This window comes from Cupriavidus sp. 05L310 (genome assembly GCF_056398185.1).
The window spans coordinates 1-56602 of record NZ_JBFTOX010000064.1 but is presented as its reverse complement, the minus strand read 5'-3'; the positions used below and the strand labels follow the sequence as shown (position 1 = coordinate 56602).

Genomic DNA, 56602 nt, shown 5'->3' with positions numbered 1-56602 from the left:
GCGCGAGGCACCAGACTCGAACCATCATTTCAACAGTCAGGAGACAGACATGATGCTCGAGAACAAGGTTGTGATCGTGACCGGTGCCGCATCCCCCCGCGGTATCGGCAAGGCAACGGCAAGCGCGCTGGCCGCGCAAGGCGCCAGGGTAGTCATATTGGATCTGCGGCAGGCAGACGCGGAGCGGGCGGCACTGGACCTTGGCGAAGATCACCTCGGCATCGCATGCGATGTCACGGACCGCGCGGCCTGCCAACTGGCCGCGCGCGCCGCCCTGGAAAAATACGGGCGCATCGATGGCCTGATCAATAACGCCGGCATTACGCAGCCCCTGCGGACGCTGGACATCCAGCCAGCCAACTTCGATGCCGTCGTCGATGTGAACCTGCGCGGCACGCTCTACATGTCGCAGGCAGTCATCCCTCAAATGAAGGCGCAGAGGCACGGCAGCATCGTTTGCATGTCGTCGGTTTCCGCCCAACGTGGCGGTGGCATTTTTGGCGGTCCGCACTACAGCGCGGCGAAAGCGGGCGTGCTTGGCCTCGCACGCGCCATGGCCCGGGAATTTGGCGGCGACCACATTCGCGTCAACTCCATTACGCCAGGCCTGATCCAGACGGACATCACCGGCGACAAGCTTACGCCGGAAATGCGGGCTGACATCATCAAAGGCATTCCGCTGGGGCGTCTCGGCGATGCCGCCGATGTGGCCAACGCCTGCCTCTTCCTGATCAGCGATCTGTCCGCCTACCTGACGGGCATCACACTCGACGTCAATGGCGGGATGCTGATTCACTGACCGTCCCTCGACTGCCGCCTTCACCTGGCGGAACAATCGGCGCACTCGGGCTAACCCGGGGCGCCTGGCAGGAGACAACATGAAGACCAAGTACGCTTCGCCCGTCGCGGGCGATGTGATGGCGCACACGGATGCCGCCACCTTTGAATCCAAGACCTACGCGAAAGTGGTGCGGCGCCTGATACCGTTCCTGATGCTCTGCTACCTTGGCGCCTATCTGGACCGGGTCAATGTGGGATTTGCCAAGCTGCAGATGCTCAATGACCTGCGCTTCAGTGAAACGATCTATGGCCTTGGCGCCGGCATCTTCTTTCTTGGATATTTCCTCTTCGAAGTCCCGAGCAACATGATTCTGCACAAGGTGGGTGCGCGCAACTGGCTCGCGCGCATCATGCTGACGTGGGCCGTCATCTCGGCGAGCTTTGCGTTTGTCAGCACGCCCACCTCCTTCTACGTGTTGCGCTTCTTGCTAGGCGTCGCGGAGGCCGGATTTGCGCCCGGGGTCATTCTTTACATGACCTATTGGTTTCCGTCGGAAAGGCGGGCCAAGGCGCTATCGATGTTCTTCATGGCGATACCGCTGGCGGGCATCGTGGGCGGACCACTGTCCGGCTACATCATGCACGCATTCCACGGCGTGCTGGATCTGGCCGGCTGGAAGTGGCTGTTCATGCTGGAGGCGCTGCCATCGCTGGTTCTCGGCATCGCCATCCTGCTCTACCTGGACAACGGCATCCAGAATGCGAAGTGGCTCACCGAAGCGGAGAAAGCGCTGCTTGCGCGCAACGTCGCTGGCGACAATGCACAGAAGGTCTCGCACGTGTCGATCCGCGCATTCATCGCCGATCGCCGGCTCTGGCTGATGGCCTCCATCTACTTCTGCGTCGTGCTCGGACAGTACGGCTTGACGTTCTGGTTGCCGACCATCGTCAGGAAGGCCGGCGTCGCCGACCCCTTGTGGGTGGGCATCCTTACCGCTTTGCCGTACCTGTGCGCCATTATTGCGCTGCCATTGGTCGGCTTGAGCGCGGACCGGCGCCGCGAGCGGCGCCTGCACCTGGCGATCCCGATGCTGGTAGCGGCGGCTGGCTTTGCGACGCTTCCCCTGCTTGGCAGCGTCGGTGCTTCGATCGTCTGCCTGAGCATCGCGGCGGCGGGAATCCTGACGTCCTCGTCGCAGTTCTGGGCCTTGCCCACCGCTTTGCTGGGTGGCATGTCGGCAGCGGCCGGGATCGCCGCCGTCAACTGCTTCGCGAACCTTGCCGGCTTCTTTTCCCCGGCCATCGTAGGCTGGCTCAACGACCTGACCGGAAAATCGACCGCCGGCCTGATCTTTATCTCAGGCGTCATCGTGCTCGGCGCACTGCTTGTCTTCCTTGTCCCGGCGAAGACCGTCAACCGTTGAGCTTCTCCATCCCCTTGACCATCAGATCTACGCAGGAGACGAATATGAATTCATCCTCATCCGAAGCGCCCGTGGCACTGCCAGAGCGCGCCTATCGAATCCGCAGGAATGCCCTGTTGATGGGTGAAGTGCAAGGCCAGGGCTACATCGGGCAGGCACTCGACATCGCGGACGTCCTTGCCGTTGCGTACTTCGGTGCCATGCGGTACCGGCCGGAAGACCCGGAGTGGGAGGGGCGAGACCGCTTCCTCCTGTCCAACGGGCACTACGCGATCGCGCTGTATGCCGCCTTGTTCGAAGCAGGCATTCTCCCGGCAGAAGAGCTGGAGACGTATGGCAGCGACGATAGCCGCCTGCCGATGTCAGGCATGGCAAGTTACACGCCAGGCATGGAGATGTCTGGCGGGTCTCTGGGGCAGGGCCTGACGATAGCCGTTGGCCGTTGCCTTGGCCTCAAGCGCAAGGGCTCCGATGCTTTTGTCTATACGCTGTTCTCCGATGGCGAACTGGACGAAGGCGCGATCTGGGAAGGCATCATGTCGGCGAGCCACTGGAAACTGGACAACCTCATCGCAATGGTCGATGTCAACAACCAGCAGGCCGACGGGCCATCGACGCAAATCATGGCATTCGAGCCGCTGGTGGAGAAGCTGGAGGCCTTTGGCTGGTTTACGCAGCGCGTCGATGGCAACAATATCGAGGCGGTAGCGGCGGCATTCGATGCGGCGCGATCGCATCCGGGCGCGCAGCCTCGCATGATCGTTTGCGATACGCGCATGGGCTGCGGTGTTCCTTTCCTGGAGCAGCGCGAGAAGAATCACTTTATCCGCGTCGACGCCCACGAGTGGCAGCTCGCGCTGGAAGCACTGGAAGCCGGGAGACAAGCATGAGCAACGCAACCTTGAACAAGCCGCGTCTGAAGACGTCCGCAATGATCGCGTCGATTGCCGGAGAGGGCCAGGCGACCCGCCCTGCCCCGTTCGGACATGCACTGGTGGAACTGGCCCGCAACAAGCCCGACGTGATCGGCATGACGGCCGACCTCGGCAAATACACCGACCTGCATCTCTTTGCGAAGGCGTTCCCCGAACGCTACTACCAGATGGGCATGGCCGAGCAGTTGCTGATGGGCGCTGCCGCCGGCCTGGCGCACGAGGGGGCACAGCCCTTTGTCACCACGTACGCGGTCTTTGCCACGCGCCGCGCCTATGACTTCATGCACCAGGCCATCGCCGAAGACAACCTGGACGTGAAGATCGTCTGTGCGCTTCCCGGCCTCACGACAGGCTATGGACCAAGCCATCAGGCCGCCGAGGACCTGGCCTTGATGCGCGCGATGCCGAACATGACCGTCATCGATCCGTGCGACGCGCTGGACACCGAGCAAATGGTGCCCGCCATCGCGGCACATCGCGGTCCTGTCTATGCGCGGCTGCTGCGCGGCAACGTCCCCATGGTGCTCGATGAATATGACTATCGCTTTGAACTTGGCAAGGCAAAATTGCTGCGCGACGGCGCTGAGGTGCTCGTTATCTCGTCGGGCATCATGACAATGCGCGCGCTCGAAGTCGCCAAGGCGCTGGAAGCAGATCACGTGGGCGTTGGCGTGCTGCACGTGCCGACGATCAAACCCCTTGACACCGAAACCATCGTGCAAGAGGCAAAGCGCGCCGGCCGGCTCGTCGTCGTCGCCGAGAACCATACGGTAATCGGCGGTCTCGGCGAAGGGGTGGCGACTGCGCTGATGCGCGCTGGCGTTAGCGCGCCATTCCGGCAGATTGGCCTTCCGGACGCGTTCCTCGACGCTGGCGCACTGCCTACGTTGCACGATCGCTACGGCATCTCCGCCAACGTCATGGCGGCGACCATCAAGGGCTGGCTAGGCTGACGAGTGACGAAAGGCCGCAGGCAGGCAAGCGCGGCTCGGCGGCGGTGGGATAACCACCCACCGCTCCCTCCGAATCCACCGCACGATCTCCGCAAACGCCGACATATCCGGCGGTAAAGAGCGATGTGCTCGCCATGTACGTGGTGGCGACCGGCAGCGACGGCTACAAGACGCCGATCTCGCTGGGCGAGATCGAGCCCGGCTTCGGCAACCAGCCGGTCATGATCGCCTATGCGATGGATGGCGCGCCGCTCACCGCCAGCGGTTTTGCCCGGCTGGCAGTCCCGAACGACGGCAAGGCCGGGCGCTACGTCTCCAGGCTGATCAGCCTGGAAGTGTTCGCGGCGCCGGCGGCACGGTAGGCAGGGTCAGGCGCGAGTGGCCAGCAAGACGCTGGAGGCCTTGAAGATGGCGACGGCCGCGCCGCCTTGCACCAGCCCCAGGCTGCTTACGCTGTCATTGGTGATGATGGCCACGATCTCGCCCCCCTGCTTCAGGCCAATGACAACTTCGGCATTGACGGCGCCGGTCTTGACCCCCGAAACCGTGCCCACAAGCTGATTGCGGGCGGAGAGCAGCATGTCCGGTTCAGGCACGCCAACGATGACGGATGACGCCTTGATCAGCGCGATGGCTTCCTTGCCTACCGCGAGCCCGAGCCGCTTGGTGCTGTCGCTGGTGATGGTGGCGACGATCTTCGCGCCGCCGGCAACCTCGAGTTCGATCTCGTCGTTCACCGCGCCCTGGTGGACTGCTGTCACCTTGCCGGTCAGCTTGTTTCTTGCGCTGGTTTTCATCTGTCCCTCACCTCGTCATGTCGGCGGCCACCGCCTGGCCGCAAGTGCGCCGTCCCGGAGCGCCGCTGGCGTCCGGGCCGTGGATCGCCAGATCATACCGCGTTCGCAAGCGGCGGCAATGCCTCCCGTCCTGATAACCAACCTTGCCCCATCGTGATGCCAAAAGCCTCGCTAGACCTCCAGTTGCTCCGCATCCTGCATACCCTGCTGACCGCGTGCAGCGTCTCCCGCACAGCGGTCCTGCTGGGCCAGTCCCGGCCGGCGATCCGTGTTGCACTGCGGCGGATGCGCGAGATGACCGGCGACCCGCTGCTGGTGCGCAGCGGCAGCCGCATGGTGCCCACCACGCAGGCGCTGGCCATGATCGAGCCGGCATCATCCGCAGGATGTGCGCAACAGCATCCGCGCCATCTGCCCCCATCCGGCCACAGGACGCACGATTGGCTTTGCGCTGGCTCGGCAGTGAACGACAAGGCACCGCAATTGCAGGAGATGTCAGCGCCGCTGCCTTGAACGCGCGCGGAGGGCTGGCGGCCCGAACGCGGTCGGTCCCGCATAGGTAGCCAGTTCTCCCAACTCGGCTTCGATCAGCAGTATCCGGTTGTACTTGGCCACGCGATCCGAGCGGCAGAGCGATCCGGTCTTGATTTGGGTGGCCGAAGTCCCTACCGCGATATCGGCAATCGTCGTGTCTTCCGTCTCGCCGGAGCGATGGGACACGACCGCGGTGTATCCCGCCGCGGTGGCCATCGATATGGCGGCCAGAGTCTCTGTCAGGGTACCGATCTGATTCGGCTTGATCAGGATGGAATTGGCGATTCCTTCTTCGATGCCTCTCTCCAGTATGGCCGTGTTGGTGACAAACAGATCATCGCCCACAAGCTGAATGCGTTCTCCGAGCGTCTCCGTCAGCAGCTTCCATCCTGTCCAGTCGTCCTCTGCCATTCCATCCTCGATGGTGACGATGGGGTAGTTCTTCGCCAGCGCGGCGAGATAGTCGCAGAAGCCGCCGGCGTCGAAGCGCTTGCCTTCGGAGGCCAGGCTATACACCCCGTTCTCGTAGAGTTCCGAGCTGGCGACGTCCAGACCCAGCGCGATATCGGGGCCAATCCGATAGCCGGCGAGCTCGATTGCACTGATGATCGCTTCCAGCGCAGCCTCATTGGAGGGAAGATCGGGAGCAAACCCGCCCTCGTCACCCACAGCGGTGGAGAGGCCCCGCTTTCGCAGCACGCTCTTGAGCGAGTGAAATACCTCGGCACCCCAACGGATCGCCTCGGCAAATGAAGCGGCGCCTGCCGGCAGAATCATGAACTCTTGTATGTCGACGTTGTTGTCGGCGTGAGCGCCGCCGTTGATCACATTCATCATCGGTACCGGCAGCACGAAGCGGTCGGCCGTCGAGAAGCGCCTGTACAAAGGCACCCGTTGGGATGCAGCCGCCGCCCTGGCGGCGGCGAGGGACACCGCCAGAAGCGCATTCGCGCCCATGCGGGACTTCGTCTCCGTACCGTCCGCTTGCAGGAGCAGGCCATCCACGGCCGCCTGGTCCGCAGCGTCGCAACCGACCAGCGTTGCGCTCAGGTCTTCGTTGACGTGTCTGACGGCCTTCCGGACCCCTTTGCCGCCGTAGCGGGCCGGGTCATTGTCCCGGAGTTCCAGTGCTTCCCGGCTGCCGGTGGAGGCGCCCGAGGGTGCGGCCGCATATCCACAGGCGCCATCGGCCAGTGTCACCTCCGCGGCTACGGTGGGATTGCCGCGGGAGTCCAATACCTCGAAGCCTCGGATGGATCGGATGACGGTCATGATGAATGCCTCAAATAGGGATGTCGTGGGTGCCGAGGGTCTTCAGGCGGCCGGCTGGCCAACCGTTGCGATGCGAAGCAGGTTGGTCGTGCCAGGCGTGCCGAATGGCATGCCCGCGGAGATCACGATGACTTGCCCCGAAGTGGCAAAGCCCTCGTTCTCGGCTGTGTCGCAGGCATAGTTCGTCATCTCGGTGACGCTCTCCACTTCATGGATGATGACCGCATGCACACCCCAGACGAGTGCCATGGCACGCGCAGCATGCAGGTTTGGGGTCATGCCGATAATGGGGGCATCGGGACGCTCGCGAGACATGCGCATGGCGGAATAGCCGGAGCTTGTGTACGCCACGGTGGTGGCTACGTGGAGAAGCCCGGCCACGCGGCGCATTGCACTGCCGATTGCGTTGGCGATGTCCGGCTCCGGTGGTGTCTGCGACGCCTCCATGACCTCCCTGTAGTACGGGTCTGCCTCCGTCTGCACAATGATGCTGTTCATCATCTGCACGGCTTCGACGGGGAATTTCCCCGAGGCCGATTCTGCGGAGAGCATGACGGCGTCGGCGCCATCGTAGATGGCGGTGGCAACGTCGGATGCTTCGGCGCGCGTCGGTACCGGCGAGCTCACCATGGATTCCAGCATCTGCGTGGCGACGATAACGGGCTTGCCCGCTTTGCGGCAAGCCTGCACGATGCGTTTCTGGATGGACGGCACCTGCTCGGCGGGCATTTCGACGCCAAGATCGCCGCGGGCGACCATCACCGCGTCGGTTTCGGCGACGATGGCATGCAGCTCCGCGATGGCCGCGGGCTTCTCCAGCTTGGCGACGATGCTGGCCCGGTTTCCGACAATCTGCTTGATCTCGCGAATGTCCTCCGCGCGCTGGACGAAAGACAATGCGATCCAGTCGACCCCGAGCGACAAGCCGTAGTCCAGGTCTTCTCGGTCCTTCGCGGTCAAGGCCGACAGCGGCAGCACGACGCCTGGCACGTTGACGCCCTTGCGGTCGGACAGCACCCCACCGTCGATCACTTCGGTCTCGGCATAGTCCGGCCCGAATGCCTTTACCCGGAGGCGAAGCTTCCCATCGTCGAGCAACAGGTCGGTCTGCGCTTCCAGTGCCGCAAAGATCTCGGGATGGGGCAGTGCAACCCGGGTCGCGTCGCCCGGGCGGTCCTTGTCCATGTCAAGCCGGAACGTCTGGCCTTGCACGAGCGTAACGGGACCGTTCGCGAACTGGCCCACGCGCAGCTTTGGCCCTTGCAGGTCCAGCAGGACGCCGATAGGCCGTCCCAGCTCCGTCTCCAGATCCCTGATGAGGTTGAGGCGTGCCTTGTGGTCGGCATGCGTGCCGTGGCTGAAGTTCAGCCGAAAGACGTCGGCGCCGGCCATGAACAGGCGGCGAAGGGTTGCAGCATCGCTGCTGGCCGGTCCGACGGTGGCGACAATCTTGGCATTTCGAGTGCGGCGCATGATCTAGCATCCTTTCCCGGCCGGGCTGGTAATCAGCAAGGCGCGGAAGTCGTTGACGTTGGTAAGAGTCGGGCCCGTGACGATGGAGTCGCCAAGCGCCTCGAAGAAGGTGTGTCCGTCGTTGTTGGCGAGAAAGGCGTGCGGCGCCATCTCCCTTTGCCAGCCTCGCGAGAGTGTCGTGGGGTCGGCGTATGCCCCTGCGATCTCTTCGATGCCGTCCACGCCGTCCGTATCGGCGGCCAGCGCAAAGACACCCGGGTGGCCGTCCAGCGCAATGGCCAGGGAAAGCAGGAATTGCACGTTGCGCCCACCGCGGCCATTGCCTCTGACCGTGACGGTGGTCTCGCCCCCTGACAGAAGCACGCACGGAAGCTGGAATGGCGCCGTTGCCCGCGCGGCCTGGAAGGCGATGCCGGCCATCACCTTGCCGACGTCGGTGGCCTCGCCTTCGATGCGATCCCCCAGTACATAGGGCTGGATGCCGGCGGCCGCCGCTGCCTGCGCCGCGGCGGCAAGGGAGATGGCAGGCGTCGCGATCATGCGCACCTCGCTGTGCGCGAGCCGTTCGTCGCCAGGCTTAACGGACTCCCCCCTGCCGGACGCCAGCAGACGCTCCGCGCTGGCCGGGAGCGGGATCCCGTAGCGCCGGACGATATCCAGCGCGTCCTGGCACGTGGTCGCGTCGCATACCGTCGGCCCGGAAGCAATATTGACCGGGTCGTCGCCGGGTACGTCCGAGATCAGCAGCGTAACAACGCGAGCCGGATGGCACGCAGCGGCAAGCCTTCCACCTTTAATGCCGGAAAGATGCCGCCGCACACAGTTCATCTCCGAGATGGTCGCGCCGCTGGCCAGCAGCGCCTGGTTGACGGCGCGTTTTTCCTCCAGGCTTATGCCGGCCAGCGGAAGGCTGAGCAGCGAGGATCCGCCGCCGGATATCAGGCAGATGACCAGATCGTCCGGGCACAACCCCGAGACCATGTCCAGCATGCGAACCGCGGCACGCTGGCCAGCCGCGTCGGGTACCGGATGCGCGGCTTCGACGACTTCGATGCGCGAGGTCGGCGTGGCGTGGCCGTACCGCGTCACAACCAGTCCGGTGAGTGGGCCCGGCCACGCCTGTTCCAGCGCCCGGGCCATGCTGGCGGCGGCCTTGCCGGCCCCGACGACGATGGTGCGACCGGCAGGCGGCTCGGGTAATGCGGTCGCCAGGCAGTCCCGCGGGTCCGCCGCGGATACGGCAGTCCGGAAGAGCGACTCCAGGAATGCACGGGGGTTTTCAATGCTGAGGTGTTTCACGATGCGCTACCTGTTTCCGTTCCGGTTTCAAGCACTCTTGCGGGCGTCGGCGGCATAGTTCGGCTGCAACGGCACCAGCGGGATCGGTTCCGGCGCGACACCTTCGTAGAGTTGCTCCAGGTCCTCGGGGTCGACTTCGCCATTGAGGACGCGTTGGACGCGGTCCTCGTCGAGCGCGCCGACCCACTTGGCAATCGCCATGGTCGCAACCGCGTTGCCGATGGTGTTGGTGATGGCGCGCGCCTCCGACATGAAGCGGTCCACCCCAAGCAGGAGAACCATGCCAGCCACCGGAATCTTCCCCAGCGACGCGAGCGTTGCCGCCAGCGTGATGAAACCCGAGCCGGTGATGCCCGCGGAACCCTTCGAAGTCAGCAGCAGCACACCGAGCACGACGAACTGGTCGGTGAGGGTCAATGGCGTGTTGGTTGCCTGTGCGATAAAGATCGCGGCCATGGTGTAGTAGATGCACTGGCCATCGGGGTTGAAGGTAAGCCCCGCCGGCACCACCAGCCCGACGACGGGCTTCGACACGCCGACGTTCTCCAGCTTGCGCATCAACTGCGGAATGACGGATTCCGACGAGCTCGTGCCCAGCACGGTCAGGATTTCGTCCTTGATGTACTTCAGGAATTTGAACAGGCTGAATCCGCAGATGCGGCAAATGGCACCCAACACAATCAGCACGAACAGCGCGCAGGTCCCGTACATGGTGGCGACCAGCTTGCCAAGCGATGCAATGGAGCCAAAGCCATACTTGCCCACCGTGAATGACATGGCGCCGAACGCGGCAACCGGCGCGAAGCGCATGATCATGCCGACGATCGCGAACATGGCGTTGGCGAACGAGTCCAGGGCGGCGACGAACGGCTTGCCGCGCTCGCCCAGATGGGCCAGGGCCACGCCCATGAATACCGAAAACACGAGGATCTGCAGGATGTCGTTCTTGGCCAGTGCATCGACAATGCTCATCGGCACGAGGTTGAGCAGGAAGTCCATGACGCCTTCGTGCTTCACCTGTGCCGTATAAGCGGCAATGCTCTTCGTGTCGAGCGTCGCCGGGTCGACGTTCATGCCATGACCGGGCTGTACCAAGTTGACCACGATGACGCCGAGCAGCAGCGCGAACGTCGACAGCACTTCGAAGTACAGCAAGGCACGCCAGCCTACCCTGCCAAGGTCTTTCATGCTTTCCATCTTGGCGATGCCGAGCACTACCGTCGCGAAGATGATGGGTGCAAACACCATCTTGATGAGGCGGATGAAGATATCGCCAAGTGGTTTGAGCTCGCTGCCGATATGGGGCATGAAGATACCCAGCAGGATGCCCGCCGCCACGGCAATGAGCACCTGGACATACAGTGAGCTGATGAGTCGCCTTTTCATGATGTCTCCTGTGGCGACGCACTTGCAGCGCAGCCTGTCTGTCTTGCCTTCATCGAACGGATGCGGCCGACGTCTTCGCGACGGCCGTGCCTCCCGGTCAGTCCATGCTTACGCGCGCCTCTTTGACGAGCTTGCCGAAGCGGGTGACTTCTTCCTTGATCTGGGCCGTCATCTGAGCCGGGGTGTTGCCGACCGGTTCTGCGCCGATGGCCGCAAACTGCTTCTTCACATCGGGGAGTGCCAGGGCCCTGGTGATTTCCGTGCTTAGCCGGTTCACGATCTCAGGCGGCGTTCCCGTAGGGGCAAGGATGCCGAACCAGGAGGCGATATCGAAGCCTGGCAAGCCCGACTCGGCAAGGGTAGGCACATCCGGCAGCGCGGAAGAGCGCCTGGCCGTGGCGACCGCCAGCGGCTTCAGCTTGCCCGCCTTGATGTAAGGCAGCGCGGACGACGCGGTGTCAAACATCATCGAGACCTGTCCGCCCATCAGGTCGGTGATAGCCGGGGCGCTCCCCTTGTAGGGAACGTGGACGATGTTGGTGCCGGTCTGTGCCTTGAATTGCTCGCCGATCAGGTGATGGGCCGTGCCGTTGCCATTGGACGCGTAGGTCAGCTTTCCCGGGTTGGCCCTGGCGTAGGCAACCAGCTCCTGCACGTTCCTGGCCGGGAAGCTCGGGCTGACAACGAGCACGTTCGGCACGATGGCAACGACGGAGACCGGTGTCAGGTCCTTTTGGAAGTCGTAGGAGAGCTTTTTGTAGACGTTCGGTGCGATGGTGTGATGAACCGCGCCCATGAGCAGCGTGTAGCCATCTGGCGCAGACTTCGCGGCGGCGTCCGCGCCAATGGTTGCGCCAGCGCCCGGCCGGTTTTCGATAATGACGGGCTGGCCCAGCGCCTGCGTGAGCTTTTGTCCCACCGTACGGGCAAGGACATCGGTGGTGCCCCCCGGGGGAAACGGGACGATAAGGCGAATGGGCTTGGCGGGATATACCTGGGCGAAAGCGGTGCCGGCGCCGAGAGCGAGGGCGAACGCAGCCACCGCAGTCCGGATAACGGATTGCATGCCTGTCTCCTGATGGAATTCTTTGTTGGCCGGCCCATTCAGGGCCGGCACGGTGCGGGGCACCTGTGCCGGTGCTAACCCGCCAGCGGTTTGCTGCGGCGCGGCAAGCCGCGCTGCTTTTCCAGCTTCAGGCCGCCTTCTTGACCTGATCGGCCAACACCTTGCAGATGGCTTCGGTGACAGATGCGGTGGTCGCATTGCCGCCCAGATCCGGGGTGAAGACGCCGTTGGCGGTGATCTGCTCGATGGCTGCCATCAGGCGGTCCGCCGCGGGCTTCTCGCCCAGATGCTCGAGCATCATGGCCGCGGTCCAGAAGGTGGCGATGGGATTCGCCACGCCCTTGCCCGTGATATCGAAGGCAGAACCGTGGATCGGTTCGAACATCGACGGAAACACGCGTTCCGGGTTCAGGTTGGCGGTCGGCGCGATGCCGAGGCTGCCGGACAGCGCTGCCGCCAGGTCGGACAGGATGTCGGCGTGCAGGTTGGTCGCGACCACCACGTCCAGCGTATGGGGCTTCAACACCATGCGCGTGGTCACGGCATCGACCAGTTCGCGGTCAACCTTGACGTCCGGATAGTCCTTGGCGACTTCATAGAAGATCTCGTCCCACATCACCATGCCGAAGCGTTGCGCGTTCGACTTGGTCACCAGGGTGAGGTGTTTGCGGGGGCGCTTCCGCGCGATCTCGAATGCGAAGCGGTGGATCCGTTCGACCCCGGCGCGCGTGAAGACTGCTGTTTCAGTGCCGGTCTCGATGGGCAGGCCACGGTGAGTACGACCGCCATTGCCGGCATACTCGCCTTCCGAGTTTTCGCGGATGATGACCCAGTCGATGTCCTTGCCATTCGCCAGCGGGCTCTTCACCCCTGGCAGGACGCGCGCCGGACGCACATTGGCGTATTGGTCGAAGCCCTGGGCGATAGGCAGACGCAGGCCCCACAGCGACACGTGATCGGGTACGTTCAGGGCGCCCACTGCGCCAAAGAAGATGGCGTCGAACTGCTTCAGGCGCTCCAGCCCGCCTTCGGGGATGTAGTAGCCTTTCTCCAGATAGTAGTCGGAGCTCCAGGGAAAATGCTCGACGCTCAGCCTGAAGCCGCCGTCTTGTCCCGCCAGGGTCTCCAGCACTTGCAAACCGGCAGAGATGACTTCCGGGCCGATGCCATCGCCAGGGATGGCTGCAATCTTGTATTCACGCATAGCGTTGCTCCTCGCATTGTTTTCCACACACCGAAGGCCGCTTTCAACCGCCAGGCTTGCCGGCGCCTTCTGTGACCTAACTATCGTTGAAAACTGAGGGAGTAAGATAAACTTAATTTCAAACTAATATTAACTTGAGGTTGAAGATGGGACAGCCTTCCGAACTTGCCTTCTTCGCTGGCCTGGCCAAGGCGGGCAGCCTGTCAGCGGCAGCGCGTGAACAAGACGTCACCCCCGCCGCCATCAGCAAACGGCTGGCTCAAATGGAAAAGCGGCTTGGCGTGCGGTTGCTGAACCGGACGACGCGGCGCATCGGCCTGACTGCCGAGGGAGAGGTCTACCTCGAGCACGCCCGGCGCCTGCTTGCTGAGATCGAGGATCTCGACCAACTGATCTCCAGCAGCCATGTGGCGCCGCGTGGGACGTTGCGCGTCAATGCCCCGCTGGGATTCGGGCGAACCTACATCGCGCCCGCGATATCCGATTTCGCGAAACGGTATCCACAAATGGAGGTGCAGCTCCACCTGACGGACAGGCCGATGAACCTGGGCGATGAGGGATTCGACATAGGAATCCGGTTCGGCGAGATTCCTGACACACGCCTTATAGCGCGGAAGATTGCCGACAACCGGCGCCTGGTCTGCGCCGCGCCCTCCTATCTAAATGCACACGGCACGCCGATCACGCCACACGATCTGACCCAGCATCAATGCATCGTGCTGCGCCAGAACGACTCCGCCTATGGCATCTGGCGCTTCGTCAAAGGCAAGAAGACGGAAACGGTAAAGGTGCGCGGCGCCCTGAGCAGCAATGATGGCGAAGTGACGCTGACGTGGGGCCTGGCCGGGCAAGGGATCTTGCAGCGCGCGGAGTGGGACCTTGCCAAGTACCTCCGAAGCGGCCGCCTGGTCTTGCTGCTCGAAGACTATGCCTTGCCACCAGCCGACATCTTTGCCGTCTTCCCGGAGCGGTTGAACATGTCGGCCAAGGTCCGGGCGTTCCTCGACTTCCTGGTTGCGCACTTTGAAGGGAAACTGCTCAGGGCGCGCGGGGGAACCTCGTCTTGGTAGACGGACGTTGCGATGCATCGGGCGCCACGGCTTCCGTACTGATGGCGCGCAAAGGGGACCGCACGTAGAGTCGGACCGGCGGCCCCGCCCCTTCACCGGCCGTTCGGCGGGCAGAAGATGGACGGCATCGCCTCGCGCGCGTGCCAGCCGGCGCCTTATGCCGTTTGGATAATCACCTTGCCGCGCACATGCCTGGCCATGCTCTTCGCCATTGCCTCTCCGGCTCGATCCAGTGGATAAGTGGACTCAATTTCGACGCGCAGTCTGCCTGATTCGTAAAGCATGGCCAGCGCGGAGAGCTGGGCACCATCAGGGCGCGTCGCAAAGTGCTTTCCGTCGGCGCCGACTTCATGGGCGCGCCTGGCATCCGGCGGGCTGACGCTGGATACCAGCGTGCCACCGCGCTTGAGCACTGACCAGGAACGCACTTGCGTGTCGCTGCCGACCAGGTCGAGTACAAGATCGACATCCGAAACCTTGTCGGCAAAATCGTCCTCGGTGTAGTCGATCACGTCCGTCGCCCCCAGGCCTTGGAGGTAGCTCCGGTTGGCGGCCGAAGCGGTGCCGATCACTTGTGCGCCGGCCAGGTTCGCCAACTGCACGGCCACGCTACCGACACCGCCAGCTGCGGCGTGGATCAGGACTTTCTGTCCCGCCTGAAGCTTGCCGTGGTCGTGCAGCGCTTGCCAGGCCGTCAAAGCCGCCGCGGGAATGCCAGCGGCCTCCAGGAACCCGAGGCCCTTCGGCTTGCGGGCAAGGCGCCCCGCATCCACCACGGCACGCGTTGCATAGCCGCCGACGATGCCGATGAAGCCCAGCACTTCGTCTCCCGGCACCAGTGTGGTGACATTGCGTCCAACCGCAATGACAGTCCCCGCGGCATCCACCCCGGGCGTGAAGGGAAAGGTTAGCGGAATGAAGGCTTGCATGGCCCCACTGACGATCTTCCAGTCAATCGGGTTGACCGAGGTGGCGGCGACATCAATCAGCACCTCGCCATCACCGGGGCGAGGATCATCGAGTTCCTGCAGCGACAGGGAATCGGGGCCGCCGTAGGCGGCTACACGAATGGCTTTCATCAAAGGCTCCTTGCGGTAATGCCGACGATCGGGGTATCAAGTGCCAGCGCGGCCTGCACCGGGTCGAAGTATTCGCGCAGATGCGCGATCCTGCCGTCGCGGGCCGTCAAGAACACGACGTACTCCTGCCGGTAGATGCGGCCGGTCGACTGGATCAGCCCTTCGGCGTGCACCCGCGCAACGGCTTGACGAGGGTCTGCCGCGGGTAGGATCTCGGCGTCGAAGAAGCGGAAATTCGATACCGCACCGATGAACCAGGAGACATGGCGGATCACCGCGTCCCGGCCGCTCAATTTCGACGGATGCCCGATGCCCGGCGCGTAGGGCAGTTCCCATACGATGTCCTCGGCAATCAGTTCCTGCCATTGCTGGTGGTCATCAACCAGCCACTGGAGGTGTTGCTGCAACAACTCTGCTGCGACGCTCATGATATTTCCTTGCGTGTCGGGCGCGGTGGTAGCGGAGATTCTTGCCGCGAACCTGCAACTACGTGCTCCCGGATTGTTGGGTACGTGGCATTCAATGCGCCGCGACGGCGCGCGTGCCGGTCGTGCTGCGGCGACCGTCGATGCTAAGCGCGCCGGCGCCATGGGCCACCACCTGCAGCAGACCGCCGGCCATCGCCAGGTTCTTCAGGAAGTGGAACATCTGGTTCTGATCGCCGAGCGCGTGATGGAAGATCAGCGCCGTGACCACGGCGTAGGCGGCAAGCAGCGCAGCAGTCAATCGCGTGCGATAGCCGGCAATCAACAGCACGCTGCCCGCCAGTTCCAGCACCAGCGCACCGAGATAGCCCAGCAGCGGCACAGGCAGGCCGAGCGAGCCGATGTAAGCGATGGTCGCGCCGGGCGCCATCAGCTTGCCAAGGCCGCTGACGAGAAAGATGGTGGCGATGAGGGTACGGCCGATCAGGGGAAGGGCCAGGTGCGAAGTTGCGGTCGTCGAGTTCATGGTTTGCATCCTTGGGTGAAGAAATGGAAAGTACGTAATGAAGAATGGAACGTGGAGATAAAGCGGTAAATGCCTTGCCTGGGAGTCACTCGCATCACCGCAGACGACCATCGGCGCGCAACTGCGTCCCGATCCTGGCGATCTCGGCTTCGCCCCTGCGGAGCGCGTCGTTCGATGTATGGACTGAGTAGTAGCCAAGTGCCAGGTCGTGCGGATGGGGGACCGCCGACGCGACGATGAAATCCGCATCTGTTTCGGCGGTGAAATCGAGCGCGTCCTCGGATTGTGAGAAGACCGCGAGTTCGTCCTGCAGCAACTCGCCACCCGTCGCGAGCGTGCCACGGTTGACGTGTGCCCAGGCCACGGTGTGGCTTGCGGGCGGCTGATAGCGCCAGCTTTGGCCCGCCGCCAGGCGCACGTGCAGCAGTGCCACGCCGGACGGCGCGGCAACCGGGCTGTCTTTTCCAGCCAGTGAGCCCAGTACCAGGCGCACCGGTCCTGATTGCGGTATCGAGGATGCCGGAAGGTATTGGCTGTGCGGCGTGCCGTTCTCCAGGCTGCGCGGCAGGGCGATCCACAGTTGATAGCCCTGGAAGCGGCTCCCCTTCGCGGGACTGGCTGCGTGCCAGATGCCGTTGCCCGCCCGCATCCATTCGACGCTGCCCGCCGCCAACACGCCGGCCGCGCCGGTCGTATCTTCGTAGTGCAGTTCGCCCTCGAGCAGCACGGTGAGGGTAGCGATGCCCGAGTGCGGGTGCATGGGGAACAGCGCGTCGCCTGAGGGTGCGAAATCGAAGTAGTCGAGAAAGACGAAGGGCTTGATCAGCTTGCCAACGTCGCCGGGACTGACGATCCGTGAAACGGGACCATGCCGGCGGCCACCAGTACGCAGCACGATGGCACGATGGCTCGCCGCATCCGGCTGCGCGGCGTGGTGCTGGGTCTGGCCCGCGTCTCCGGCGTGACGGGTCTGCGTTGCGTACTCCATGAAAATCTCCTTCGGCGATGACATGACCGAAGGTTAGGTGCTTGACATATATATTGGTAGCCTATATTTCTAGATGAAATCCATCTAAGGAATAGATACATGCTTGATGGCGTATCCCTGGACCAGCTACGCACCTTCATCGCGGCCGCCGACGAGGGCAGCTTCTCCGCGGCGGGGCGGAAGCTGCGGCGCGCGCAGTCGGTGGTGAGCCAGACGCTCGCCAACCTGGAGGGACAAATCGATGTCCAGTTGTTCGATCGCAGCGGCCGCTACCCGCGCCTGACCGAGCAGGGCGCCGCGCTTCTGGCGCAGGCGCGGCTGGTGGTGAGCGGCATGGACGGCTTCAAATCCAAGGCGCGCGCGATTGCCGAAGGACTTGAACCCGAGCTGTCTGTGGTGGTGGATGTCATGTACCCGATGGCGTCACTGACGGTGACAGTGGGCGAGTTCCGCGATGCGTTTCCACACACCCCGCTGCGCTTGTATGTAGAGGCGCTTGGCGCGGTCATGCGCCCGGTAATCGAGCGCGTTTGCCGGCTTGGCATCAGCGGATCGATGCCCGCGGTTCCCGAGACGCTGGATGCGGAAAAGCTGCTCGACGTGCCAATGGTCACCGTGGCCGCGCCATCGCATCCTCTGGCATCGCGCAAGGGGGCTATCCGGGTACGCGAACTGGAGGGCCACGTGCAATTGGTCCTGACCGACCGCACCACGCTGACCGAGGGGGAGACCTTCGGCGTCTTCTCGCCGCTGACCTGGCGCCTGGCCGATCTGGGCGCGAAGCATGCCTTCTTGCGCGCCGGCTTCGGCTGGGGGCACATGCCAGCGGCAATGGTGCAGGGGGATATCGATGCGGGCGACCTGGTGGCGTTGCGGCTGGAAAGCTTCCAGCCGCGTACCCCGCCGATCGCCATGTTCGCGGTCTACCGCAAGGACACGCCGCCCGGCCCCGCCGGCCGCTGGTTCCTTAACCGGCTGAAGCAGACTTCGCAGCGACCTTTCCTGCGCCGATACTGAGCGCGCTTACCGCAGGCTGGAAGCGCAAGCATGTGATGCTCGCGGCGACGTCACTCGGTCTACAAGGCGCCCGCGGAACCCGAGCAGCGCGGGCGCCTGATGCAGGCAGCGCGCAAGCGTTTGAGCGCCCGGTCCAGACCGCGCCTGCCGAAAGCTCAGCCCGCAGCGGTCTCCAGCGCCGCTTCGTATTGCCCCAGGCAGGCCATGCCATTCAGCCGGGAGCGCTGCAGCAGCGCCCGTTGCGCTTGCGCCGCGTTAGCGGCCTCGCCGCGCCAGGCCAGCAGGGGCGGCTCCTGCAAGGCGCGTCCGTAGGAAAAGGCCAGCCGCCAGGGCAGCGGGCCGAGCCGGTTCATGGCATCGAGATTGGCGGTGGCCTCAGTAGGCGTTTGGCCGCCGGACAGGAAGAAGATGCCCGGCACCGCCGCCGGCACCGTGCGCTTGAGCACCTGCAGGGTCTGCATGGCAACCTCGGCCGGCGTCGCGTGGCCGGCCTCCTTGCCGGGGAGCACCATGCTGGGTTTCAGCAGCATGTGTTCGAGCACCACCGCATGCCGGTGCAAAGCGTGAAAGACTTCGTGCAGCACGGTCTCGGTGACCTCGGCGCAACGCGCCATGGAGTGCGCGCCATCCATCAGCACCTCGGGCTCGACGATGGGCACCACGCCCGTCTCCTGGCAGATCGCGGCATAGCGTGCCAGCGCCTCCGCATTGGCCTGGATGGCAAGCCGGCCGGGCAGTTTGTCGGACACGTTGTACACCGCGCGCCACTTGGCAAAGCGCGCGCCCTGCTGGCGATAGCCGGCAAGCCGCTTGGCCAGCCCGTCGAGGCCCTCGGTGATCTCGTCGCCGGGAGCGTGGGCTAGCGCGAGCTTGCCCTTGTCCACCTTGATGCCGGGCACGATGCCATGGCGCGCCGCCAGCTCCGGCAGCGGCGTGCCATCGTCGGCGCGCTGGCCCAGCGTTTCCTCGTACAGGATCACGCCGCTGATGAATTCACCAAGACCTGGTGTCGACAGAAGCAGGTCGCGCCACGCCCGGCGGCTCTCCTCGCTCGATGCCACACCGATGCGCTCGAACCGCTTGGCGATCGTTGGCCCGCTCTCGTCGGCGGCCAGCAGGCCTTTGCCCGCTTGAACCAGGGCGTCCACGGTGGCTTGCAGCTCACTTCGAGTGTCCATGATGTGGCTCCGTGAAGGTGACATGGAAACAAGCATTTACTCATTAGCGCAATCGCGCAAGCGAGCCGGGGCGCGCAGCCAGTGCTCATGGTGGCCGGCCGAACACTTCGCGCAGCTTGCCCTTGGCCTGCCCGAGCGAGGCGGCGATCTCCCCGGGGCTGCCGTAGGCGTGCGCCGTGCCGAATGGCGTCGATATGCGTAGAAGTGCGCTACCAATAACAACATCACGTCGACACGGCGGGTGACGCTGCTGGCGCGCCACCCCGTGCTAGGATAAAAGCCCCCCAGCAGCCGCCCCAGGCCCATGACCACCCTCTACGCGACCCTCGGCGTGCAATCGGACGCTACCCTGGACGAGATCAAGCGCGCCTACCGCCGCGCCGCGATGAAGTGGCACCCCGACCGCAACCTTGGCCGCGAGGCGCAGGCGCACGAGGCATTCCAGGAGATCCGGGATGCCTACACCATTCTTTCCGATGCCGGGCAGCGCCAGATCTACGACGAGGTATTCGAGCGGGAGATGCGGCGCTGCCAGGCCGAGCGCGAGGCGCAGGAAGCGCAGGAGCGCGAGGCGCAAGGCGAAGCCCAGCGCGTCGCGCAGGAACACTACGAAAAGATGGTCGCCATCGCGATGCGCTTTGCCGACGACGGCCACAACCGCGACGTCATCTTCGGCGTGCTGCTCGGCCGGGACTGCGACGCGGAACTGGCGGCACGCATCGCGGACAGCACATGGGCCTTGCAGGAGTCGCGGCGGGCAACCGTGCCGGCCGCGGACGCGCCTGACACCGAGGCCGCCCCGCCGCCCGCCGGTGCGGCGGCGTCAAACCCCGACGAGGTGACGCGGCCCGGGCGTCACCCCGGCGCCTTCGATTCGTTCTGGCACGGCTTGTTCGGCCTCCGCTCATAGGAGCGGAGCGGGCTGCGCCAACGGCATCAGGACGATGCCGCCCTACCACGCCGATCCGCGCGATCGGAGCGCCGCCGTATCGTATCGGCTCGCGGCCATCATTTCGTCTTCGCACAGCGCGTCCTGGAGCACATAGTCGAAACGCACATGCGTGAACGGGCCCGTTACGCCAAGCGACGCAAACGCCGTCGAGCTTTCCAAGGGACCTCCTGCCGCCAGCACGCGGCGATTGCGTGACATCTCGACGAAAGCGTCGAGGCGGATCCCATGATGCAGCGCACATACCGCGTGGAGACTATGGCGTTTAACGCACGTGTCAAGCCGCGAACCCGTCGGGCGGTTTCGCTTTCGTCCCGGCAAGCTTCTGCGGCGAGCGTAGTTCGCACTAGACTGAAGAACGCAGAACTGCCATCCGGATGCTCCGAACAATGCGCAAGCTCGAAGGCGTGGTCGGCTTCGTCGCCGTAGTGGAGGCTGGCGCGATCAGCGAGGCCGCGCGCCGCCTCCATCTGTCCGAATCCGTCGTCAGCGAGCGCTTGGCCGATCTGGAAAAAATTCCTTGGGAGCAACCCTGCTGAGACGAACGACACGACGGCTGGCGCCTACCCGGCATGGCGCATCGCCTCCGGCTCCGGAGTCCATTGACATCGCCCACGCTGAAGTCCGATGCGTGCCTGCGCGATTACGCATGTTTGTCGAGTGCGTCCGCACCGCCATCGGCAGTCCAGCGTACCAGGACGTGGGCCGGCCTCCACGACGCCGCCGAAGTCGCCTAGATCTCCGGTGACCAGCATGGCGCCTGAAGCTCGCTACTCTGTCCGACTGTTCGGCGAGTTCCATCTCGACGGCGCCGACGCGCCAATGCCTGACGCGAATTCTCCCCGCTTGCAGGCGCTGCTTGCCTATCTGATTTTGCATCGAGACGTGCCGCAGTCGCGCCAGCAACTCGCCTTCCTGTTCTGGCCCGATTCCACGCAAGCGCAGGCACGCAACGCATTGCGTCAGCTCCTGTTTCATCTACGCAAGTCATGGCCGCACGCAGCCAGTTTCGTCCACGCCGACGCGCAAATGGTGCGATGGTTGCCCGATTCCGCGTTCGATCTCGATGTCGCGCAGTTTCAGTCGGCCCTGGCCACCGCGGCGCGGGCCGCAAGCAACAACGACGCGGCCACCGAGGAAGAGCTCCTGACGCATGCAGCGGAACTGTATCGGGGCGACCTGCTAGCCAGTTGTTACGATGAATGGATCGCCCCGCAGCGCGATCAGTTACGCGAAGCGTGCATCGCGGCGCTCGTGCGGCTCAGCCTGTTGAGCGAGGACAGGCGCGACTACGCAAAGGCGTTGAAACACTCGCAGCAGTTGCAGCGGCTCGACCCATTGCGCGAGCCCACCTATATGGCGCTGATGCGCCTGCATGCCCTGAATCACGATCATGCATCCGCGCTGCGCGCCTATCGCAACTGCGTTGAAACGTTCACGCGCGAGCTGGGCATCGTGCCCAGTGAAGCCTTGCGCGAGGCCTATGCGCGCCTTGCTGCCCAGGCTGCGCCAACACAGCGTCGACGCCCACGGGACCCCATGCTGTCAATGATCGGACGCCACGACGAATGGCGGCGGCTTCTCGAAGTGTGGCAGCGTAGTCAGCTTGGCGACAAGCAGTTCGCCCTGATCTCGGGCGAAGCAGGCATCGGCAAGTCGCGCCTGGCGGAGGAATTGCTCGTGCACCTTTCCGGGCAAGGCTTCACCACGACGCACTCGCGCGCGTACGCGGCCGAGGGGCGGGTCGCGTTTGCGCCGGTCACCGGCTGGCTGCGCAGCCCCGCCTTGCACGAAGCGATGAGCGGACTCGACAGACTGTGGCTGACCGAAGTCGCGCGCCTGTTGCCAGAGCTGCTGACGCAACAACCCGGCCTGCCTCCGCCCTCCCCACTCACCGAATACTGGCAGCGCCAGCGGTTCTTCGAAGCGCTGGCGCGCGCCGTGCTGGCGACAGACGGGCCGCTGCTGCTGTTGCTCGACGATCTGCAATGGTGCGACGCGGAGACGCTTGAATGGCTACGTTTCCTGATGCGCTTCGACGTGAGCGCGAAGCTCCTCGTGGTCGCCACGGCGCGGCATGAAGACCTCACGCCCTTGCACGCCGTGAGCCAGCTGCTTGACGCCTTGCGGCGCGACGACCAGCTCACGGAGATGTTGCTGGGCGCGCTGGATGCCGCCGAAACTGCGAAGATCGCGGCGCAGATCATCAATCGGCCGCTGGCCGATGCGGAGGCAACCCGGCTATTCGAGGAAAGCGAAGGCAATCCCCTGTTCACGGTCGAGATGATGCGCGCCCGGTCCGGCACCGCGACGGCCGGCGGCACGCCGCACGGCACGGTCCCGAAGTTGCCACCCAAGGTGTACACGGTGATCTCGAACCGTCTTGCGCAACTGTCGCCTGCCGCGCGCGATATCGTCGGCGTCGCGGCGATCATCGGGCGAGCATTCACCGCCGATGTGCTGGCCCAGGCGAGCGACGTGCGCGAGGACGCCCTCACGAATGCGCTGGATGAACTCTGGCAACGAGGCATCGTGCGCCAGCCGGACAGCGGGGGCATTGCCTTTGACTTCAGCCACGACAAGATCCGGGACGTGGCGTACGCCGAGGTCAGTCCGCTGCAACGCCGCCGCCTGCATCAACGCGTGGCACGCGCACTTGAACAGGCGCCGGACGATGATCTCGACGCTGCCAGCGCGCAGATTGCCGCGCACTACGAACAGGCGGGCCTGCCTACCGATTCAGCCGCGTTCTATCGGCGCGCGGCCGGCGTTGCGCAGAGTGTGTACGCCTATGACGATGCCATCGCCCTGCTGCAGCGCGGGCTGGCGCAAGCCGATCAGATCGTCGATCCGCAAGAGCGCGCTCAGCAGTCGCTGGCATTGCAACTCGACCTTGCGCCGCCGATTCGCATTTCCCGTGGGTGGGCGGCACCGGAGCTCGACACGCCACTGCGGCGCGCCGTGGAGCTCAGCAGACAGGCGGGCGACTTCGGTCAGCAGGCGCGCGCCCAGGTCAGCCTTGCCTTCTTTCTCGTCGTCAGTGCGGAGCTTGCCCAGGCACGGAGCCTGAGCGAGGAACTCATCGCGGGATTGGGCACTTCCGGGTCGGGTACCTACGCGTCGATGGCATGGACCAACATCATGGGGAGCCTGGTCCAGCAGGGTGACTGGGTGGCGGCGGAGCCAGCGTATCAACGCGCGATCGGCGCTTATGACGAAACCCAGCACGCCGAGCATGTGTCGTTGATGGGCGGAAACTTCGGCGTGCTGGCCTCGGCGTGGTCGGCCCATGCATTCTGGTTCACCGGGCTTGCCGATCAGGCCCTCCGGCGTGGACGCGAAGCGCTGGAGGTGGCAAACCGGCTGGCACACCCGTTCTCCCAGGCGCTGGCGCTGTCTTATCTTGCAACGCAGCATGCCCTGCGCCGGCAGCACGGTCTCACGCTTCACTACGCCCGACAGGCACGTTCGATCGCCGATCAGTACCACGTCGGCTACTACCTTGCCTGGGCTGACGTGCTGCTCGCCTGGGCCAATGCAAAGCAGTCGCCCGGCGCCGACGCCGTGGCGGCAATGCGGGCGGCGATCGAGGGCTTTCATGGCACCGGCGCGCGCCTGCGGCTGCCGCTGTATCTCGGCATGCTGGCGGAATGCCTGGGTGACGTGGGCGAGACCGAGGCCGCGCTTGCGGCGCTGGATCAGGCGCTCCATCATGCGGAGCACACTGGCGAGCACTGGCTGGACGCGGAGCTCTATCGCCTGCGCGGCGAGCTTCTGCTGCAACGCAGCGCCAACCTGGCCGAAGCCGAATCGTCGCTGATCAAGGCGATCGAGATCGCCGCCGCTCAACGGGCTCGCCCTCTCGAGCTACGCGCCGCGCTGTCGCTGGCGGCATTGCGCGAGCCACGGGAGGGTATCGGCGCGCGCCGAGTGGTCGAGCCGCCGCTCGCCCGATTCGCCGAGGGCTTCGACCAGCCCGACATCGTCCGGGCGCGCGCGTTACTGGCGCGTTAGTGATGGTTTGGCCGCTCCGGGCCAGCCGCGTCGGAGATTGGCGCATATAACGGTGCGCCTAACGCCTTTCAAACGCCGAGGTTGATAAAACTCCTGCATACCTACCGGACAGGAGGCAACCATGGAAGGTGCTCTGAGTGAAACCGTCGTCACGGCGCTGAAGCCGCATTTTCGGGGGCAATTGATTCAGCCTGGCGATGCGGCCTATGACCAGGCACGCGCGGTGTACAACGGCATGATTGACAAGCGCCCGGCACTGATCGCGCGCTGCACGGATGTCGCGGACGTCATTGCGGGGGTGAACGCCGCGCGAGACAGCGGAATGCTGCTGGCCGTACGTGGCGGTGCGCACAATGGCGCGGGGCTCGGCACATGCGATGGCGGACTGGTGGTCGACCTGTCGCCGATGAAAGGCGTGTTTGTCGATCCGAAGCGCAGCACCATTCGGGTTGGTGGCGGCTGCACCTGGGGCGATGTGGACCACGCCGCCAGCGCTTATGGACTGGCGACGCCGAGCGGCTTCATCTCGACCACGGGCGTGGGTGGGCTGACGCTTGGCGGGGGCATTGGCTACCTTAGCCGCGCCTACGGCCTGACGATCGATAACCTGCTTAGCGCTGAGGTCGTTCTGGCCGACGGGCGACTGGTCAATGCCAGCAGCGACGAGAACGCGGACCTGTTCTGGGCGCTGCGCGGCGGTGGCGGCAACTTCGGCGTGGTCACCTCATTCGAGTTCAAGGCCCATCCCGTCGGCACGGTCTACGGCGGCCCGATGCTGTGGCCGATGGACCAGGCGCGCGAGTTGATGAAGTGGTGGCGCGATTTCATCCTGACTGCGCCGCAGGACATCAATGGCTGGTTCGGCTTTGTGACGGTGCCGCCCGGGCCGCCGTTCCCCGAGTCTGTCCACCTGCAGAAGATGTGCGCCGTGGTGTGGTGCTACACGGGTCCACTCGATCAGGCCGAGGCGCGGTTCAAGCCGATTCGCGACGCCATGCCGCCAGCGGTGGACTTTGCCGGCTCCATTCCTTGGCCGGTCTTGCAGAGCCTGTTCGACGCGCTGTATCCGCCTGGCCTTCAGTGGTACTGGAAAGCCGACTTCGTGAGCGACCTGAGCGACAAGGCCATCGATCTGCACATCAAGTATGGGCATCAGTTGCCGTCCATGCACTCGACCATGCACCTGTATCCCATCAACGGCGCGGCGCATCGCGCGGGCCCGAATGACACCGCGTTCAGCTACCGCGATGCGAGCTTCGCCAGCGTGATTGTCGGCGTCGATCCCGACCCGGCCAACAACGACCGCATCGTGCAGTGGGCCAAGGACTACTGGCTGGCGCTGCATCCGCACTCGGCCGGCGGCGGCTACATCAACATGATGATGGACGAAGGCAACGACAACGTGAAGGCTGCCTATCGCGACAACTATGCGCGACTGGCGGAGATCAAGCGCAAGTACGACCCTGCAAACCTGTTCCGCGTGAACCAGAACATCAGGCCCGCCTGAGCGTGGACCGAAGGTTGCGACTGCTGAAATCATCGTGGGACTCGCCGCCCCGATTCCCGGCGACTCCCACTCCCCTTGCCTGCCGGAATCGCGAGGAGAAGTTCATGAGCAAGCTGGTTTGGGCCGGGCTCGCAGCCCTGGTGCTTTTCACTGCCTGCACTGACGCCGGGAGGAGCGTGGACTGTGCCGGCGGCATATCGATGGGTGGGTTGGGTGCAATGGAAGCGCTCGGTGAAGTGGCTGGCGCAGCTTTCCCGATGAACGGTGGGCAGTTTCCGCTCTATCTGTTGCGATAAGCCTGGCCCTGCGGGAGACCGAAAAAGAAGGCGTGCCGACCACCGGTTACGCCTCGATGAATCCCGATTGTCCCGCCATCCTCAGAACTGGATCGAGGCGCGGCCAATGCCTTCGAATTCCGCTGTCACAAGGTCGCCAGCCGACGCCGCCAGAATTCCGACCCAGGTGCCCGTGGTGACGACGGTGCCGGCTTCCACGCTTCGGCCCGCGCGCGTGGCGTGGCGCAGCCAGGCCACCAGTCCGTAGGCCGGATCGCCCAGGGCATGGGTGCCACGGCGTTCGATCGATTCCATGCCAATCTGCACCCGGCAACGCTGTGCCGCCCAGTCTCGCGCTTCATAGTCACGCCACTCGCCAAGCACAAGCGCCCCGTGGGCCTGCAGGTCAGCCAGCTTCAGTAGCGCAGGTGCGGCGACGTACTGCTGCCAGCGCGAGTCGACGACCTCAATCGAGACCGCCATCGCGTCGATCAGCGCGGCCGCGCCCGGACCATCGAGGGCGGCCGCCTGCGCGGCGTCCACCCCGCGCCCGAGCCGCAGCGCGATCTCGGCCTCAATGCCGCGCCACGTGAAGGGCCAGTCCCCGGCATGCGCGGGGCTGGTCCACACCCCGGCGGACGGAAGTTCGGCGTGTGTCAGTTGCGCCTCGCGTGAAGGCCCGCCGGATTTCCAGTACCCGGCGCCTGTCTTTTGCCAGCCAAGCGAGCGAGCCACGACCGACTGCACGGCGTAGGCCTGCTCCGGATTGTCAAGCGCCGTGGCGAAGCGCTCCGCGTCGGCGCAACGGTGCTCGCGCCGTGCGCAAAGCAGGGCCTGCGCGACCGTATCGATGTTGGTTGATGTCATGCTTAGGGCAATTCCTTGAATGAAGGATTTGAATGACTCCGCGACTCGCTCGCGGCAAGCGCGCGCAGCAGGCTGCGGCACGCTGCTGGCACCGGACCGATCACGGGAATGGAAAAACGCGCGCTCAAGGCCTGGGCCGCCTGGCCCAACGGGCCACCTCCTATCACCACCGCTTGTGCTCCGTCAGCTTCCACGCAGGCCCGGACCGCTTCTGCCAGTGCGGCTTCCAGCGCCGCCGGGTCAAGGCCAAGCATGCGAGGATCGCCGCGGGTGAAACGCACACCCGTGAAGCTGGCATCGAGTCCGTAGCGCCGTACATTGGCTTCAATCGAGGACGCCAGGAACGGCGTCGTCGTGGCGATACCGAATCGACGCCCATGCTGCGCCGCTTCTCGCATGGCGGCTTCGCCGATCCCCACCACCGGCACGGCTAGCCTGCGCCGAAGCGCGTCCGCGCCGGGATCGCCGAATGCGGCGACGATGACAGCGCGCACGCCTGCGCGATCCGGACCGGCGCCGGGCAGATCCATGGCGCCGACCGCGTCCGCGGCGGCGCGCAGATCTGCCTCGTCGACGATCATCGGCACACCGCGCGCCATCGTCAGGCCGCGGATCTCCAGGTCGCCGGCAAGTGTGGCACGCGCGATGTCAACCATCATCTGCGTGGTCGACTGCGACGTATTCGGATTGATCAGCAGGATGTGGTTCATCGCGATGCGCCGATCAGGAGCCGCTTGCGCTGGCCGCACTACCACCTACCGCGAGATCGGCTTCGTCGTCGGCGGCTGTCTCGCCCATGGCGCGGCCGAAGGTTTCCGGCGCAAACTGGACACTCAGTGCGAAAACAGCGTACATCGCTGCCAGCATGCTGAACATGCCGCCGACGCCGTAGGTTTCGAACACCCGGCCGCTGATCAGCGGTGTCAGTGCCCCGGCCAGCGTGCCGAGCGCCAGGATCAGGGAAGTGCCGAACGCGCGAACGTGCGTGGGATATTGCTCCGGCGCGAAGATCCAGATCGAGGTGTTGAGCAACACGACACAGAACGTAAAGGCCGCGCCGAACAGCAGTACCAGGGCGACGTTATACGTCAGGAAGCCGAAGCATAGTCCGGCCGTGCACGCCAGCCCGGCGCCTACCGTCAGCACGCGCTTGCGCGGGATGTGATAGCCGCAGTACGAAGCCGCGAGCGCGCCGAACAGGCTGCCGCTCTGCATCACCATGGTGAAGAGCAAACTCTTGGAAATGGTGTAGCCCTGTGACATCAGAATCGTCGGCATCAGCGTCAGTACGGAAATCTGCGCCCCGTATGTCATGGACACCGCAATCCCGAGCGCGATCGTGCGTCGGCCCAGACGGCCTTTGAATACGTCGCTCAGCCGCACCTTGGCGCGCGGCGCCTCATCCTGCACCGATGCCTTGATGTACGGCGTCGGCTCACCTGCGAGCTTGCCCAGCCGGCCCGACGCCAGGATCGACAGCACGCGGTTAGCCTCGTCTACCCGTCCCTTGGACAACAGGAACCGCGGTGTCTCCGGAATAAAACGTCGATAGAACACGACAAAGAACGCGGGGACCACCAGGCAGGCGAACAGCCAGCGCCAGTTGTCCGGTCCCGGGAACATGGCGAACACGGCCAGGCCAAAGGCGGGCGCCAGCATATTGCCAAGACCACCGCTGCCCACGCTAACCATGCCTACCGCCGTACCCCGGAAGCGGGTCGAGCACAACTCGGCCAGCATCGTCACAGCAATGGATATCTCCCCGCCCAGGCCGATGCCGACGATAAAGCGGCCCGCAGCCAGCACCGCATAGTTCGGCGCCAGCGCGCAGATGATGGCGCCCAGCGTGAACAGCAGCAGGTTTGCACTCAGCATGGTGCGCCGGCCATAGCGATCCGCGATATAGCCCGATCCGATGCGTCCGAGCGCGGCGGCACTGAAGGTCAGTGTGTTCAGAAAGCCGATCTGCGCCACTGAGATGCCCCATTGCTCCCGCAGCATGGGGCCAACCAGGCCGACCGCATTCTGCTCGAAGACGTCGAACATCACACCCAGCATGATCATGAAGATGATCTTCTTGTGCGAAGCCGTCACGCCGATGCCATCCATTGCCCGGTCGAGCTCGTGCTGCTGTGGGGAACTCGACGATTGAACTACCACTTCTGCGCCCATCTTTGTCTCCTCCTCGTTTGAGGTCGTCACGGTGTATCCGCAAACTTCTCGCCGCCTGGATCGGCTGGCGTTTGTAGAGCAGCAATGAAGATTCGTTCCGATACGCCCCTATTCGAGCGCCGGTGCCGCGTACGGCGCCCGGCGCGCGCGCAGAGCCTGCTCGGCCGCATAGGCCAGCCTTATCAGCACGGGTTCCGAAAACGGACGGCCGAAGAGCTCCAATCCAACCGGCACGCCCTGCGGCGCATTGCGGTCCGCGGCGGAAAACCCCGCTGGAATCACGATCGCCGGAAAGCCGGTGGCAGATGCGAGTACGCCGTTGCGATCGGCTTGGGGCTCACCGATCGGCGCCACCAGGCGGCGCTGATGCGGAAAGGCCAGCACGTCGATCCGCTGCGCTTCCATCAGATTCAGTAGCCGCTGGCGCAATGCCTGCTGACGTTGCAAGCGCTCGCGGTATTCCGCGTCCTTGCCCGCGAGCGCCACTGCCGTGGTCAGCGTTCCCGCGACGCTTGCGTGCACTTGCCCCGATGCGATGATGTCTTTCAGCGACCGCACCCCCACGCCCGGTGCGAGCCGGGCCAGGTAGGCATCGAGATCGTGCTCCATCTCGTAGTGATGCACGAGCGTGGACGCCAGGAGTTCATCAGGGCTGATGGCGTCATCCACCGCGACCAGTTCCGCGCCCTGTGTTTCGATGACGGCCAGTGCTTGCTGCATGACGGCGTTGACGGGCCGATGCTCGGGCCCATCGCCGAAGAAATGGCGCAGTACGCCGATGCGCGCGCCCTTGAGCCCGTCGGGATCGAGAAAGGCCGTATAGCTCGCGGGGATGTGGGAGGCGCCCTGGGTTGAGACAGGATCGGCCGGGTCGTGCCCGGCTATTGCGTCGAGTAGTACAGCGGTATCCGCAACGGTCCGTGTGATCGGCCCGATGGTGTCCTGCGTCAGACCGCAGGGAACGAGCCCCGTTCGGCTGACAAGGCCCATGGTTGGGCGCAGGCCGACGAGATTGTTAGCCGAGGCCGGCGACCTGATCGAGTTGACCCCATCGGTTCCGATCCCGAGCAGGCCGAAGTTGGCTGCGATGCCGGCGCCGGTGCCCCCGCTTGAGCCGCCGGGCGTTCGCGTCAGGTCGTATGGGTTCAAGGTCTGGCCAAGCTCCGTACTGACGGTCTCCCCCCCGGAGGCAAGCTCGTGCAGGTTGGTCTTTGCCAGGACGATGGCGCCTGCCCGGCGCAGCCGCTGGACAATAAACGCATCCTGCGCGGCCATATTGCCCCTAAGGCAAGGCGAGCCTGCGGTGGTTTCGATGCCACCGCATTCGATATTGTCCTTGATCAGCACCGGGATGCCGTGGAGAGGAGCCAGGGCCTGCGCCGGCTTTCCGGCGGCCCGGGCGTCCATGCTTTCCGCCTCTGCCAGCGCCTCCGGGTTGAGCCGGAGGATGCTGTTGATGCGGGGGCCGCTTTGATCGTAGGCTGAGATCCGGTCCAGGTAGCCGCGCACCAGTTGCCGTGCCGTCAGCCGGCCGTCACGTATCGCGGCATGCGCGGTGGCAACGGTGGCCTCCATCAGGTTGAACGGCGCTTGCGCATCTGGTCCGTCCGTTTTCGATTCGAATGCACTGTTCATGAGAGTCTTCCATGCGCCCGCTACGGGCGCCCGAGTCGTTGGGGGTGCGGGGAAGCGGTGCGGCGCCGGCGCACCGCTTCCCGTTGTTATCGGTTGACCAGCTTGGCAGGCAAGGTCCAGATGGCAAAGGCGCCAATGATCAGCATTGCCGCGATCATGTAATAGGCGCTGGTGCCACTCTGCGTCACGTCCCTGAGATAGCCGATCATGTAGCCGCTGGTGAAGCCCGCGAGATTGCCGATCGAGTTGCTCATGGCGATTGCCGTGGCCGCCGCGGCACCGCTCAGGAAAGCAGTCGGCAGCGACCAGAACAGCGGCGTGCAGGTCAGGATGCCGGCCGCGGCAATTGACAGGAACACCAGCGACAGCGCGGTACTGTGCATGACCCAGGGCAGCGCCAGGAAGCCGATCGCTCCCATCATGCAGGGCACGATCAGGTGCCAGCGCCGTTCGCGATGCTTGTCGGCGCTCTTTGCGAAGAAGTACATCGTGACAATCGCCGCCACATAGGGGATCGCGCTCAGCAAGCCGATATGGATGGGGTCGGTGACGCCTGTGGACTTGATGAAGGTCGGCAGCCACAGGGTAATGCCGTACTGGCCGGTGACATAGCAGAAACAAATCAGGCTGATGAGCCAGACGCGTGGGTCGGTGAAGACGTTGCCGACGCGCGCCTGCGGGTCCGCCGACCTGACGTCCTCCGCCTTGGCCAACTCCAGCACGCGCTTCTCCTCGCTGGAGAGCCATTTGGCCTTGGCAATCGAGTTGTCCAGATAGTAGAAGCAGAAGAGGCCTAGCAGGACTGCGGGAACGGCCTCGATGAAGAACATCCATTGCCATCCGGCCCAGCCTGCGATGCCGCCCATGCTGCCCATCAGGAAGCCGGACAACGGGTTACCAATGATGCCGGACAGCGGCGAGCCCATGCAGTAGATCGCCATGATCTTGGCGCGCCGGTGTGCCGGATACCAGCAGGACAAGTAGTACACGATGCCTGGCGTAAAGCCGGCTTCGGCCAGGCCGAGCAGAAAGCGCAGCGTGTAGAAGGCGGTTGGCGTCTCCACGAACACGAAACACGCGGAGAGCACACCCCATGTGACCATGATGCGCCCGATCCACACCTTGGCGCCGAACCGGTGCAAGGCCAGGTTGCTTGGCACTTCGAACAGGAAGTAGCCAATGAAGAAGATGCCGGCGCCCAGGCCGTAAACAGTTTCGCTGAAGCCCAACTGCTGCGACATCTGAAGCTTGGCGAAACCAACGTTGACACGATCGAGATAAGCGATCAGGAAGCACAGCATCAGGAACGGTATCAGCCGCCAGCTTACCTTGCGATAGACGGCGTCCTCGAAGGTCCTCACTTTTGTCCCGGCCTGCAGGGTAGTATCCACAGCGTCTCCTCAGCTTTTTTCAGGTATGTCTGTGCTGCTGCACCGATCCTCACGCGATCGGTACGGTGCGGGGAATTGGCGCCACCGCGTACCGGTGACGGACTGGCTCCCGCCGCGATGCCCTCCCCGGCATCGCAAGGCTGGAGGCCAGTCCAGGCGCTGGCCGCCGCGGCGCAGCCGCGCGGAATTCCTCGCTTCGGAACTACAGTTGCGTCGGACGGCGTCAGGCCGCGGCTTTGAGCGGCAAGGGCGTGGCATGGGCGGCCAGGTAGTCCATCGCCGCGGATGTCCCGCTTGCCGCGACCGGCACGCCCGAGATCTTCAAGCCCATTTCGCAGCCGGCGAGCGTCGCCATCAGCGTCAGGTCGTTGCAGTCGCCGAGATGGCCGATGCGGAACATGCGGCCTTTCATCTTGCCGAGCGCCGCGCCCAGCGACATATTGAAGCGGTCATAGATGTTCCTGCGCACAACGTCCGCATCGATCCCCTCGGGCATCATCACGCCGGTGAGAACCGGGCTGTACGCGGAAGGGTCGGCGCACTGGATCTCCAGCCCCCAGGCGCGCACTGCCCGGCGGCATGCCTCCGCCAGCCGCTGGTGGCGCGCGAACACATTGTCCAGCCCCTCGCCGAGGATCATGTCGAGCGCTTCGGACAGGCCATAGAGCAGATTTGTGCTGGGGGTATAGGGCCAGTAGCCGGTGCGGTTCATCTCGATGATCTCGTCCCAGCTCCAGAAGCTGCGCGGCAGTCCTGCCGTCCTGGCGGCTTCGATGGCCTTGGGAGACACCGCGTTGAAACTGATGCCCGGCGGCAGCATGAGCCCTTTCTGCGAGCCGGAAACGGTCACATCCACGCCCCATTCGTCGTGCCGGTAATCAGCAGACGCCAGGCCGGAGATCGTGTCGACCAGCAGGAGCGCGGGGTGCCGCGCGGCGTCGATCGCCTTGCGCACGGCCGCGATGTCCGAGGTAACGCCGGTCGAAGTTTCGTTATGCACCACGCACACCGCCTTGATGGCATGCTGGGAGTCCGTGCGCAAGCGTGCCTCGATCATGTCGGCCTGCACGCCGCGGCGCCAGCCTTCGATGCCGGGCAAGCCGAGAAACTCTGGCCGGATGCCAAGATTCTCGGCCATCTTCTTCCAGAGCGTGGCGAAGTGACCCGTCTCGAACATCAGAACCGTGTCGCCGGGACTCAGCGTGTTGGTCAGCGCGGCTTCCCATGCGCCTGTCCCGGAAGCGGGATAGATCACGACCGGCTGCTCAGTCTTGAAAATCTGCCGGATCCCGGCCAGCACCTTGAGGCCAAGCACCCCGAATTCGGGGCCGCGATGGTCGATGGTCGGATAGCTGATGGCTCGCAGGATGCGATCGGGAACGGGGCTCGGCCCGGGGATTTGAAGGAAGTGGCGGCCGGCGGGGTGGAAGTTGAGTTTCTGCATGGTCTCCTCCAATTGAGTTTTGAATACAAAATACTCTAGCAGAAGAGCTACATGGAGACGGGGCGGATGTTGCTAAAATTTCGCAGTGTTTACCCCATAGGAGAGGGATTCTGCGGCTTTTTGGTGCAATGTTAAGTGTCTGCTAAAATGTATGCAGCAACGTTTTCTGGAATTTGAATGCAAAATTCTATTTTGACCGACACGGATTCTTCCGTATCCGTGCTACCCAAGGTTGAGCGACGGCGCTTGCATGACACGGTGGTGGATCATCTGCGGACGTTCATCGTCGAGGGGGTCTTGAAGGCGGGTACGAAACTCAACGAACGTGAGTTGTGCGAGACGCTGGGCATCTCCCGCACGCCCCTGCGCGAGGCCATGAAGGTGCTGGCGGCGGAGGGGCTGATCGAAAGCACGCCCAACCGGGGCGCGACGGTATCGCGCCTGTCGCCGACGGAGATTCAGGACACGTTCGAATTGATGAGCGGTCTGGAAGCGCTATCCGGGGAACTGGCCTGCGAGCGCATCACGGCCATCGAGTTGGCGGAGATCAAGGCATTACACTACGCGATGCTGGCATGCCGGGCCAAGGACGATTTGTCCGGTTACTACAGCTTCAACCATCAGATTCATGACCGTATCAACGAAGCGGCCCGGAATGTCGCGCTGCGTCAGACCTATCTATCGGTGAATCGGAGGTTGCAGGCGCTGCGCTACCGGTCGAACTATCAGAAGCCGAAATGGGACAGCGCCATCCATGACCACGAGGAAATGCTGACGGCGCTCGAGGCACGCGATGGCAAGCGGCTTGCCGCGATCCTGCGCCAGCATCTGCTGGACAAGCGCGACGCCGTGCTACTCATCCAGTTGAGCGAGGCCGGCGACGCGTCAGGCACATAACGCAGCGGGCCGAAGCGCCCACATCCCACTGCGGCTTGACCAGGGCGAGGCTGTTCAGTCTGGCCAGAGCCAGCCCCCTTGGATGAGCGCTCATGGGCTTACCGGACCTTCCGCAGGCAGAGCCTGGATGCCCGCTCAGGCTGAAGCCGCCATTCGCTCCCTCCCCCGCTGGGCGGTAACCCGACGGCAAGTCGGTCAGCGAGAACGGAAAGTAAGTGACCGCTTGGAAGAAGCAGAAAGACGGGACCTGGAAGGCCATCCACGACATGTGGAACTCGGATGCAAGGCGGGGATGCGGCGTCATCTCCCAGCTTGCCGGCTCAGTTACGCACACGCACGTGCGGCACGACTGGCTGCGTTTGAGGACGGCGCGCTGCGACCGGCGTTGGCCGAAGACAGTCGTGCTATCCGCTGCCTGTCAACAGCCTCCCCTCGGCCTGATCAGCCATCCAATGCGCTGGCACGCCGCCGCCCGCCGGTCATTTGCCTCGTCTGCGGCGGCACCGCTCGACCTAGGCGTCGCCATTAGTCTCGAAAAACCAGCTTCATTTACCCAGTCCTCGATCTCCGAGGGTGCGCCAGATCGAACGATCGGTGGCCTCCGCCGCCGCCGTCTTGTCATGGTGCATCTCCATCACCGAAGCCCTCGCGCCTGGCCGTCCAGCGCCTGATATCGTCGTCCATCAACATGCGCATATGCAGTTCCTTTCAAGGGTACCCCCCAAGCACATTTTCACTGGGTCATTACACCGTTCATCACAGATTCGAGGCTATGCTTTTCACATTCCGAGGAGGAGCGTATGCGCAGCAATAAGCACCCAGAAGCCAAGAACGTGGCGGCGCAAAGTTTGATCCAACGGTTGCTTTCCGGGCTTTGTTTCGCTGTGCTTATGTTTCCCGGTGTGGCGCCAGGAATGGAATTCAGGATCTACTACCAACCACAGATTAAGATGAAAATGGTTATCGGGGAGGGGAGGATTCAGGAAGGCGATGCAAAGAAATTCCTGGCGTCCGCAAAAATGGCTGACCGTGATGAAGAAGGACTCGTTACCCTTGTTTTAAACAGTCCGGGAGGAAATGTTGAGGCCGCTTTCCGAGTCGTCGATGCCATGGATAGAGTACGCGTCTATACAACAGTTCCAAATAATGCCAGGTGCGCGTCCGCTTGCGCTTCGGTCTTGTTCGCTTCAGGGGAACGCCGAAGTGTTGTTGGTACGGGGCTGCTCGGTTTTCACAGTTGCTACAGGCGCGATGGGCGAACTTACACCGGGGACTCGCTTTGCAACGAAATAATCGCGGCAAACGCAATGCAAAGGGGCGTCAGCCACGCAGGCATCAATCGTTTCGTTAAGCAATATGGTGCGCGAGACATGGCGTGGGTCGGGCGCGACGTCGCTTGCAAGTCGCTGCAAGGGCTATGCAAGCCTGGGCAACTGGAAACTAAATACGAGACGAACGATGCGTTGATGCGTAGTTTTGATTGCAGCAAGCTCATATCTGTTCAAGCGCAGCTTATTTGCGGGGATGCGGAACTTACCCGCATCGATAAAACACTGGCAGAAATCTATGATCAAAAGATAAAAACATCGGTTAACAAGGCGCGGTTACGAGCGGATCAACGAGCATGGCTTCGCAATTCTCGCAACGCGTGTGGCGATAAAATTTGTCTACTACGAAGTTATCATCTCCGCATCGATGAACTAAAGCGGGTGCGGTCGTAATGACGTGTTGATTGACGTTGGCCACGCTCAATCGCCAAAGCGTGAGCGTCACCCGGCGCCGCAGCAAAACCGTATTCCTCGGGCGCGCGCGACACGAAGTGATTCTGACTGCCCGCCGCGCCTTCGCACGACGGGAGTTCACACATGGAGGTCCGCTATCTGCGCGTTGTCGTCGTCTTCCAATGTTATCTTGACGGTGGCGAATGTCGGTGCTCAACGCCTCAGGAGACACGAAATGACAAGCAAGAACACGATCTGTTTGTGGTACGAAGGCGGCGCCGTTGACGCCGCGAACTTCTATGCCGAAACATTCCCCGACAGCTCTGTCGGCGCCGTCCTCCGCGCACCAGGCGACTATCCCGACGGCAGGCAGGGCGATGTCCTGACGGTTGAGTTCACCGTCGTTGGCATTCCCTGCCTCGGGCTGAACGGCGGCCCGCATTTCAAGCACAACGAGGCCTTCTCTTTTCAGATCGCGACGGACGACCAGGCCGAAACCGACCGTTTGTGGAACGCGATCGTCGGCAATGGCGGCCAGGAAAGCGCATGCGGCTGGTGCAAGGACCGATGGGGATTGTCATGGCAGATCACCCCGCGCGCCCTCATCGCGGCGATATCCGACCCCGATCGCGCGGCGGCCAAGCGCGCATTCGACGCGATGATGACCATGAAAAAGATCGACATCGCCGCGATAGAGGCGGCACGGCTGGGCCGAAACCTATCCTCAAGTTGATGGATCGGGTCCCGGACGTTCTCTCCTGATCCGATCCGAGGGGATGGCTGACCGAACGGTTCGGGTTGGGAGTGGACGTTCGTCGTTGCCCCGCGAGCGTCCGCAAATCAATGCCATTTCCGCCGTTCGTCGCTGGCGAGGCGGATGGGCTTGCGCCGTTTGCCTCGCCGCTTGCAACCAATGCTTGATGCAGGGTTCTAGTGCTTATCGCTCTCCGGAAACCAGTAGATGCGTTTGCGCTTGCCCACGCCCGCGATCTTGATCTTCTGAGCACCCAGTGCCGAGGTAGCGTCGCCTCCTCCGGCACCGGTCTGGTTGCCACCACCGAGCAAAACCGGCACAACGGTAGCGGTCGCGCCGCTGCCAATCGATACCATGCCGAATACCGGCGAAGGCGGAAAGCCGCCGCCATCCAGGATGATCGAACGTTGCGGGTTTTGGCCTGATGCCGTAAGGAAGCTGAAGGAATAACTCCGGGCGATGCCAAGATTGGGGTAGCACATGCCCGCCTGGGGCACTGCCGGCGTATTTGTGCCGATGATGGTATTTCCGGCGACGGTGAGCGGCGCATTCACTGCTTTCTCGCCGGGATTGGTGAGCGTAATGTAGAAGCCCGAACCAGTGCCGTCGTACTTGGCCGTGGTGCTGGTGTTGTTGACGAGAAGCGCCTCTGTGATGGGTGTCCAGGTGGCCGGCATGCCGAGTATGTTGGTGTCCTTCAACATGTAGAGGCGATTGACCACGTTGTAAGCGGTCCCCTGCGTGGTCGAGGCCGAGTACAGAGGATGCTCGCGGTCACCCGTACCGGCCGTAATGGCATCGAAGGTAGCAGTGGAAATGACGTCGGGTGCATAGAAGAACTTGCGCGCGTCATTTGTATTAGCTCCGCCGCCGAGTGCGGCGAGCTTGTTTAGCGTCCAGTTGGCAGGCGCATTGCCCGCGGTGGTTTCAAAGTCGGCTCTCCAGAGATTGCCGCCGACGTCGCCAACGTACAGGCGTTCGATATAACCGTCGCCATTGCGGTCAAGCCCCGTGACATCCGACGGGATGGCCCGGGTCAGGCCGGCAACCGCCAGGCATGTGCCGCTCATACCGCTACAGTTGGGCAGAGCGCTCCACACAACGGCGCCGCTGACGGCATCGAATGCCACGATGCCGCGCCCCATGCTATCGACTCCCGGCGACGGATCGCTGTCTTCGGCCGAGTCATAGCCCGCGCCCATCACCACCAACGGGTTGGCGTAGCCGCGCACGCGCATGACGCGCGGCTGGGACCAGGTCTGGCCGAGCTCAGGGATATCAGCATTGGAGCGTTTCCACAGGAAGCGTGGATTGACGGGATCCGTCACATCGATTGCATAGATCAGCCGCCCGCCGCGGCGTGCCGTCAGGTAGATGACCACGCGAGGATTCGCCGCGTCGCGCAAGTCCTGCATCACGGTGGTACTTCCGTCGAAGAAGTAATCCCGCGGCGCCGGAGTGGGAGTGATACCGCCAGGCGTGGTCGAGAGCTTCACCTCCGGGGAGTTGGTGTAGAGGCGGCTGAGCTTGCCAAGGAACTCCGGTGCGATGAAGCCCCATAGCTCGCCGCCCGGCCTCACACTGCCGATGCCCTGCGTCTGGTTGCCGTTGATCGCGTGGTACACGCCATCGTTGGTGCCATAGAACACCACGACTCCCTTGCTGCCGCCATAGTTGACGACAGCCGGCCGGGAATGCAGTACGTCTGCGTGGATCGAACTGCGCACGGTCACCGGCGTACCGGGACCTGGCTCCGCTTCGGTGCCGGCCAGGCTGCTGGTATCCGAAGCGGCGACGTCCTGGCCGCGTACCCAGGCGATAAGCTTGGGCAATTCGGCTGCGGTGATGGTGGCCGCGCCGCTGGTCCCCGAGTTGATGACGGCAAGGCCGCCGGTCGAACTCGTGTCCTTCAGCCATGTGTTGGAACTATCGAATGACGGCATCGCCGCGCTAGTTGGGCAACTACCCGCACCGTTGCAGGTTATCAGTTGCCGGCCGGTCTGGCTGGTCAGCAACTGTGCGCGCAGCATCTCGCCCGCACCACCCTTTTCCACAACCTCCCCGTCAGGGGAATCAAGGCCCCACCCGACACTCGACGGGCTGTTCTTCCAGTATCCCGTGGCCGGCCAACTACTGACCGCGCTGGCCCCATAGCCGGTCGCGCCGAAGGAAAGCGGCGGCTCCGTCGTCCAGAAACTGACAGCGTTCGGAGAGATAAAGCCCGTCGCCGCGTTGCTGATGGCAGCGTTGCCCTTGGCATCCTGCAGCACGATGTTGCCGCTGGCGTCATAGCCGATCTGATACTGCTTGAGATTGCCTTGCCACCGCGGTGCCGCGGTGGCATCCGGGCGGAACATACCCACATAGACCTGGTTGAGGAACTGACCCTGGGCATTGACGGAGGCCGGAAGGCTGACCGAGGCAAAGACGCTGTTGATGGCCTGCACCTCGTTGAAGATTTGCAGCAAGGCCGACGTCAGCCCATTGACGTCACCGAGCTGTACCACATATGTCTTGCCGCCGCCATTGGTCGCCATGCTGCTCGCGAACTGGACATAGTCAGGATTTTTGCTATCGGTCACCGCGATCGTGTAGGTCACGATGTTCTGACGGTTGGCCATGTTGCCCTGGACGTCGGTCTGGTACATGAAGCGAGCCCATTCGTCGCCCCAGTTGCTCTGGTATTTGTTGTCGGGTGCGGGAATGACAATCTGCTGTTGCTGAGTTGCAGTCGCGCCTGCGGCGGCCAGGGCATTGATGACATTCTGGCCTGTGTCTTGCGGCTTGCCGTTGTTCACGGCGTTGGCGATATAGATGACAAAATTGCGCTGACAGGGGTTGTCGATCGGTGAGGTGTACTTGGTGCCGGACAAGCCAGTCTGGCCGGCATAGTAGGCCCACGATTCCTGCATACCGCCACCGACCTGCGAGTTGTTCGAGTTGTCGGCCTGACGGTCGATTGTTTTCACATAGCTAAGGAAGCTGTCGACCCCGCTGTTGTCCATCAGCGGCAACTTGTAGGGCGCCGCCGACGGGAACTTGAACCGGCCGCCGACGTTGTCCCCGGCGCCGAACATCATCACGCCGAGATTGAGGTTGCCCAGCAGTGTGGGGCTGGTCTTGATCGACGACACCGCGTTGTAGAGCGCGCACTGCTCGGCGCCAACGTCCTTGCCTGCGTTATTGCTGGAGACGACCCCCGATGTGGAGCAGGTGAAGCTGGCCGACGCATCCCAGGTCGATGCATTGTCGAACAGGATCAGCACATTGGGCTTGCCGGACTGGGGCTGCAAGCCAGTGTACAGATCGATGTCCTCCGCCATTGCCGGATGCAAGGCGGAAAGCGCGAGTAACGTGGCGATGGCAATGCGCGAGGCAGCGCGTTCAGCGAATTGACGCATTGTGAGTCCTGAGGTGCGGAGGTGAGGCAATCGGAAACTGAATCGTGACCGCAAACTTACGGGCATGCCGTGCCGACCGGCACGCGTACTGAGATACCCTGGTGCAAGGTGGTGTTGGTGGCTGTGGCGGCGCTATCGCTGACGCTGGCCTTTACGTCCCATTGCGTGGCGTTGCACAGTGAATTCCCGCCGCCGCCTCCGGATGCCGTCAATATCCCGGTGTCCTGGTTACCATTGCCAACGAAACAGGAGACGTCGTCGGTATTGGACGTATCGAGGTCCGTATTCCTTACCGGCTTGCTGGTCTGGCACACCGGCGCCGCGACCTGCACCGTATAGTCAGCGCTACCGTCGCCGTTCACATCGACCGGGACGCTAGCCGCGGCTGCCGCCGGGTTGGCGGTGAAGTCCTTGCTAATGACTTGCTCGATGCCTTGCTGCGCGGCATTCTGCGCCTCCACCCCGTGCTGCTGATTAGCGGCGACCTTCACATTGACGACACTGGAGCCGACCAGCGATATCGTCATCAGCAGGAAGATCACCAGGAAAATTAGCGTAACGATCAGGGTGGCGCCGGACTGCCGGCGCTGTGCGATTAGCATGACTTACTCCCGGCGGCCCGCCACATTGGCCAGCCTTGCCACGCGGGCGTAGACATGACGTTTGTAGCCGTCGTTGAACGGGCCACTGACAGTGGCCCGTCCGAGATCATAGGTGCGGCTGTCTGTCCAGCCAAGCGAGGTCCGCTGCGTGCGGGCAAGGACGCTAATGCTGACAGACGTGACGTTCTGCCAGTTGGTGAGGGCAGTCGTCCAGTCGTATGCGGGTACCGAGGTGCAAATGGCGCTGTTGTTCACACCGGGGTCGCTGACATAGCAGTCTGCGGAGCCGTTGTTGTCGAGATCCACACCGTAGGACAAGTGCATATCCTGAATGCCTTGCGCCACCGAGTTGACCTGGAAGGCACCGCCGGACAACTCCGCCATCTTCAGCGTCGGCACGCCGTCGCCAGCGCCGGAACACACATCGCAAGCTGCAAGATAAAAAATGCGGACTACAGCCGGGCGCAACTCCGCGGTAACGGCCGGGTCGCATGCCTTGGTGCGCATGGTGAAGGCCGGAGCGCTGGCGCCAAACACGAACGATGTGGCGTCGGTGGAACAGTACGATACCTGCATATAGGACTGCCCGACGGTCGCCGCCGCCACCGGCGTCGTCGACACACGCCTTATCACAAGTATTTCCGATGCCGGAGCCAGGTTCGGCAGGCATGGCGCCACCGTACCAGGAGCGTAGCCCTGAAGGCCGAGAGGCATCGTCGCCGGTGAGTTGACGAAACCCAGTGCGCCCGGTGATGTAGCGCACAGGGCGGGGCTTGCCACGGTTGCGCCGCTGGCTACGCTGGCGGCACCGAAAAAGCCGGCAAGCTCGATTTCACGACCTACCGTGTCCACCACATAGCGCCCGTTTTCCACCTGCTCCGCACTATTGGAAAACTCAGAGCGCGACCGCGTGGTGGAAAAATACAAACTCCCCAGGGCAGTCAAGAGCAGTAGCCCAAGCGTCATCCCGACCATCAATTCGATCAGGGACATGCCGCCCTGCCGGTGGCGCTTCGCATTGCGCTGCCGATTCACGAGAGAACTCCAATGCGTACCTGAATGCTTACCGCGCGGCGATAGCTGTCATTGCCGAATTGTCCGTTGCCGCATGGCAGCGCCGGCGCGGTCGTCTTTGCGAGGCCCTGCCAGGCTACCGTGATGCGGTAGATCTGGTTTGTAGCATCGAGGGCTTCGATACAACCGAGCGCACCAATCATGGCGCCTACCGTCTTTCCGCCATTGTTCTCCGCGCTGCCAAGCAATGCTGCCCCCCAGGCTGCCAGGTCGGCATTCGTGATGGATTGCTGCGCGGCGGTACCGACGGTGCAAGCTGGAGCGGGAACGGTAGTGCTGCCCGCCGTGGTAATGGTGGCGCCACTGGCATAGCAGGCCGCGGCCTGACGGTTAGCGTTGAGCCGGGCGGCCATGTCCTGCAGCAATGTCAGCGCCTGCACACGCTGATAGGCTTCCATTTCCGATTGGCCGGAGCGGGCAATCAGACCTGCGGTGCCCAGCAGCGCCACCAGCAGGATCACGACCGATATCAGGACCTCGATCAGCGTGGCGCCACGCTGCGAGGACCGGCGCAAGCGATTGCGCGCATGGGGGGAGCGCGAGTTCACGTACATGCTCCGGATACCAGTGCAACGCGGCCGGTTCCGCTCACCTGTACGCAGATCGTCGAGCTCGCCTGAGGTGATACCGACGGCGCCACCTGGAACGTCAGGCTGCCGGCAGTAGGCCTGCCGTCGTTACCGACCGCCAGGGAGTTACCCGCGCTGGCAGTGATCGAAATACCGTCATATGGACCAAAACTGCGCACCTTTTCGGTCCCGGCGGTTACGGCCCACCCCCCGGCCCAAGCGCCGGAGGCGGCCATGGTGACACTGCTGTTGCGCTTGACGGCCTCGCTACGCGTCAATGTCAGCGCGGCGGAAAGATCCAGCGAGGCGTTGCGTGCGCGTTGTGTCGCGATCAGGCTTGAGAACGACGGGGCCGCAGCAAACGCGATGATGGAAAGCACTGTCAGCGTTACCAGCAATTCTATTAGCGTGAATCCGCGTTCCGCTGCGGCGCCGGATATATTCGATGCATGAGTATTTCGCATGGGCTACTTCCAGCAAGTCGAACCCGTACCGGAGACGCTCTTGTCCCCGGTACTCGACAGCGTCAACGTTCCACATGCCGCGTCGTTCGTGGCCTGGGTACCCTGCGGCGTCGCCGTCAGGACATATCCAAGTGGCGGACCTGCGACCGCAGTGACGGTAATCTGGTAATTGGGGGAAACTGTGCCGGGAGGACTCGCATAGCCGAGTGCGGCCAGGGTGGTGGCATAGACCCGGTTGTCCACCAGGAAGCGCTCCTGCATGCTGGCGACTTCCAGCAGGAACGACTCCGCCGCTGCGCGATTGGAGCGCACTACGAATTGGATATAGGAGGGATAGGCAATGGCCGCGAGGATGCCGATGATTGCCACGGCGATCATTAACTCGATGAGCGTAAAGCCGCCCCCGAGCCGAGCGTGTCGACCCCAGCCACCGCACCGCGTGGCTACCCCCAACTCCCGAAATAGCCAATGTTTTCGGCTATATCGCACCGCCGGGCTTCTGTGGCCCATGCTCGCGCTCCTTTTCTTTTTTTTCCCGGATGACCCAGTTCCGGAAACACTACGCGGCGAGTGTAGTCGCGAATCCACTCACGGTCAAAGGGCCCTCGCTTGATTGGTTCAGCGAGCGTTGCACAGGATCCACTCTGCAGGGCGCCGCTTGCCCTTGCGTACCCTAAATCACCTTGCATCTTTGGCGACTTTCGAGGGACGAAAAGCATCATGCGCCTAACGAAGCACAATTTATGAGTCACGGGATTTTTACTGCACCGGATCGATTGCGATATTGTTACCCGCCGCCACCTTAAGAAGGCTGTACGAAATGGAGGTTTTCTCACTCCGGCTGAATGCCCGCATCCTTGATGATCTTCGACCAGCGATTGGCCTCGCTGTCAAAGAACTTCTTGTGCCCGGACGGGGATAGCCGCGCGTCGCTGATCACTGTGATGCCTAGCCCCTCCTCCCGCTTGATGAGGGCCGGATCCTTCAGCGCAGTGCGCAGAGCTGCGTTAATTTTGTTCAGCACCGCGGGCGGCGTTCCGTGTGGAGCATAGAGGCCGTGCCACACCGTGAAATTGAAACCCGGCAAGCCACTTTCGCTGAGTGTCGGGATGCTTGCCAAGGCAGGTACCGTGGAGCGCTGCAGACTACTTACGCCGTAAGCCTTGACTTTCTTTGCCTCGATCTGCGGCGTGCTGTTGGTCGCTTGCTCGCACATCAGGTCGACCTGTCCGCCCATCAGATCGGACATAGCCGGCGCGGTGCCCTTATATGGCACAAATGTCATGTTGCTCTTCAGGGCATTCTGCAGCATAAGGCCACACAAATGCGATGCCGATCCAACGCCGGCATTGGCGAGGTTGAGCTTGCCCCCACTGTCCGCAATGGTTTTGCGAAGCTCGGCAAGTGTGTTCGGGGCCAGACCAGGTTTGCCGATGAGCGTTGAGGGCGCTTCGTTGATCAGGCCCAGGAACTCCAGATCCCCCGTCTTGTAGCCCAGTTTCTTGTACAAGGACGGCGCGGTCGCCAGCCCGATGTGGTGCACCAGAAGGGTGTAACCGTCGGGGTTGGCGCGCGCCACGCGTGCGGTGCCTATGGTTCCGCCCGCGCCCGCTGTGTTCTCCACCAACACCGGTTGGCCCAATGACTTGCGCAAGGCTTCCGCGACATCGCGCGCAATCTTGTCGCTGGGACCACCGGCTACGAATGGTACGACTAGTGTGACGGGCTTCTCCGGATACTCCGCGAGCGCGGACGTAGGGGCGGCAATAGCGCCGCAGACTAGTATCAATACTGCACTGCGGGCAACCGCGCGCTGTTTTAGCATCTTTGTCTCCTCTTGTATGGCCGTATGGCCGTATGGCCGTTGCAACTACGCGTTCAAGACGACAGTTCCTGCATGACGCTATAGAGGTCGCACTTGCCTTCGAAGCCGATACCAGGCAGATCGGGCATCGTGACGTAACCCTTGTCAACCTTGACCCCATCGGGGAAACCACCGAAAGGCTGGAACAGATCCGGGTAGCTCTCGTTGCCGCCCAGGCCAAGGCCGGCGGCAATATTCAGCGACATCTGGTGACCGCCATGCGGAATGCAACGGCTCGCCGACCAGCCGTGTTCCTTGAGCATGTCGAGGGTCCGCAGGTATTCGACCAAGCCGTAGCTCAGCGCGCAGTCGAACTGCAACCAGTCGCGGTCGGGGCGCATGCCGCCATAGCGAATCAGGTTGCGGGCATCCTGCATCGAGAACAGGTCCTCGCCGGTGGCCATCGGATTGGTGTAGTAATTGCGCAGCGTCGCCTGCAACTCGAAATCCAGAGGGTCGCCCGGTTCCTCGTACCAGAACAGGTCGTACTGTGACAGCGCCTTGGCATATTGAACCGCAGTGTCCAGGTCGAAGCGGCCGTTGGCATCCACCGCGAGCTTTTGACCATCCTGAAGCACGCTCAGGATCGAGTCGATTCGCCGCAGGTCCTCGTCAAGCGTCGCGCCGCCAATCTTCTTCTTGACCACGGTATAGCCGCGGTCGATGTAGCTGCGCATTTCGTCCTTGAGCTTGTTGTGGTCCTGGCCGGGGTAGTAGTAGCCGCCCGCGGCGTAGACGAACACCTTGCGATCGGGCGTACCGTTGCCATAGCGGTCGGCCAGCAATTGAAACAAGGGCTTGCCCTCGATCTTGGCTACCGCGTCCCAGACGGCCATGTCGATGGTGCCGATGGCGACCGAGCGTTCGCCGTGCCCGCCCGGCTTCTCATTGGTGAACATGGTGTCCCAGATTTTGTGCGGATCGAAGTTGTTGCCGCTTGCGTCAAGCAGGGATTCGGTTGCCGCCTCCAGCACGCGCGGGATGAAGCGCTCGCGCATCAGCTTCCCCTGGCCATAGCGGCCATTGGAGTTGAAGCCGTAGCCCACCACCGGCTTGCCGTCGCGGATGACGTCAGTGATGACGGCGACCAGACTGAGGGTCATCTTGCTGAAGTCGATGTAAGCGTTACGAATCGGCGAGCTGATCGGCAACGTTTTTTCGCGAATATCGACGATTTTCATGATGTGTCTCCTAAGGCACCCGGTTCGGCGGATGCATAAGCTATGTGAGCCACTAGCATAGGTGCGGGAAGGTGTCTTAAAATTCACCACAAGTCATTTGATTATTCACTTTGAGTGAAGACCAATCTCGCTTCCGAACTGGAGTTCTTCGTGCTTATCGCCCGCCATGGCAATCTTTCGGCTGCCGCGCGGGCGCTTGACCTGACGCCGCCGGCGGCCACCAAGCGGCTTGCCCAGATGGAAGACCGGCTGGGTGTACGGCTAGTCAACCGCACAACCCGCAGCATCAGCCTGACAAATGAAGGCGAGACCTACCTCCTCCATGCGACGCGGATACTTGCCCAGGTCCGAGAGATGGAAGATGACGTGTCGAGCAGCAGTGCCGTGCCGCGCGGGATACTTCGCGTGAATGCAACCCTTGGTTTCGGCCGCACGACCATTGCACCGCTCGTCTCCGAGTTCGCCAGGCGTTATCCCCTTGTCACAGTGCAACTGGACGTCACCGACAGGCCAATCGACCTCGTCGAGAGTAGCTTCGATCTGGCCATTCGTTTCGGCTCGCTGCCTGACAAACGGCTCAACGCGCGACGCATCATGTCGAACCGACGGTTTCTGTGCGCCTCACCGGTCTATCTCGAGAGATATGGCACCCCGGCTAGCCTTGCCGATCTCGCCGACCATCGCTGCATCATCCATCGGCAGAACGATGATGCATACGGTATCTGGCGGTTTACGCACCGTGAGCAAACCGAGATCGTCAAAGTTGATGGGGTGCTGTCGAGCAACGATGGCGATATCGTCCTCGGCTGGGCACTTGATGGCCACGGCATCCTTATCCGTTCGGAGTGGGATCTGGCGAAGTATCTCGAGAGTGGCAGGCTGAGGGTTGTGCTGCCGGACTTTGTCCTCCCGTCGGCGGACCTGTTTGTCTACTACTCGAATCGGCGCAATCAAACGGCGCGTGCCAGAGCGTTCATTGATTTTTTGGTCGATCAATTCCACGAGTCAAAAACTCCAGCTGCGGCATAGCCCAGATGTTTTCTGACTTCGGCGCCAGGATCCCGCAGCGTTTTGCGTAGCATGGGAAATGCACAGCGAATGCCTGCGGCCGGACTACGGCCAGCTCGCACCGGCACTCTAGCGGGAGGCGCCCGCCTTCCGTCAGAGTGCCGAGCTGATCATCGTTCGTGCCTGGCGATGAAGGCCTCAACAGTGTCGTGCAGTAGTTCGGGCTTCTCCAGGAAGATGAAATGACCACCGTCCAGGATGGCAAACTCGGCTCCCGGAATCCGCTCTGCAAGCTCCGCGGAGAAGTACGGCGGGGCGCAGAAGTCGCGCTCGCCCACCAGCACCAGCGTCGGCGTCGCGATCGACGGAAGATCATCGAAGGCGTCGTGCCCCACGATCATGTCGATCCGGGCAAAGCTGATCTCCCGCTCGAATGTGCCGGCCGCTGTAGCGTTCACCCACGCCTGCACCTGCTCCGGGTGCTCGCGCATGAATTTCGGATCGAAGAGGAATAGTGCGTTGGCCTCGGTGGACGCGCGCAGGCCGGAATCGGTCAACATGCGTCGCCGCATGTCGAACTGGCGACGGTAGAACGCGTCCGCGCGTGCAATCGAAGAGACAATTGTCGCGCTGCGTAATAGTTCGCGGTGATGGATCGACAGCAATTGCGCGATGGCGCCGCCGGTCGAGGAGCCGAGCGCGTGGACCGGCCCGCACCCGACCGCCTCGATGACCCGCGCCATGTCCAGCGCGTGTTGTGTCATCGTCATGGCGCGTGCGGTGTGCTCGGACGCGCCGGTGCCGCGGTGATCGGGTACGATCACTTGGTGGTGCTCGGCGAACAGATCGATCTGTGGGCCCCAAGATGCGCCCACTCCCGCAAGCCCCGCCAGAAGAAGCACGGGCGAACCTTGGCCCTTGACCGCGTAGTGGATCGAAACACCGTCGGACGTTACGTTTGGCACTTTGCTTCTCCGGTTCAGAGGGACGCGAACGAGAAGTCGAACGCGTCGAAGATCGCGCCGTTGAGATTAATGTTGGCGCCGCCATGCGTACCGGACGGTAGATCGACAAGACGGTTCCACTGCCGGAGAGCCGGCGCGCAATGGACATCGACTCACAAATCCCCGTTTTCCGGGAAATCGCCAAGCGAGAGTTCAACAGGCTTGCCGTGAGGCGTGCGACGCGCCGCGTAGTGCCACGCTTTGCGATAGCGCGCCTGCGTCTCCAGGCTCGCGACGCCTTTGCTTGCCACCAGGCGCTCGAGCGTGGCGAGCCAGTGCAGGTAGTAGGTCTCGCCCGTATCCGGATCGCCGGCAAGCTGTGCGCGCCTGATCTCTTCTGCCAGCGCTGCAGCCCATTCACGCCAGGTGTAGAGGCCCCGCTGGTGCAAGACCAATGCCAGAGAAAAAACCTGCGCCTCCCACGGTTCGCGGAACACCGGGCCTTCGTTGTCACGGGGAACGCCCGGTAGGGCCTCGGCGGCATCACGCACTGCGACTGGATCGACCTTCATTTCATGCTGGTTCGAGGTAGGGCTCGAATGCCTCGATCGAGACGGTGAGCGTGGCGTCGGTCTCCGCTCCCCAGAGCTCGCGGCCTTCGAAGACGACGGTGTAGAGCCACTGCGGGTCTTCTCCCGCACCGGCCACGACGGAGTCCGGAAAAACGTGGCAACCCCGGATTGCCTCGATCGTTCCTTCACGGCCGCGCGCGTACCGCGGCAAGCGCGTGTGCGTGGGCGGGTTGATGTTCTTCGTGCGCACTCGCTCGCCCGGTTTGAACCTGGCCGGCCGCTTGGGCGGGCGACAGAAGGTGCCTCGGGTGAATGCGTGCCCGATGTCGTTCGTCGTCATGACCCGTTCGAGGGGCTTGCCCGGATGCATGGCATGCCCTGCGGCGATTTCATCGGCGCCGATCAGTCCTCGCTCGACCGCATTGCGCTCGATTCCCAATGCCCATCTTTCGTAGTAGGACACAGACAGGTAGACCGCGGCAGGCAGCCGCTCCTGCGCGTCGCGAGACATGTCGATGTTCCAGGCGCGCGTGAAACGCATGGCCCGCTGCATGGCCAGCACCCGCTCCTCCCACTGTGCGTGGAACGGAGGTTCGTCAGCCTCGGGATGCACTTTGCCGGAGCCGTGCATGCCGCCCATGTCGTGAACGCCGTTCATGGCGATATCTCCTCGGGGCGCAGGGGCAGGCCGGTGCCTATCATGCAGTCACGAGTGATGAGCCGCATCAGGCGTTCCTCGGGCCAGCCTTCGGTGCCGGCGGGGCGCGGTGGTACCACGAGGAAGCGGGTCTCCGCGGTCGAGTCCCAGACACGGATCTGCGTGGCTTCCGGCAGTATGACACCGAAGTCAGCCAGCACGCCGCGCGGATCTGACACAGCACGCGAGCGATAGGCGGCCGACTTGTACCAGACCGGAGGCAGCCCGAGCACGTCCCATGGGTAGCACGAGCACAGCGTGCAGACGACCATGTTGTGATGCCCGGCCGTGTTCTCCACCGCGATCAGATGGTCGCCCACTTGGCTGACGACGCCGAGCGCGGTGATCGCTCTTGTCGCATCCGCCAGCAGCACGGCCTTGAACTCTGGATCGAGCCAGGCCCGGGCGACCCCTCGAGCTCCGATGTGAGGGCCAATCTTGGTCTGGTATCGCTCGACAATAAGGTCGAGGACAGCAGGGTCGACGTAGCCCTTCTCGGTCAGAATCGTCTCGAGCGCGCGCACCCGCAGTTGGATCGGCGACAGCTCGGAGTGGTCATGCGCGTCGGCGCTCATGGATGTACCCACATCAGGCTAACTGATTTTTGTAGTGTAGACCCGCTGGTTCGGGATCGTGAAACTTGAACTTCCATCTTCGGCTACAGGAAGCTGGAAATATCACGAGCGCGCGCAAGCGTGCGGTGGATGGGGTGACCGACCCGCAAACGAAAAGACTTAAATCGCCCGCAAAAATTCTTGGTTCTCCCCGCCTCCGTCCTCGGCCATAGTGGGAGGCCCGCGTCTTCGCTGCGGATACGCCACAAAACAACCCAAAAGAACCGGAACGAAAGAACAAACACCATGCGCGCTCCCAATTGGATTTTTACCTCAATCGCAGCAGGCTTCATAAGCCTGGGCATGACGGCCTGCAGTTCGCCTGGCAAGAGCGCTACCGCGAACAGCGCGACGGCGAGCGTATCGGCCCCCTCCGATGACCAGATCGTTGCGGCATGGACCTACTTGTACGGGCGCTATCTGGTGCTGCAGCAGGAGAACTACGATATCAACGTCGAGAAGGTTGGCTACAACAAGATCAAGTACAACCCCCTCGGCTCCGCCGAATTTGTGAATCCAAACATGGATGTAGCCTATCTGGAGGCCTGGCTCGCCGCGGACAAGGATCATGCCGTCATCCTGAACGTGCCACAGGTCAAGGGGCGCTATTACACGGCCCAATTACTCGACGGATGGGGCGAAGTCATTGCCAATATCAACGAGCGGACGTATCCGAATCACCCGTATGGCAAGTTCGCACTGGTGATCAAGGGGACCAATCCCCCGGTGCCGGCAGGGGCGGTCAGGATCGAATTGCCGTCGGCCAAGGCAAAGATGCTGGCGCGCGTGGAGCTCAAGGGTACGCCTGCGACCGCCAGGCGGCTGCAGAACCAGTTCACGCTGGACGTTCCCGCTGGCATCAGTATCGATCCGCCGCACCCGGTGCCGGCCTTTACCCCGGCCGCCCCGATTGGCGCGGCGATCTTCGACAACGTAGCTGAAGTACTGGCCACCTATCCCGATGTCATGCCGAAGGCGCCCGAGTATCAGGCCCTGGCCCTCAATGTGGCCAGCTATATGACGGGAAATGGCACCGCGCGCAAACGGGTGGACGAAGTCGTCAAGACCAGGGCGATCCCGGCATTCCTGGCGGGCGCCAAGGGATTCGGCACCCAGAAAGGCGGATGGTCGGTGACGTACGTGGCCGGGACGTTCGGCAATGACATCATGGCGCGCGACATCATCAACTATGGTGGACTGTGGGCCAATGCAATCAGCGAGGCCATCTATTTTATCGGTCAGACCGACAGCGACAAGCAACCGCTCGACGGCAGCAAGACCTACGAAATCCGGTTCCCGAAAGGCGAAAAGCCGGATACGCACGTCAATGGCTTCTGGTCCGTGACGCTGTACAGCGTGCCGGATTATCGCGTAGCGCCCAATCCGATCAATCGCTATAACCTGAACAACGTGTCTCATCTGAAAGCCAATGCGGATGGAAGTACCAGCATCTGGCTGGCACCGGCGCGGCCCGCCAACGTGCCGCAAAGCAACTGGCTGCCCACGCCGCAGGGCAAGGGCTTCTCGCTGAACTTCCGCACCTATGTCCCAAAGGAGGACGTTCAGCGAGGCGAGTGGTTCCCTGCCCCAATCCGGCTGGTGCGATAACTGTCGACGGTTGCGGGAGGGGCGTGCGTGCTGCTGGCCTGCACGGGCTCGGCACCGCGCTGTCCTCCGGCCTGGCAACCTGATTCCCTTGAGGTCACATCAAATGAATAGCCTGTTGCGCACAAAATTGTCCTCTTCACTCCTCTCGATGGTGCTGGCGTTGGTGGCCGCGGACGCGGTCCACGCCGAGGCGCAGCCGACGCAAGGCGCTTCGGCCGAGGTGGCCGGGCCGGTACCGGGCACGAAGATGACCGATGCCTATCTGCAGATGGCCGCCAGGAATATTTATTTCTGGGCGTGGCCGATGACCAATATCTACAACCGCCGCCTGGCATTCAAGGACCTCCCCGAACCCGGGTTGATGGGCGGTACCGTGCCGATCGCGCCATCCAACCGCTTGTCGATGCTGACGGACTACATCGCGCCCGACGAGCGCCTGGTGGCCTGCCCCAACCAGGACGTGGTCTATGGCTTCAGCGTGCTGGCACTCGACCAGAGCCCCGTTGTCGTGCAGGTGCCGGACTTCGGCAAGCGGTTCTGGGTCTACCAGGTAGTGGACCTGCGCACCGACAGCTTCGCCGAGTTCGGCAAGATGTACGGTACCAAGCCGGGCTTCTACCTGCTGGTCGGGCCCGACTGGAAAGGCACGGTGCCGAAGGGGATTACCAAGGTGTTCCGCGCCAGGAGCAATACCGGGGTGTTTATCCCACGCGTGTTTCAGGACGATGCCGCCGCCGACAAGCAGGCGGTGCAGGCCTCCCTTGCCGGCGTGAATCTCTATCCGCTTGCCGAGTACACCGGCAAGATGCAGGTCCGGGACTGGGCGACGCTGCCGAAATTCCCCAGCCAGAGCACGGGCGACGCGGAAACCAAATGGGTGGTGCCGGAAAAGTTCTGGGACACGCTGCCGGTGGTGTTGAAGGACGCGCGGCCGCTCCCGGGCGAACAAGCCCGATACGCCGAAGCCCTCGCGCTCGCGGAAGCCGCGGCCAAGGATCCCCATATCAAGGACGTGCTGATCAAGGCATCCGCACAGGCGGACAGCGAGATCGTGGACCCGCTCTTCCAGTTCCGCAACTACGGCCTGCAATTGCCCGATCACTGGAGCACCATCAGCAATGGCGCGAGCTTCGGCACCGACTATTTCAGCCGCACCGCGGCGGCCAAGTCCAATATCTTCGTCAATAAGCAGAACGAGACCAAGTACTTCTATCAGGATCTCGATGCCGCCGGTGGTCGCCTGAACGGTGCCAACAAGTACACCGTTACCTTCGCCAAAGGCGCCGAGCCGCCGGTAAAGGGCTTCTGGTCGCTCACCCTCTACAATCAGCATCATTTCTTCTCCGAAAATGCACTGAAGCGCTACTCGATCGGTACGAAGAACAAGAACCTGAAGTACAACGCCGACGGCTCTCTGACGCTCTATGTCCAGGCTGATTCGCCAGGCGCCGACAAGGAGAGCAACTGGTTGCCAGCACCGAAAAGCGAGGATTTTTCGTTGTATGTGCGAGCCTATTGGCCGGAGGCGGCCGCGCTGACCGGCAAATGGACGCCACCGCCGGCTGTGAAGTCGAATTAAGGGGACCCTCCCGCCAGCGTACAGAGCCGGGTTTGGCTATCGATGCAAGCCCGGACGTTACCTGAGCTACATATGCAATGAATGCAATGAATGGTCCGGCGGCGGTGAGAGGGATGCTCACCGCCTCCCCCCGATCCACCGCACAATCTCCGCGAACACCGGCATATCCGGCGGCACCGACAAGTCCAGCGCCAGGCAGCGCCGGTAGTAAGGACTCAGGTCCAGCCCCACCCCAAGCCCCAGTACCTCCACATCCCGCAGCGTCTCATGCCGCGCCACCACTTCCTTCAGGTGGTTGTCCAGGTAAAAGGCATCGTTGGCCTGCCCCGTTGCCGTGTCCATCGGGCTGCCGTCGGATATCACGATCAGTATCCGCCGGGACTCCGCCCGGGCGAGCAGCCGCGCGCAGGCCCAGTCGACGGCCTCGCCGTCCACGCCTTCGCGGAACAGATCGGCCTTGAGCGGCGCGGCGATATCGGTGCGTGCGCGCCGCCAGTTTGTGGCGGCATCCTTGAACACCATATGGCAGGTTTCGTTCAGCCGGCCCGGATGCGCTGGCCGGCCTCGGGCCAGCCAGTCGAGCCGGGCGCGGCCGCCGTTCCACGCCCCGGTGGTGAAGCCCAGCACCTCGCTGGCGACGCCGGCCTGGTCGAGCGCGCGCGCGAGGATGTCGACCATCGTCGCGACCCGTTCGATGTGCGCTTTCATCGAGCCCGAGCAATCGATCAGGAAGCTCACCGCGCAGTCCGCCTGCAGCTTGTGCCGCTCCTGCCGGAACAGCCGGCGCTCGGCCGGCGAACTGACCAGTTGCGCGAGCCGGCGGCCGTCGATGCGGCCTTCCTCTTCGCCGAAGGACCAGCCGTCGCGCTGCGGCACGGCAAGCGATGCCGCCAGCGCGCGCGCCAGCCGCGCCACGTTGATGCCCTGTTCGGCGATGCGCCGGTCGAGGCGTTCGCGGTACTCGGCCAGCAGCGCCTTGCGGACCAGCGATCCCGGCGATATCTCGCGGTCATAACGCGTGGTGTAGGCGCGGTAGCCCTGCTCCGAACCATGCAGCACACGGCTGTTGCCGGTGGCCGCGACCGCCATTGCCTCGTACTCGTCGTCCTCGAAACCGAGCGCCAGCGAGAACGCCACGCGGGCGGCTTCCTCGTCCTCCTGATCGCCGGCATCGTCCTGTGCCCGGCCAGCGCGCTCCGCCTGCAGCATCTCGCCAACCAGCCTCGCCATCTCCAGCGCGTGCACGGCGAACGCGCCCTGCTCCGCGCGATGCCGGCGCAAGCCGGCAAGCGACACGCCCAGCACCGGCACGATAGGCGCGCGCGTGGCTTCGATCAGGTCCTCGGTGTCTTCCAGCACGGGCCAGCCGGACAGGCGCGACCACGCGATCTGCGCCACCGTGTACAGCAGGATGCCCAGATGGCTTTCGGCCAGGCCCGCGCGGTAGAAAGCGCGGGACCAGTCCTCGAAACGGTGGCGCAGGTTCTGCGCCAGGCCGGGCATGCCGGCGGGCAGCAGCGATTCGCAGCGCAACTGTTCCAGCAGCTCGAACACCAGCCGCTCGATGGGATCGGCGGGACATGAATGCCGGTGCAGATCGGCATCGGAGTGCGCGATGCGCAAGGCCGCGCCGTCCGCCGCGCCGCGCTGGGAGATGAAATCGTCCTCCGCCCGGGTGCGCAGATGCGGCGCATGCAGCGGCAGCGGCCGCAGGTGGCGGCACAGGCGGCCGTCGCGATAGTGCAGCGCGGCATCGCCGGTGAGGGCGCGCACGGCCGCCGCGCATAGCGCCTCGCGCTGCTGGCTGCGGCGGGCAGCCTGCCGGTCCGTGATCATCAGCGCGGCTCCGGCGCGCCGTCGGGCGCCGCCTCCAGCTCCCGGCCAAAGCAGCGCTGGAAGTACTCGGCCACGATGGGGCGCTCGGCGTCATCGCATTTGTTCAGGAAACTCAGCCGGAAGGCCAGCGCCGGGTCGCGGAAGATCTGGCAGTTCTCCGCCCAGCTGATCACCGTGCGCGGCGACATCAGCGTGGACAGGTCGCCGGTGGCAAAGCCCTTGCGCGTGAGTTCGGCCACGCTGACCATCGATTCGATCAGCGCGCGCCCGGCATCGCCGGCCAGTTCCGGCACGCGGGCGAGCACGATGCCGGCCTCCTCCGCGCGCGGCAGGTAGTTGAGCGTTGCCACCACGTTCCAGCGGTCCATCTGCGCGTGGTTCAGCATCTGGGTGCCGTGATACAGGCCGTTCAGGTTGCCCAGTCCCACGGTGTTGGTGGTGGCGAACAGGCGGAAGGCGGGATGGGGGTGGATCACGCGGTTCTGGTCCAGCAGTGTGAACTTGCCGTCGCGCTCCAGCATGCGCTGGATCACGAACATCACATCCGGGCGCCCCGCATCGTATTCGTCAAAGATCAGCGCCACCGGACGCTGCAGCGCCCAAGGCACGATACCTTCCTGGAATTCCGTGACCTGGCGGCCGTCGCGCACCACGATGGCGTCCTTGCCGACCAGGTCGAGCCGGCTGATATGGCCGTCGAGATTCACCCGCACGCACGGCCAGTTGAGCCGGGCCGCCACCTGTTCGATATGGGTCGACTTGCCGGTGCCGTGCATGCCCTGCACCATCACGCGGCGGTCGCGGGTGAATCCCGCCAGGACCGCCAGCGTCACTTCCGGGTTGAAGCGGTAGGCCTGGTCGATTTCCGGGACGTGATCGTCGCGCTCGCTGAAGGCCGGCACCATCAGGCCGGAAGCGATGCCAAACAGGCTGCGCACCGAGACCATCCTGTCCGGCTTGCCCACTGCTAAATCCGTCGCGCTATCCATCAGTCCATCCGTCACTGGGTCTGTCGCGAAATCCGTCACATCTGTCTCCTCTGCGCCATGTCACGGCAGTGGCGCGCATGCGCACGCGCGGTGCTGCCTTTGAGTCATCATAGAGCAGTTTCAATTTTAGGTACAAATCATCCCGTTTATTGTAACTACCTATTGACCTTCGACGAACCGCACCCTACATTTCAGCCAACAAGAACTTTTCGGGACAAATAGTCCCGTTTTGATACATAGACTGGAGACACACCATGAGCGAACACCTCCCTGAAGTCCTCAACGCGAGCGCTGCGCCCGCCACCGCCGGCCCGCAGGCCATGACCCCCTCGGAAGCCTTCGTCGAGACCCTCGCCGCCAACGGCGTGACCGACATGTTCGGCATCATGGGGTCGGCCTTCATGGACGCCATGGACATTTTCGCCCCCGCCGGCATCCGCCTGATCCCCGTCGTGCACGAGCAGGGCGCCGGCCACATGGCCGACGGCTATGCCCGCGTCTCCGGCCGCCACGGCGTCGTCATCGGCCAGAACGGCCCCGGCATCAGCAACTGCGTCACCGCCATCGC

General features: G+C 63.4%; 53 protein-coding genes. 20 read left to right on the top strand and 33 right to left on the bottom strand.

What is annotated here, in order from left to right; translation table 11 throughout:
- Positions 1 to 49 precede the first annotated feature (49 nt).
- The 5 genes from AC1DS6_RS34715 (at position 50) to AC1DS6_RS34695 (ending at position 4454) form a co-directional block, all read left to right on the top strand.
- Positions 50 to 799, top strand: coding sequence for an SDR family NAD(P)-dependent oxidoreductase (locus AC1DS6_RS34715; protein WP_441630557.1), 750 nt, complete (start codon positions 50 to 52; stop codon positions 797 to 799).
- Positions 800 to 878: 79 nt separating this feature from the next.
- The gene (locus AC1DS6_RS34710; protein WP_045240274.1) at positions 879 to 2204 is read left to right on the top strand and encodes an MFS transporter; all 1326 of its coding nucleotides are present in this window, start codon (positions 879 to 881) and stop codon (positions 2202 to 2204) included.
- Between the two features lie 44 nt (positions 2205 to 2248).
- Positions 2249 to 3094: a transketolase gene (locus AC1DS6_RS34705; protein WP_477104146.1), complete on the top strand. Its 846-nt coding sequence runs from the start codon at positions 2249 to 2251 to the stop codon at positions 3092 to 3094.
- A complete protein-coding gene (locus AC1DS6_RS34700) occupies positions 3091 to 4092 on the top strand; it encodes a transketolase family protein (protein ID WP_441630554.1) in 1002 nt (333 codons plus the stop codon). The genes AC1DS6_RS34705 and AC1DS6_RS34700 overlap by 4 nt, the downstream gene beginning before the upstream one ends.
- 125 nt (positions 4093 to 4217) lie before the next feature.
- Positions 4218 to 4454, top strand: a complete 237-nt coding sequence (locus AC1DS6_RS34695; RefSeq protein ID WP_441630552.1) for a molybdopterin-binding protein — start codon at positions 4218 to 4220, stop codon at positions 4452 to 4454.
- 6 nt (positions 4455 to 4460) lie between these two features.
- On the opposite strand, the gene AC1DS6_RS34690 is transcribed toward AC1DS6_RS34695, so the two are convergent.
- On the bottom strand, positions 4461 to 4889 hold the full coding sequence (locus AC1DS6_RS34690) for a TOBE domain-containing protein (protein WP_045240277.1): 429 nt from the start codon (positions 4887 to 4889) through the stop codon (positions 4461 to 4463).
- Between the two features lie 156 nt (positions 4890 to 5045).
- Between AC1DS6_RS34690 and AC1DS6_RS34685 the strand changes: the two genes are divergently transcribed.
- Positions 5046 to 5402, top strand: coding sequence for a LysR family transcriptional regulator (locus tag AC1DS6_RS34685; protein WP_477104145.1), 357 nt, complete (start codon positions 5046 to 5048; stop codon positions 5400 to 5402).
- Here the strand turns inward: AC1DS6_RS34685 and eno are convergent.
- The 6 genes from eno to AC1DS6_RS34655 all read right to left on the bottom strand — a co-directional run bounded on the left by eno (position 5385) and on the right by AC1DS6_RS34655 (position 13123).
- On the bottom strand, positions 5385 to 6695 hold the full coding sequence (eno, locus tag AC1DS6_RS34680) for a phosphopyruvate hydratase (RefSeq protein WP_477104144.1): 1311 nt from the start codon (positions 6693 to 6695) through the stop codon (positions 5385 to 5387). The two genes, AC1DS6_RS34685 and eno, sit on opposite strands and share 18 nt — an antisense overlap.
- Before the next feature lie 42 nt (positions 6696 to 6737).
- Complete coding sequence (pyk, locus tag AC1DS6_RS34675; protein WP_441630548.1) at positions 6738 to 8168, bottom strand: pyruvate kinase; 1431 nt, start codon at positions 8166 to 8168, stop codon at positions 6738 to 6740.
- A gap of 3 nt (positions 8169 to 8171) precedes the next feature.
- Positions 8172 to 9467: a glycerate kinase type-2 family protein gene (locus AC1DS6_RS34670; protein ID WP_477104143.1), complete on the bottom strand. Its 1296-nt coding sequence runs from the start codon at positions 9465 to 9467 to the stop codon at positions 8172 to 8174.
- 27 nt (positions 9468 to 9494) lie between these two features.
- Positions 9495 to 10853, bottom strand: a complete 1359-nt coding sequence (locus AC1DS6_RS34665) for a dicarboxylate/amino acid:cation symporter (protein WP_477104142.1) — start codon at positions 10851 to 10853, stop codon at positions 9495 to 9497.
- Between the two features lie 97 nt (positions 10854 to 10950).
- Positions 10951 to 11919 (bottom strand): tripartite tricarboxylate transporter substrate binding protein, encoded by a 969-nt coding sequence (locus AC1DS6_RS34660; RefSeq protein WP_441630543.1) that lies wholly within the window; start codon positions 11917 to 11919, stop codon positions 10951 to 10953.
- 127 nt (positions 11920 to 12046) lie between these two features.
- Positions 12047 to 13123, bottom strand: a complete 1077-nt coding sequence (locus tag AC1DS6_RS34655; protein ID WP_441630541.1) for a tartrate dehydrogenase — start codon at positions 13121 to 13123, stop codon at positions 12047 to 12049.
- Between the two features lie 146 nt (positions 13124 to 13269).
- Between AC1DS6_RS34655 and AC1DS6_RS34650 the strand changes: the two genes are divergently transcribed.
- Positions 13270 to 14193, top strand: coding sequence for a LysR substrate-binding domain-containing protein (locus AC1DS6_RS34650; protein ID WP_441630539.1), 924 nt, complete (start codon positions 13270 to 13272; stop codon positions 14191 to 14193).
- 155 nt (positions 14194 to 14348) lie between these two features.
- On the opposite strand, the gene AC1DS6_RS34645 is transcribed toward AC1DS6_RS34650, so the two are convergent.
- From AC1DS6_RS34645 to AC1DS6_RS34630, 4 genes are all read right to left on the bottom strand, one after another.
- A complete protein-coding gene (locus AC1DS6_RS34645) occupies positions 14349 to 15272 on the bottom strand; it encodes an NADP-dependent oxidoreductase (protein WP_477104149.1) in 924 nt (307 codons plus the stop codon).
- Positions 15272 to 15700: a nuclear transport factor 2 family protein gene (locus AC1DS6_RS34640; protein ID WP_447435544.1), complete on the bottom strand. Its 429-nt coding sequence runs from the start codon at positions 15698 to 15700 to the stop codon at positions 15272 to 15274. The genes AC1DS6_RS34645 and AC1DS6_RS34640 overlap by 1 nt, the downstream gene beginning before the upstream one ends.
- A 91-nt stretch (positions 15701 to 15791) precedes the next feature.
- A complete protein-coding gene (locus tag AC1DS6_RS34635; protein ID WP_441630535.1) occupies positions 15792 to 16232 on the bottom strand; it encodes a DoxX family protein in 441 nt (146 codons plus the stop codon).
- 85 nt (positions 16233 to 16317) lie between these two features.
- On the bottom strand, positions 16318 to 17211 hold the full coding sequence (locus AC1DS6_RS34630) for a pirin family protein (protein WP_477104141.1): 894 nt from the start codon (positions 17209 to 17211) through the stop codon (positions 16318 to 16320).
- 99 nt (positions 17212 to 17310) lie between these two features.
- Between AC1DS6_RS34630 and AC1DS6_RS34625 the strand changes: the two genes are divergently transcribed.
- Entirely contained in the window at positions 17311 to 18228 is a 918-nt protein-coding gene (locus tag AC1DS6_RS34625) for a LysR family transcriptional regulator (RefSeq protein ID WP_441630531.1), read from the top strand.
- A 155-nt stretch (positions 18229 to 18383) separates the two neighbouring features.
- Here AC1DS6_RS34625 and AC1DS6_RS34620 read toward each other — a convergent pair whose 3' ends face one another.
- Positions 18384 to 19406: a class I fructose-bisphosphate aldolase gene (locus AC1DS6_RS34620; protein ID WP_441630529.1), complete on the bottom strand. Its 1023-nt coding sequence runs from the start codon at positions 19404 to 19406 to the stop codon at positions 18384 to 18386.
- Between the two features lie 304 nt (positions 19407 to 19710).
- Here AC1DS6_RS34620 and AC1DS6_RS34615 point away from each other — a divergent pair, with 304 nt between their 5' ends.
- Positions 19711 to 20316, top strand: coding sequence for a J domain-containing protein (locus AC1DS6_RS34615; protein WP_441630527.1), 606 nt, complete (start codon positions 19711 to 19713; stop codon positions 20314 to 20316).
- A 42-nt stretch (positions 20317 to 20358) separates the two neighbouring features.
- Here AC1DS6_RS34615 and AC1DS6_RS34610 read toward each other — a convergent pair whose 3' ends face one another.
- The gene (locus AC1DS6_RS34610) at positions 20359 to 20517 is read right to left on the bottom strand and encodes a hypothetical protein (protein ID WP_441630525.1); all 159 of its coding nucleotides are present in this window, start codon (positions 20515 to 20517) and stop codon (positions 20359 to 20361) included.
- A 227-nt stretch (positions 20518 to 20744) separates the two neighbouring features.
- Between AC1DS6_RS34610 and AC1DS6_RS34605 the strand changes: the two genes are divergently transcribed.
- The 4 genes from AC1DS6_RS34605 (at position 20745) to AC1DS6_RS34590 (ending at position 26172) form a co-directional block, all read left to right on the top strand.
- Entirely contained in the window at positions 20745 to 20894 is a 150-nt protein-coding gene (locus AC1DS6_RS34605; protein ID WP_441630523.1) for a helix-turn-helix domain-containing protein, read from the top strand.
- Positions 20895 to 21108: 214 nt separating this feature from the next.
- Positions 21109 to 24369: an ATP-binding protein gene (locus AC1DS6_RS34600; protein ID WP_477104148.1), complete on the top strand. Its 3261-nt coding sequence runs from the start codon at positions 21109 to 21111 to the stop codon at positions 24367 to 24369.
- 121 nt (positions 24370 to 24490) lie between these two features.
- A complete protein-coding gene (locus tag AC1DS6_RS34595) occupies positions 24491 to 25876 on the top strand; it encodes an FAD-binding oxidoreductase (RefSeq protein ID WP_441630519.1) in 1386 nt (461 codons plus the stop codon).
- Positions 25877 to 25980: 104 nt separating this feature from the next.
- Positions 25981 to 26172 (top strand): hypothetical protein, encoded by a 192-nt coding sequence (locus AC1DS6_RS34590; RefSeq protein ID WP_441630518.1) that lies wholly within the window; start codon positions 25981 to 25983, stop codon positions 26170 to 26172.
- A gap of 81 nt (positions 26173 to 26253) precedes the next feature.
- On the opposite strand, the gene AC1DS6_RS34585 is transcribed toward AC1DS6_RS34590, so the two are convergent.
- From AC1DS6_RS34585 to AC1DS6_RS34560, 6 genes are all read right to left on the bottom strand, one after another.
- On the bottom strand, positions 26254 to 27018 hold the full coding sequence (locus AC1DS6_RS34585) for a fumarylacetoacetate hydrolase family protein (protein WP_441630516.1): 765 nt from the start codon (positions 27016 to 27018) through the stop codon (positions 26254 to 26256).
- A gap of 2 nt (positions 27019 to 27020) precedes the next feature.
- A complete protein-coding gene (locus AC1DS6_RS34580) occupies positions 27021 to 27728 on the bottom strand; it encodes an aspartate/glutamate racemase family protein (RefSeq protein WP_441630514.1) in 708 nt (235 codons plus the stop codon).
- A gap of 13 nt (positions 27729 to 27741) precedes the next feature.
- Complete coding sequence (locus tag AC1DS6_RS34575) at positions 27742 to 29190, bottom strand: MFS transporter (RefSeq protein WP_441630512.1); 1449 nt, start codon at positions 29188 to 29190, stop codon at positions 27742 to 27744.
- 108 nt (positions 29191 to 29298) lie between these two features.
- Positions 29299 to 30825: an amidase family protein gene (locus AC1DS6_RS34570; protein ID WP_477104140.1), complete on the bottom strand. Its 1527-nt coding sequence runs from the start codon at positions 30823 to 30825 to the stop codon at positions 29299 to 29301.
- Between the two features lie 86 nt (positions 30826 to 30911).
- Positions 30912 to 32216 carry an MFS transporter gene (locus tag AC1DS6_RS34565; RefSeq protein ID WP_045240300.1) on the bottom strand — a complete coding sequence of 435 codons (1305 nt, stop codon included), beginning with the start codon at positions 32214 to 32216 and terminating at the stop codon, positions 30912 to 30914.
- 223 nt (positions 32217 to 32439) lie between these two features.
- Positions 32440 to 33660 carry a pyridoxal-phosphate-dependent aminotransferase family protein gene (locus AC1DS6_RS34560; RefSeq protein ID WP_477104139.1) on the bottom strand — a complete coding sequence of 407 codons (1221 nt, stop codon included), beginning with the start codon at positions 33658 to 33660 and terminating at the stop codon, positions 32440 to 32442.
- 177 nt (positions 33661 to 33837) lie between these two features.
- Between AC1DS6_RS34560 and AC1DS6_RS34555 the strand changes: the two genes are divergently transcribed.
- The 3 genes from AC1DS6_RS34555 (at position 33838) to AC1DS6_RS34545 (ending at position 37011) form a co-directional block, all read left to right on the top strand.
- Positions 33838 to 34557 (top strand): GntR family transcriptional regulator, encoded by a 720-nt coding sequence (locus AC1DS6_RS34555; RefSeq protein WP_477104138.1) that lies wholly within the window; start codon positions 33838 to 33840, stop codon positions 34555 to 34557.
- 800 nt (positions 34558 to 35357) lie between these two features.
- A complete protein-coding gene (locus tag AC1DS6_RS34550) occupies positions 35358 to 36278 on the top strand; it encodes an ATP-dependent Clp protease proteolytic subunit (RefSeq protein WP_477104137.1) in 921 nt (306 codons plus the stop codon).
- 235 nt (positions 36279 to 36513) lie between these two features.
- Positions 36514 to 37011 (top strand): VOC family protein, encoded by a 498-nt coding sequence (locus AC1DS6_RS34545; protein ID WP_045240303.1) that lies wholly within the window; start codon positions 36514 to 36516, stop codon positions 37009 to 37011.
- 197 nt (positions 37012 to 37208) lie between these two features.
- Here AC1DS6_RS34545 and AC1DS6_RS34540 read toward each other — a convergent pair whose 3' ends face one another.
- From AC1DS6_RS34540 to AC1DS6_RS34505, 8 genes are all read right to left on the bottom strand, one after another.
- The gene (locus tag AC1DS6_RS34540; RefSeq protein ID WP_441630500.1) at positions 37209 to 40433 is read right to left on the bottom strand and encodes a pilus assembly protein; all 3225 of its coding nucleotides are present in this window, start codon (positions 40431 to 40433) and stop codon (positions 37209 to 37211) included.
- 56 nt (positions 40434 to 40489) lie between these two features.
- Positions 40490 to 41035, bottom strand: a complete 546-nt coding sequence (locus AC1DS6_RS34535) for a pilus assembly PilX family protein (RefSeq protein WP_477104136.1) — start codon at positions 41033 to 41035, stop codon at positions 40490 to 40492.
- 3 nt (positions 41036 to 41038) lie between these two features.
- Positions 41039 to 42070, bottom strand: a complete 1032-nt coding sequence (locus AC1DS6_RS34530; protein ID WP_441630496.1) for a PilW family protein — start codon at positions 42068 to 42070, stop codon at positions 41039 to 41041.
- Entirely contained in the window at positions 42067 to 42663 is a 597-nt protein-coding gene (pilV, locus tag AC1DS6_RS34525; RefSeq protein WP_441630494.1) for a type IV pilus modification protein PilV, read from the bottom strand. Before pilV ends, AC1DS6_RS34530 begins: the two co-directional genes overlap by 4 nt.
- Positions 42654 to 43142 carry a GspH/FimT family pseudopilin gene (locus AC1DS6_RS34520; protein ID WP_441630492.1) on the bottom strand — a complete coding sequence of 163 codons (489 nt, stop codon included), beginning with the start codon at positions 43140 to 43142 and terminating at the stop codon, positions 42654 to 42656. The genes pilV and AC1DS6_RS34520 overlap by 10 nt, the downstream gene beginning before the upstream one ends.
- Positions 43143 to 43145: 3 nt before the next feature.
- The gene (locus AC1DS6_RS34515) at positions 43146 to 43595 is read right to left on the bottom strand and encodes a type IV pilin protein (RefSeq protein ID WP_441630568.1); all 450 of its coding nucleotides are present in this window, start codon (positions 43593 to 43595) and stop codon (positions 43146 to 43148) included.
- Between the two features lie 379 nt (positions 43596 to 43974).
- Positions 43975 to 44967: a tripartite tricarboxylate transporter substrate-binding protein gene (locus AC1DS6_RS34510; RefSeq protein ID WP_441630490.1), complete on the bottom strand. Its 993-nt coding sequence runs from the start codon at positions 44965 to 44967 to the stop codon at positions 43975 to 43977.
- 53 nt (positions 44968 to 45020) lie between these two features.
- Positions 45021 to 46187, bottom strand: coding sequence for a mandelate racemase/muconate lactonizing enzyme family protein (locus AC1DS6_RS34505; RefSeq protein ID WP_477104135.1), 1167 nt, complete (start codon positions 46185 to 46187; stop codon positions 45021 to 45023).
- A gap of 114 nt (positions 46188 to 46301) precedes the next feature.
- Here AC1DS6_RS34505 and AC1DS6_RS34500 point away from each other — a divergent pair, with 114 nt between their 5' ends.
- Entirely contained in the window at positions 46302 to 47216 is a 915-nt protein-coding gene (locus tag AC1DS6_RS34500) for a LysR family transcriptional regulator (RefSeq protein ID WP_477104134.1), read from the top strand.
- Positions 47217 to 47365: 149 nt separating this feature from the next.
- Here AC1DS6_RS34500 and AC1DS6_RS34495 read toward each other — a convergent pair whose 3' ends face one another.
- From AC1DS6_RS34495 to nthA, 4 genes are all read right to left on the bottom strand, one after another.
- Positions 47366 to 48160 (bottom strand): alpha/beta fold hydrolase, encoded by a 795-nt coding sequence (locus AC1DS6_RS34495; RefSeq protein ID WP_441630484.1) that lies wholly within the window; start codon positions 48158 to 48160, stop codon positions 47366 to 47368.
- A 152-nt stretch (positions 48161 to 48312) separates the two neighbouring features.
- Positions 48313 to 48711: a nitrile hydratase accessory protein gene (locus tag AC1DS6_RS34490; protein ID WP_441630482.1), complete on the bottom strand. Its 399-nt coding sequence runs from the start codon at positions 48709 to 48711 to the stop codon at positions 48313 to 48315.
- Between the two features lies 1 nt (position 48712).
- Positions 48713 to 49369, bottom strand: a complete 657-nt coding sequence (gene nthB, locus AC1DS6_RS34485; RefSeq protein WP_477104133.1) for a nitrile hydratase subunit beta — start codon at positions 49367 to 49369, stop codon at positions 48713 to 48715.
- Positions 49366 to 49983, bottom strand: coding sequence for a nitrile hydratase subunit alpha (gene nthA / locus AC1DS6_RS34480; protein ID WP_477104132.1), 618 nt, complete (start codon positions 49981 to 49983; stop codon positions 49366 to 49368). The genes nthB and nthA overlap by 4 nt, the downstream gene beginning before the upstream one ends.
- A 285-nt stretch (positions 49984 to 50268) precedes the next feature.
- Here nthA and AC1DS6_RS34475 point away from each other — a divergent pair, with 285 nt between their 5' ends.
- Both AC1DS6_RS34475 and AC1DS6_RS34470 read left to right on the top strand, forming a co-directional pair.
- Positions 50269 to 51630 carry a DUF1214 domain-containing protein gene (locus tag AC1DS6_RS34475; protein ID WP_477104131.1) on the top strand — a complete coding sequence of 454 codons (1362 nt, stop codon included), beginning with the start codon at positions 50269 to 50271 and terminating at the stop codon, positions 51628 to 51630.
- Positions 51631 to 51733: 103 nt separating this feature from the next.
- Positions 51734 to 53209, top strand: coding sequence for a DUF1254 domain-containing protein (locus AC1DS6_RS34470; protein WP_477104130.1), 1476 nt, complete (start codon positions 51734 to 51736; stop codon positions 53207 to 53209).
- Positions 53210 to 53326: 117 nt separating this feature from the next.
- On the opposite strand, the gene AC1DS6_RS34465 is transcribed toward AC1DS6_RS34470, so the two are convergent.
- Together AC1DS6_RS34465 and AC1DS6_RS34460 are read right to left on the bottom strand one after the other, a co-directional pair.
- Positions 53327 to 55045 carry a cobaltochelatase CobT-related protein gene (locus AC1DS6_RS34465; protein ID WP_477104129.1) on the bottom strand — a complete coding sequence of 573 codons (1719 nt, stop codon included), beginning with the start codon at positions 55043 to 55045 and terminating at the stop codon, positions 53327 to 53329.
- Positions 55045 to 56034, bottom strand: coding sequence for an AAA family ATPase (locus AC1DS6_RS34460; protein WP_477104128.1), 990 nt, complete (start codon positions 56032 to 56034; stop codon positions 55045 to 55047). The genes AC1DS6_RS34465 and AC1DS6_RS34460 overlap by 1 nt, the downstream gene beginning before the upstream one ends.
- Positions 56035 to 56288: 254 nt before the next feature.
- On the opposite strand from AC1DS6_RS34460, the gene AC1DS6_RS34455 reads away from it, so the two are divergent.
- On the top strand, positions 56289 to 56602 hold a 314-nt coding region (locus AC1DS6_RS34455), incomplete at its 3' end, for a thiamine pyrophosphate-binding protein (RefSeq protein WP_477104127.1).

Bases quoted from the DNA above. Each gene is read 5' to 3' on its own strand.
- AC1DS6_RS34715 (WP_441630557.1), top strand. From the start codon at position 50: ATGATGCTCGAGAACAAGGTTGTGATCGTGACCGGTGCCGCATCCCCC.
- AC1DS6_RS34710 (WP_045240274.1), top strand. From the start codon at position 879: ATGAAGACCAAGTACGCTTCGCCCGTCGCGGGCGATGTGATGGCGCAC.
- AC1DS6_RS34705 (WP_477104146.1), top strand. From the start codon at position 2,249: ATGAATTCATCCTCATCCGAAGCGCCCGTGGCACTGCCAGAGCGCGCC.
- AC1DS6_RS34700 (WP_441630554.1), top strand. From the start codon at position 3,091: ATGAGCAACGCAACCTTGAACAAGCCGCGTCTGAAGACGTCCGCAATG.
- AC1DS6_RS34690 (WP_045240277.1), bottom strand. From the start codon at position 4,889: ATGAAAACCAGCGCAAGAAACAAGCTGACCGGCAAGGTGACAGCAGTC.
- AC1DS6_RS34685 (WP_477104145.1), top strand. From the start codon at position 5,046: ATGCCAAAAGCCTCGCTAGACCTCCAGTTGCTCCGCATCCTGCATACC.
- eno (WP_477104144.1), bottom strand. From the start codon at position 6,695: ATGACCGTCATCCGATCCATCCGAGGCTTCGAGGTATTGGACTCCCGC.
- pyk (WP_441630548.1), bottom strand. From the start codon at position 8,168: ATGCGCCGCACTCGAAATGCCAAGATTGTCGCCACCGTCGGACCGGCC.
- AC1DS6_RS34665 (WP_477104142.1), bottom strand. From the start codon at position 10,853: ATGAAAAGGCGACTCATCAGCTCACTGTATGTCCAGGTGCTCATTGCC.
- AC1DS6_RS34660 (WP_441630543.1), bottom strand. From the start codon at position 11,919: ATGCAATCCGTTATCCGGACTGCGGTGGCTGCGTTCGCCCTCGCTCTC.
- AC1DS6_RS34655 (WP_441630541.1), bottom strand. From the start codon at position 13,123: ATGCGTGAATACAAGATTGCAGCCATCCCTGGCGATGGCATCGGCCCG.
- AC1DS6_RS34650 (WP_441630539.1), top strand. From the start codon at position 13,270: ATGGGACAGCCTTCCGAACTTGCCTTCTTCGCTGGCCTGGCCAAGGCG.
- AC1DS6_RS34645 (WP_477104149.1), bottom strand. From the start codon at position 15,272: ATGAAAGCCATTCGTGTAGCCGCCTACGGCGGCCCCGATTCCCTGTCG.
- AC1DS6_RS34640 (WP_447435544.1), bottom strand. From the start codon at position 15,700: ATGAGCGTCGCAGCAGAGTTGTTGCAGCAACACCTCCAGTGGCTGGTT.
- AC1DS6_RS34635 (WP_441630535.1), bottom strand. From the start codon at position 16,232: ATGCAAACCATGAACTCGACGACCGCAACTTCGCACCTGGCCCTTCCC.
- AC1DS6_RS34630 (WP_477104141.1), bottom strand. From the start codon at position 17,211: ATGGAGTACGCAACGCAGACCCGTCACGCCGGAGACGCGGGCCAGACC.
- AC1DS6_RS34625 (WP_441630531.1), top strand. From the start codon at position 17,311: ATGCTTGATGGCGTATCCCTGGACCAGCTACGCACCTTCATCGCGGCC.
- AC1DS6_RS34620 (WP_441630529.1), bottom strand. From the start codon at position 19,406: ATGGACACTCGAAGTGAGCTGCAAGCCACCGTGGACGCCCTGGTTCAA.
- AC1DS6_RS34615 (WP_441630527.1), top strand. From the start codon at position 19,711: ATGACCACCCTCTACGCGACCCTCGGCGTGCAATCGGACGCTACCCTG.
- AC1DS6_RS34605 (WP_441630523.1), top strand. From the start codon at position 20,745: ATGCGCAAGCTCGAAGGCGTGGTCGGCTTCGTCGCCGTAGTGGAGGCT.
- AC1DS6_RS34600 (WP_477104148.1), top strand. From the start codon at position 21,109: ATGGCGCCTGAAGCTCGCTACTCTGTCCGACTGTTCGGCGAGTTCCAT.
- AC1DS6_RS34595 (WP_441630519.1), top strand. From the start codon at position 24,491: ATGGAAGGTGCTCTGAGTGAAACCGTCGTCACGGCGCTGAAGCCGCAT.
- AC1DS6_RS34590 (WP_441630518.1), top strand. From the start codon at position 25,981: ATGAGCAAGCTGGTTTGGGCCGGGCTCGCAGCCCTGGTGCTTTTCACT.
- AC1DS6_RS34585 (WP_441630516.1), bottom strand. From the start codon at position 27,018: ATGACATCAACCAACATCGATACGGTCGCGCAGGCCCTGCTTTGCGCA.
- AC1DS6_RS34580 (WP_441630514.1), bottom strand. From the start codon at position 27,728: ATGAACCACATCCTGCTGATCAATCCGAATACGTCGCAGTCGACCACG.
- AC1DS6_RS34575 (WP_441630512.1), bottom strand. From the start codon at position 29,190: ATGGGCGCAGAAGTGGTAGTTCAATCGTCGAGTTCCCCACAGCAGCAC.
- AC1DS6_RS34570 (WP_477104140.1), bottom strand. From the start codon at position 30,825: ATGAACAGTGCATTCGAATCGAAAACGGACGGACCAGATGCGCAAGCG.
- AC1DS6_RS34560 (WP_477104139.1), bottom strand. From the start codon at position 33,660: ATGCAGAAACTCAACTTCCACCCCGCCGGCCGCCACTTCCTTCAAATC.
- AC1DS6_RS34555 (WP_477104138.1), top strand. From the start codon at position 33,838: ATGCAAAATTCTATTTTGACCGACACGGATTCTTCCGTATCCGTGCTA.
- AC1DS6_RS34550 (WP_477104137.1), top strand. From the start codon at position 35,358: ATGCGCAGCAATAAGCACCCAGAAGCCAAGAACGTGGCGGCGCAAAGT.
- AC1DS6_RS34545 (WP_045240303.1), top strand. From the start codon at position 36,514: ATGACAAGCAAGAACACGATCTGTTTGTGGTACGAAGGCGGCGCCGTT.
- AC1DS6_RS34540 (WP_441630500.1), bottom strand. From the start codon at position 40,433: ATGCGTCAATTCGCTGAACGCGCTGCCTCGCGCATTGCCATCGCCACG.
- AC1DS6_RS34535 (WP_477104136.1), bottom strand. From the start codon at position 41,035: ATGCTAATCGCACAGCGCCGGCAGTCCGGCGCCACCCTGATCGTTACG.
- pilV (WP_441630494.1), bottom strand. From the start codon at position 42,663: ATGTACGTGAACTCGCGCTCCCCCCATGCGCGCAATCGCTTGCGCCGG.
- AC1DS6_RS34520 (WP_441630492.1), bottom strand. From the start codon at position 43,142: ATGCGAAATACTCATGCATCGAATATATCCGGCGCCGCAGCGGAACGC.
- AC1DS6_RS34510 (WP_441630490.1), bottom strand. From the start codon at position 44,967: ATGCTAAAACAGCGCGCGGTTGCCCGCAGTGCAGTATTGATACTAGTC.
- AC1DS6_RS34505 (WP_477104135.1), bottom strand. From the start codon at position 46,187: ATGAAAATCGTCGATATTCGCGAAAAAACGTTGCCGATCAGCTCGCCG.
- AC1DS6_RS34490 (WP_441630482.1), bottom strand. From the start codon at position 48,711: ATGAAGGTCGATCCAGTCGCAGTGCGTGATGCCGCCGAGGCCCTACCG.
- nthB (WP_477104133.1), bottom strand. From the start codon at position 49,369: ATGAACGGCGTTCACGACATGGGCGGCATGCACGGCTCCGGCAAAGTG.
- nthA (WP_477104132.1), bottom strand. From the start codon at position 49,983: ATGAGCGCCGACGCGCATGACCACTCCGAGCTGTCGCCGATCCAACTG.
- AC1DS6_RS34475 (WP_477104131.1), top strand. From the start codon at position 50,269: ATGCGCGCTCCCAATTGGATTTTTACCTCAATCGCAGCAGGCTTCATA.
- AC1DS6_RS34470 (WP_477104130.1), top strand. From the start codon at position 51,734: ATGAATAGCCTGTTGCGCACAAAATTGTCCTCTTCACTCCTCTCGATG.
- AC1DS6_RS34465 (WP_477104129.1), bottom strand. From the start codon at position 55,045: ATGATCACGGACCGGCAGGCTGCCCGCCGCAGCCAGCAGCGCGAGGCG.
- AC1DS6_RS34460 (WP_477104128.1), bottom strand. From the start codon at position 56,034: ATGGATAGCGCGACGGATTTAGCAGTGGGCAAGCCGGACAGGATGGTC.